Below are 56239 nucleotides of genomic sequence, written 5' to 3'. Positions count from 1 at the left end.
GGCACCAACGTGAGCCAGAACAGCACGATCCCTCTCCCGTTATGCGCAAGGCGTCATCCTAACCCGGGGCTCGGTTCGGGAATAACCGTTGCAGGAAGGGGCAACGTCGATGCCGTGGGGCGATAGGGAGTGCAGGGTCAGCCGGCCGGCCGGCGAGCGGTAGCGCTTGACCAAGGCCAAAGCAGCATGGTTTAGCCGATAGGTTTGGCTAGTACGGCCGGGAAGAACGCAGCCAAGTGGGCAAGGCGCAGGGGGGGCACGAGCAACGGATGGTCCAGGACGGTAGGATCGGCAGGCGGGGTCGCCAGGCCCCGCAGCGACGGACCGTTCCAATCACGTGACGCAGGGAGGCGTTCATGATTCTTCTGGTTGTATACAGTTTCGCGGTACTGGCCGCATTGGTGATGCTGTTATCGCGGCGGCGCGCCGCGCTTGGGGTGCGGGTGTTGTATGCCTTCGCGACCTTGGTGCTGCCCTTTGCCACGGTATTGCTTGCGCATGCGCTGAACGGTGGCGAGACATCCGGGGCGGGGGCTTTCGGGCTGGTGCTGTTTGCGTTCCTTGGCAGCCCGTTGTTGATGTGGTGGGTGTTTGCCTATCGCCACCCTGCAGGGGTCCGCGAGGGTCCTGCTGAGGGGGGCATCGCGCCGGGCTCACCGCCGCCGGAGGCGGCCCGATCGGCCGCGCCGGATGCCGTCCAGGAGTCCGCGGTGGCCGCGGCACAGCGGTCGACTGTGCGGATGCACCCCTTTCATCGTGCGGCGCTGGTGCAGACGCCGGGGTCGCTCCTGCTGGGGTTGGGACTGGCCGAAAAGCTCGGGGGTACTGATGTTCCGATCTTTCCGTTTCTGGCGAATGGCTGGCTGGTCGACGGCATGCTGGTGCTGGGGGCGGTTCTGTTTGCCATATCGCTCCGCATGATCGTCGCAGAACTGCGCCGGCCGTCCGAACCGCAACGGGATACCGATGCGCTCGGAATCCGTAACCCGCGTCGCTGAGCCACCCGCAGACGCAGGTCGCCGCGACCGCTTCTTGTACGCCCGGTGAACTGTTCCGGTGGACCGGATCTTGTGAGCTCTCTAACGGAACGGCGCTTCCGGGTATGACGGATCGGTAGCAAGCCTCTCCGACGCGGGCTATGTTCTGGGTGGAGCCGCTGTGGTGGACGAATTCCTCGACCCGCGGGATCGGCCCTAAAACGGCCGGTCGGCGCGGACGGAGGACTTGTGTGGGGTCGTGGGTATGGATGAGTAGCGTGGTGCGGAGGGTTTCGTCATGCAGGGATACGTCGTCGGCAGGGTGGAATCCGATTCGCGGGCAGGGCCTGGCTTGCGGTACCCATGACGTCGGTGGTTGTCACCGCGGCGGGCTGGAGAACGAAGGTATGACCACCGCACGGAGTGACCCCGCTTGAAGGTGCTCGTCATCCTCGGCCACCCGCGCACCGATAGCCTGTGCGGGGCGCTGGCCGAAGCCTACAGCGAAGGGGCGCGCGCGGCCGGGACCGAGGTGCAGTTCCTGAATCTGGCGAGTCTGGAGTTTGATCCACACGTCCACACCCCTTCGCCCAATCAGCAGCCACTCGAAAAGGATCTGGAGGCCGCACGCGGCCTCGTCGCGTGGGCCGATCATCTGGTGTTTGTCTATCCCACCTGGTGGGGCACCATGCCGGCGCTGCTCAAGGGTTTTCTGGACCGGATCATGACACCGGAATTCGCCTTTCGCTCTTGCGAGGGCGGTACCGGGTACGAAGGGTTGCTGCAGGGCCGCTCGGCGCAATTGATCACGACCATGGATACGCCGCCGCTAATCCACCGGCTGGTGTATCGCCAGCCAGGTGCCAATGCGATGGCGCGCGCCACGCTGGGGTTTTGTGGGGTCCGGCCGGTGCGCTCGTTGATGTTCGGTTCGGTGCGCCATAGCGACGAGGCCCAGCGCAAAGCCTGGTTGCAGCACGCACGCCAGGAAGGGCTGCGTCTGGCCAGGGGGCGCGAAAGTGCGGGCGAGTGGCTTGCGCACAAGGCTGGTGCCTGGCTCCAGGCGTTGCGCTTGCAGTTCTATCCGATGACCTTTGTGGCCTACGCGGTGGGGGCGCTGGTGGCCGCCCCGGCGGGTGGGGTGTTCGGCAATCCGGTGTTCTGGCTCGGGTACCTGTGCCTGTTTCTACTGGAAGTGGCCACGGTGCTGGTGAACGAACGCGTGGACTTTGGCTCGGACCGGCAAAACCGGTTCTATGGTCCCTTTACCGGTGGGTCGCGTGTGCTGGTGGAGGGGCTGTTGTCCGCGCGCGAGCTGGGCGTGGGGATTGCCGTCGCGCTGGTGGGCTTCGCCCTCGCGTTCGTGGCGTTGCTGGCGACCGCACCCGGAGATTCGGGGCCGATCCTGACGGTGATGGCCGTCCTCGCGATTCTGGCGATCGGCTACACGGCGGCGCCGCTGAAGCTTAGCTATCGGGGGCTGGGCGAGCTCGATGTTGCGCTGACGCACAGCCTGGGCGTGCTGCTGTGTGGCTATGTGTTCCTGGCGGGCGACTGGACCGCGTCCTTGCCCTGGCTGTTGAGCCTGCCGCTGTTCCTGGCGATTGTGCCGTCGATCACGCTATCCGGGATTCCCGACCGCGAGGCGGACGCCGCGGTGGGCAAGGGCACCCTGGCCGTGCGCCTGGGGAACGACGGTGCGCTTTGGGTGGCGTTGTCGTTCACCATCCTGGCGGCCATCAGCGGCGCATCGTTCGATGCGCTGGGATGGGCGCAGGGGGCCTATGCCGGGATCGGGTATGTGGTGGTCCCGTATGCCGCCTGGCTGGTCTGGCTCCTGTGGCGTGCGCTGCACCGCGAAGACCCCAGGGGGCGCATCGATGGATTAATGGCGGCATCCCTGGGCTATGTGCTCTGGTTCGGACTGTTCCCCCTGGTGAACCTGGTCATGGGCTGATGGTGGGAGCCATCGTGGGCCAGTGCGTGGCGCGCGTTATTTGGAGGGCGGTTCACCGGTGAGGCTCTGCTGGCTGCTGGCATCGGGGGCGCGGCGCAGCTTTCTCCGGGTCTTCTCCCGCCAGTTGGGGGCCAGGTCTAGCAATTGGCGGCAGGTCGATCTTGGCCGCAACGGCACGTGCAGAAAGCCCTTCCCGGAGTGCCGAAGCCGATGGGCCGTTAATTTTCGGCGGGCCGCATTCTTTCGGCCCGATCAGGCACCCGTTATAGTCACAATGATCGGGGGGCATTTCCACCGCTATTGCGGGAAGACCCCGTTGATGCCAGACGACGCATCGACACGCAAGGGGAGGGGGGATGCGGGCACAACTCGGGTTACGGAACACCTGGCCGGCCTATGCGCGGTTCATCGGCATTTCGGTCGCGATCGTCACTCTGCTGGCGGTGGTCCAGATCCTGTTTGTCTATGGGGCCGATCGTTTCGAGCCGCGTCTGCTGGCGATCCCTTCCGTTGTCGGGATCCTTTTCGGGTTCATGCTGGCGCGCATGCACCTGCTTCGGTCGCAGACCGACCTCCTGAACACCTTTGTCGAAGCGACCCAGGCCAGCAGTGACCACGAGGAGGCCATTCGGCATTTGCTGCGGGTGGTTGCCGAGCAGCTGCGGATGGACGGGGTGGCCCTCTATGAACTGGACCCGGCCGGGATGGAGGCAAGACGACTCCGGCACTACCCGCCGCACCGCGCCTCGCCATTGTCCGAACGTGCGCTGCGGGAGGTTTCGGCATTGTCCCTTGAGGAAGGCCGGTCCGGTACCTGCGAGGAACTGCGCTCCCGGGGCCTGGATTCGCTTCCGGCTTGCCTCGAGACGGTCGAACTTCCGCTTCCCGACAACCAGCGTGGCTTGTTGGTGCTCTATCGCGACGATGCGAGACGCAAGCCACCGGACGCGCTGGAACGGCGGTTCCTTCAGCTCAGTGCCGACTGGTTGAGCATGACCCTGACCCACATGCACCAGCGGGAGATCATCGCCACTGAACGGGAACAAAACCGGCGCGAGAAGGAGCGGGCCCAGACCACGCTGGAGTCGATTGGCGACGCGGTGATTACCACCGACGACCATGGGCGTATCGACTACGCCAATCCGGTGGCCAGCCTGTTGCTGGGCGAGCCTGCGGCACAACTGGCGAAACGGCCCCTCGACGAGGTGGTATGTCTGGAAGCCGAGAGCGGCGGGGACTCGATGTCCGCGCGGCTCGAATCCAGTGGTCAGGTGCTCGCGGAAGCAGGCCACCCTGCCCATATGCGCCTGCACACCGCGAACGACCAGACCCGCCCGGTCCAGCTTTCCTTTACCCCGATCCTGAATCGTGCCGCCGACAGCCAGGCGAGCGTCCTCGTGATGCGTGACATCAGCGATCTGCGCGAGGTGATGCGCCGGCTCGACTATCAGGCCACACACGATGCCCTGACAGGGTTGCTGAACCGGCCGGCCTTCGAGGCGTGTCTCGAGGACCAGCTACGTTCCGCGCGCACGCACGACACCCGGCACACCCTGTGCTATCTCGACCTCGACCAGTTCAAGATTATCAATGACACCCGTGGGCACACCGCGGGCGACGAGCTCCTGCGTCAGGTTTCGGCCCTCTTGCCTCATCTGTTGCACGAACGCGATATCGTCGCGCGCCTCGGAGGGGATGAATTCGGGATCCTGATGGTTGACCGGGACATCGAGGACGGACGAACCCTGGCCGAGGAGATCGGCCGCGAACTGGCCAGCTTCCGTTTCTACTGGGACGAGTCGACCTTCTCCGTGTCCGCCAGTCTGGGGCTGGTCGAAGTCAGCGGGGCGAGCGAGTCGACCCAGTTGATCCTGCAACAGGCGGATGCGGCCTGCTACGTGGTCAAGGACACGGGACGCAACCAGGTGCGCGTGTTCCGGGCGGAGGACGAGGACTTGCGTGACCGGGCGGGCGAACTGCACTGGGTCAGCAGCATTCCGGACGCGATCGAGCAGGAGCGTTTCGAACTCTGGGCACAACCAGTCCGCACGCTGGCGGATGACACGGATGCCTATTTCGAAGTCCTGCTTCGCCTGCGTGACAGCGATGGCCAGTTGGTCCGGCCGGATACCTTCATCCCGGCGGCCGAACGCTATGACCTGATGGGGCAGGTCGACCGCTGGGTGGTGTCCCGGACGCTGGCGTACATGCAACAACTCCAGGCTGCCGGATGTGGTGACCTTCCGGTAATGGGGATCAACCTCTCGGGTTCATCACTGAATAACGATGCCTTCCTGGTGTTTCTGCAAGAGTCGGTGGCGAAGTCCGGCCTCCCCGGTGACCGCTTGTGCTTCGAGATCACCGAGACTGCAGCGGTCCGGCACCTGCAGCGAACCGCCCGGCTGATGACCGAGATGCGACGAACGGGTTGCCTCTTCGCGCTGGACGATTTCGGCAGCGGCCTGTCCTCGTTTTCCTACCTCAAGCATCTGCCGGTGGATTATCTGAAGATCGACGGTGACTTTGTTCGGGACATCAACACCGATCCGGTCGATCTCGCAATGGTGCGTGCCATTCACGAGGTGGGACAGATCCTGGGGCTGACCACGATTGCGGAACACGTGGAAAATGATGCCATCCGGGCGCGCCTCGCGGAGGTTGGCGTTACTCACGGGCAGGGCTACGGCCTGGCGCGTCCGGAATCATTGGCCGGTCCGGTACGCGTCCATCGGGCGGGCGAATGGGCTACGCCCTGATGCGGATGGTGTTTCCCGGATGGGCAACCGGGTTTACTCGCGATCCCGGGAAGAATGCGTTCGCGACGATGGTCTCGGCCGTTCTCCACCGGCATAAAGTGGTCGCCCGGCAAGGGAGCGCAGGCGTGAGAGGGTGGATGCGAGTGAGGGCAACGGGCTGATCAGGCGGGAGGGGGTCCGACGCCGATGATGGAATTCCAGTGCGGACGGACATGAGGGCAATCCCTGTCTCGCCTGCTCGGGCCATCGGAAAATGGGACGTGAAAGCCTGGTGACCGGGAAAATCGCCGGGTCTCTTCCGAGGCCCGGCGAGTTGATGGGCGTTGCCTTGCGTCAATCGATCTTGATGTAGGCAAAGCCCTTGTCATTTTGTAGTTCGGCGAGCCGAACTACACCGGATGGCACGAGATCCACGTTGCCGTGGACGTCACTTGCATCCAGCCGGACACGGGTCCGGGTGATGTCACACAGCTCGTACTTGACCCCATGCGTCTGGTGCAGGCCGGATAGTCGTGTGCGCAGTTCGTCGCGCTCCTCCTGAAATTCGGCATCCACCTCGAATGGGGTTTCCTCGAGGTTGTCGTCAGTGGCAAAGCGGATGCCATCCGACATGAACACGACCCGCACGTCCACATCCATGAACTCGTTCTGGTAGTGCGTCATCATGTTGTTGATGCTGGTCAGCATCGAGGAGAGCCGTTGGGGATCGCCATAGTCCACGTGATAGACGACCTTGGCTTCGGGCTCGAACGCCGTGGCAGATGCGTTCCAGCCGAGGCCGACAAGTGCGGTGCAGGCCAGGGCGGCCAGAAGCCGGGGTCGCGGCCTGGCGGGAGCCCGGCGGTTCCTGGCCGGGGATTCCGAATGTTTCATTTGAGTCTCCTTTGATGAGTTTTCAACGTTCGTTATTGGTTTTGTTTTGGTGGTTCGCCCGTTACACCCCTGTTCCGGGCATGGGTACTCTAAACCGAGTCTATCGGTGGCGCCAGTTCAGGCGCGGGGGCTGTCCCGGGGGCAGCAGAACGCCAGAAAGCAACCTCGGCAACCCGGGTTGAAGAAATTCTTCAGATCCGCGAAGGGGGGCTTGTTGGCCGGCCTGTTGCCGGCAAGCATCCTGCAGGCGCATGCCTTGCACGTGTCGAATGTCATCTCGCAGTTTCGGTGCCGGAGCGGCCCGAGTCCCACGTGAAGCTGGAGCTGGGGTTGGAGCTGGAGCGGGTGCTCTGCGCGGATGGAATGGTTGGTGATGACGGGCAAGCGTGCAGGCGCGGGATTGCGGAAGGTGAAGGGGTGCTTGCAGCTGTTACGGAGGGTGCCGAATTGCTTGTGCCGGGCGCCCGGCTTCATTCGCGCTGGGCGGAGCACGGGGCCATGGCACACGAGGGTTTTGCCGCTACAAGCGGTTGGGACTTCTTCCGGCCGTAGGCGTCACATCGCTCGAGCGGATGGTCGCGACGCTTGAAGAGTTGGAACGTGACCTTCGTCGTCGCCGAAGCGCGATTTTCCGCAACGGCGCGCGCGGGCGGGACGCGCGTTCTCCCGTTTGGTAGGGGGCGGATTAGCGTTTGGCGGGCTCACCGGTGAGGCTCTGCTGGCTGCTGGCATCGGGTGCGCGGCGCAGCTTTCTCCGGGCCTTCTCGCGCCAGTTGGGAGCCAGGGTTTCGCAATCGGCGAGTAGCTGCAGGTGCTGGCGGTTCGGGCGCCGGTAGACCGCGGCCATTGCGGCCGCGATGCTGAGGCTTTCGGGCTGGCGTTCGAGCCGTTCGATCGTGTCGCCCGCGGTGAGGGTGCCGGGCTCCAGCACGCGGTAGAACCAGCCGCAGCGCCCGGTTTCCTGGACCTCGCGCGCGAGGCCCGGGATGTCGAAGCGGGCGTCGAGCTTCCAGCACGGGGTGCGGGGCTGGCTGACCTGCACCCGGGCGGTACCGATGCGATAGATGTCGCCGATGTGCACGCTGTGTTCGTCCATGCCGTGGCTGGCCAGGTTTTCGCCGAAGCCGGGGGGGCACGAAGCGGGTGGCGCGATCCGGGTACTGTTCCTGCCACCCGGCGTACCGATCGAGGCTGTAGTGGAGCAGGGCGCGCTCCGCGCCGCCGTGGTTTTCCGGGTCCGCCTGTTCGTCACCGGCCAGGCCGAGGGGGCCCAGCACGACTGGGCCTTCCACAGGCTGCTTGTCGATGGCGCTGGCGCGGCCCCTGGCGTAGTCCGCGGTTACGCGGCCGGTGTAGATGCCGATGAGTCGGGTGGTGGTCATGCAGCAGGGGCACTCCCGGGCTGGCGCGGAGTCTCGACGATACAACGTCCGTACACCGGTGACGACCGGTCGTTCAGCGCCCGCGCAGGTAGAGCAGCCGCGCGATGAAGGCGATGCCCAGAATGATCCAGCCGATGGGATAGGGCAGCACGCCGGAGAAGAAGGCGGTCAGGCTGGCGACCAGCAGGGCGCCGATGACGAGCAGGGGGATGTCCATGCCCTTGAGAGCCGGGATTCCCGTCGATGTTCCGCGGCGGTCGGTCGGGGCGACGGCTTCGGGGTTGCAGGGTGCCTTGCGGCTGGGGTATCCGTAGGGCCGTATCTTGGGTATGGACAGGGGGAATTACATGGGGAAGCGTGCGAACACGGCGGTTGCGGGCTGGGTCGTCGCGGGGCTGATGGGGGTGGGCAGCGCGGGCGCGGCCGACATCGACGGGGCTGGGGATCACCCGGATGTGCCGCGGGTGGCGGGTTCGTACATCGTGTACCAGGACCAGAGCGACTTTGACCGGCTCGCGGTGCCCACCGGGCCGTGGGACGGGGATGGGTTCGAGTCGGTCGAACGGCTGGAGGGCGAGGTCCTGCGGCTGAGCTACAACTTCGAGGACCCCAGCGTAACCACGCTGCGGGTGAAGCGCAGCTACCTGCAGGCGTTGGAGGCACGCGGTTTCGAGATCCTGTTCACCGGCTCCGAGGAGGAGCTCTCGGGCGGGGCGGGACGGACCTTTTTCCGGGAATCCGGCCTGTTCGAGCGCGGGGCGCGCGATTGCTGCCGGGTAGCCAACCGGGATCGTCAGGTGCGCTACATCGCGGCGCGCTCCGAGGCCGGGGATGTGCTGGCGGGGATTGCCGTGTTTAACGCCCGTCGGGTCGACGGGCCGGCGGTCTCCAAAGCGATCGTGACCGCGGAGGACATGGATACGACCATGGATCACCAGCCGCTGACCGCCGGCGAGATGGAGACCGGCCTGATCGAGGACGGCCGCGTGGCGGTGCAGGACATCCTGTTCGAGGTGAACAGCGCGGCGATCCTGCCGGAATCCGCCGAGGCGCTGGCGACGATCGCGGACCTGATGAACGAGCAGTCATCCATGGAGCTGCTGGTGGTCGGGCATACCGACAACACCGGTGACTTTGACTACAACGTGTCGCTGTCCCTGGAGCGCGCGCAGTCCGTGGTGAACTGGCTGCGCGACGGGCACGGTATCGCAGGCAGCCGGCTCCAGGCCGCCGGGGCCGGGATGATGGCGCCGGTCACTACCAACCGCACGGAGGCAGGGCGAGCCCAGAACCGCCGTGTGGAGCTGGTCGAGCGCGGCGGATAGCGGCGCGGGCCGGACCCGAGCCGGGTGTTCAGTCTCCCGGCGCGGCGTTCCAGCGTTCGAGGATGTCGAGGATAGGGTCGATGGCGGGCGGATCGTCCGTCAGCGGGCCGGGTACCAGCAGCCCACGATGCGAGGCCTCGAGGATCAGCGGGTCCGGATGACCGTCCAGGTGCAGGGATTCGACCGGCACCACGCCGTCGCCCAGTTCGTCGTCGGTCTGCTCCCACCATTCGCTGATGCGCCCGGCCACCGCCTCGAGGTCGATCTGTTCGTCCAGCGCGGCGATACTCTCGCGCATGGCGGGGGTGGGTTCGGGCAGTTTGCCGCCGATGATGCGGACCGGTATGTCGTCCGGCCAGGGGCGTGCGTTGAGTTCGGCCAGGAAGCGGCTGTCCGGGCGCAAGTCGATCTTGGCCGCGCCGGTGCCGTCGCGCAGGCCGGCAAACAGCGAGAAGCGCTGCTGCTGGATGTCGGCCAGCCACTCGCGTACCTCCAGCCAGACCCGCAGCCGGGCCCACTCGGAGCCATGATTGGGGGTGGCTACCAGGATCACGCCGGCGACGGGTCGCCCCCCGACACGCGGAGTCGCATCCTCCGGATGCCGGTAGCGCGTCACGAAATCGCGGATCACCAGACCCCCCATGCTGTGGCCAATCAGGATCAGCGGGTCGTCGCCTTCGAGCTGCGCCCAGTGTTCCGCCAGCAGGTCCGCACTGTGGTCGATGGCCTGGTCGTTGGGATAGCGGAATTCCCAGCCATTGCTTCCGGCGTCGTCCAGCGCGGGCGCCAGGGCGTCCCAGATATCGCCGGGCTCGTCCAGTCCGTGCAGCAGCAGGACGTCCGGCGGGCGCTCGTCATCGAACCGGTCCGAACGCGGCAGGAAGCCCTGCAGATCGTCGGGCAGCTCCATGCTCTCGGGGAACCATTCGTGCAGGCGGTCCTGGACTTCGACGCGCAGCTCGCGCTCCTGTTCCGGATTCTGCTCGGCCCAGCCGACCCAGATGGCCAGTGCGAGCAGGGGCACGCCCACCAGGATCAGGAAGGCGCCGAGGCGCCGGCGGCGCCGGTTCGAATCGGGACGGCTGGCATTCATGGACGATCACCATCGGACAAGCCGAGCTCCACGGCAAGTGGGGGGCTGGAGCGGGGGGTTCGATGCCCTGTGTATCATGACGGGAAGTCCCTCACGGAAGTTTCGACATGCGACGCGCGTACCTGCTCCCCTGGCTTCTGGTCCCCCTCTTGCTGACCGCCTGCGCCGGACTGGATGTCCGCGACTTCGGCCTCGATGGTGGTGATGATCGGGCCGAGGAGGCCATCCGCGAGGCCCTTCGGGTCGGCACCGAGCGCACGGTGGAGCGGACCGGCCGCGAGGACGGTTACTGGGGCAACGCCCTGATCCGGATCGGGCTGCCGCAGGAGCTGGAACAGGCTGGGGATGTGCTGCGGCGCGTCGGGTTCGCCAGCCAGGTGGACGACCTTGAGCGGCGCATGAACCGCGCGGCGGAGGCGGCAGCGCGGGAGGCCGTTCCGGTGTTTGTCAGCGCCATCCGCGGGATGCGGCCGGAGGACGTGTATGGGGTGCTGCGCGGGGCCGATGATGCCGCCACGCAGTATCTGCGCGACGCGTCGGAATCCACCCTGCGCGAGCGCTACATGCCGATTGTGCAGGAGCAGATGGAGCGGGCCGACGTCTATCGGGTGTACCAGCCGCTGCGCGACGCGGCGGGCCGCATTCCGGGCCTGTCGGGGCTGGACGTCGATCTGGATCGCTATGTGACCGATCACGCCCTCGATGGCCTGTTTACCATCCTCGCGGACGAGGAGCGGCGCATCCGCGAGGATCCGACTGCCCGCACGACCCAGCTCCTGCGCGACTATTTCGGTCAGTAGCGCACGGCGCGCAGATGGCCGGTGTGCGGCGTGTCGGAAAGCAGCAGGGATGGGATCTCTTCGGCCCGTAACGGACGGGCGAAGTAGTAGCCCTGGATGCAATCGAATTTCAGTTCGCGGCCGATTGCCAGTTGTTCCTTCGTCTCCACGCCCTCGGCAATGGTCCGCAGGCCCAGCGACTCGGCCAGCAGGACCATGCCGCGCGAGAGGTCGTGGGCGGATGGATCAATGCCGAGTCCGGAGATCAGCTGGCGGTCGATCTTGAGGATGTCGATGGGGAAGCGGTTGAGGTAGGCCAGCGAGGAATAACCCGTGCCGAAGTCGTCGATGGCGAGCTGGATGCCGAGTGACTTGAGCTGCTTCAGGGCATCGGTGGCCGCGTCCATCGCCAGCACTGTCTCAGTCAGTTCGATGTGCAGCAACTCCGGCGGTAGCCGATGGCGATCCAGCGCGGCCGCGACATGGGCCGCCATTTCGGGGCGGACGATGTCGTGCGCCGAGAGGTTGATTGCCACGTACCATGCGGGGCGGCCGTGTTCGGCGGCCAGGGCGTTCCACGCACCGGCCTGGCGGCAGCCCTCGTCCAGGGCCAGATCGCAGATGTCATGGATTAACGTGGAATCCTCCGCCACGTCCAGAAACTCCGCCGGGGATAGTTCTCCGCGGATGGGGTGTCGCCAGCGGATCAACGCCTCGACGCCGACATGGCGCTCCTGCGCCAGGGAGTAAATCGGTTGGTAGCGCAGGAAAAACTCGTTGTGCCGCAGCCCGCGCCGGATATCGAATTCCTGGCGCATGCGCCGCAGTTCCTCGGTGACCGGGTGCAGCGCGGGGATGACCAGCCAGGCCATCAGCTGGCCGATGCCGACGAAGAATACGGTACGGGTTAGCCAGCGTTCGGTCTCCTGCGCGATGCCGGCGGTGACATCCACTGGCGTCATGGGTCCGGCCAGTACGCCGGCCACCAGGGCCACGACCAGGGCGGCGCCCGCGCCGAAGCGCGCCGCGGCGAACAGGATGGGCACGTAATAAAAGTGCGGGACGATACTGTCGGCGCCACCCGCGGTGTAGACGATCAGCCAGGACAGGGCGAGCCCGCCGAGGATCAGCAGACTAGCGCCCACGAATGACATGCCCACCCAGGCACGGAGTGTGGTGCGCGCGAGATAGTCGGTGTAGCGGATGCCACCGGTGGAGGGCAGGGCCGAGGGAAACCTGGACATCGCGCTCTTCCTTTGGCCAATCCCGGGCCGGTTATTACACCTTCGGCTGTGCGACAAGGCGGCACGGCTTCAGGGTGGCATGTCCAGTCGTCCAAGCGACCGCCTGTATCACGAGTGTAGTACATGTGAGTCAGAACACCGTTCTGCAGATCGGCAGCGCGGATCTGGAAAATCGGTACCCCATGAACGCTGCGGGGTCGTTCCTGATGCATATAAAAGGCGGGCCCTCGCCTTCGATGATCTGGCTTTTCATGCCCCTCCTCGCGATGCCCGGGTGGCAAGAAAGGACTCTCGTTAGGCGGTGTTAGGTCTGAGTTGTGGGCAATTGAGATCGGGATGATAATCCGCCGCCCGGGGCACAGCCCCGGCCTGCCATTGCAAGCCTGGGCCCCGAATGCTGAAGAAGATCAAGTTGGAACATGTCGTCGAGGGAATGTACATCCGGGAACTTTGTGGCTCGTGGATGGAGCATCCCTTCTGGCGCACGCGCTTCCTGCTGGACGATGCGAAGGATCTCGCGATCCTGCGTGAAAGCCGTATCCGCGAGGTCTGGATCGACACCACCAGGGGGCGGGACGTGGAGGGTGCGGAGACCGCCATGACGCCGGCGGAACGGGATGCCGAGGTGCAGGCGTCGCTGGAGTCGGTCCCGGATGCCGGGCGCGATCGGGAGCCCGCATCCACCCGGGAGGAGCTGGAACGGGCGGCGACCATCTGCCGGAAGTCGCGGCAGGCGATGACCTCGATCTTCGGCGAGGCACGCATGGGGCGCGCAGTGGACACCGAACTGGCGCGCAAGGTGGTCGAGGAGATCACCGACTCCGTGACCCGCAACTCCCGTGCCCTGGTCAGCCTGGCGCGCCTGAAGAACGCCGACGACTACACCTACATGCATTCGGTGGCGGTGTGCGCGCTGATGGTGGCGCTGGGCCGCGAACTGGGACTGGAGGACGCCGCGGTGCTGGCGGCCGGGGAGGCGGGGCTGATGCACGACATCGGCAAGGCCGCGATGCCGCTGGATGTGCTCAACAAGCCGGGCAAGCTGACCGCCGAGGAGTTTGCCGTAATGAAGCGCCATCCGGAGGAAGGGCGCCGCATCCTGCAGGCCGCCGAAGAAGAGCTCCACCCGATCACCCTGGATGTCTGTCTGCATCACCACGAGAAGATGGATGGTTCGGGATATCCCGAGGGGCTGACAGGGGATCAGATTACCCTGTACGCGAAGATGGGCGCGGTCTGCGATGTCTATGACGCGATTACGTCGAATCGCCCTTACAAGGCGGGCTGGGACCCGGGCGACTCCATCCGCAGGATGGCCGAATGGGCGAACGGCCATTTCGATCCGACCGTCTTCCAGGCGTTCGTGAAGAGCCTGGGGATTTACCCCGTGGGGTCCCTGGTGCGCCTGGAATCCGGACGCCTTGCTGTAGTCGTCGACCAGTCCGCCGGTTCGCTGCTCAAGCCGGTCGTGAAGATCTTTTACTCAACCAGCTCGGGGTGCCGGATTCCCCCGAAGGTCGTTGACCTCTCGGCGACGCACGTTCAGGAGGCTATTGCCGGGCGCGAGGACCCCACGGCATGGCCGTTCCCGGACCTGGATGAGCTGTGGTCCGGTCTGCCCGCCGGCAACGGATAAAGGAGACGCTTCGCCGCCGCCGGTGGCGGGTCGTCAGAACAGGCCGCAGGCGGGTCCTGTCCGCGCCGAGCGAACCCCGCGGATGTCCGGATGGGCCCGCAGCTCATCCATCATTTCGCTGTACAGGCCATCCGGGACATCCCGTGCAAAGGTGATGTCGACCCGGCCGCTGCGTCTCATGTTGTAGGCCGTAAAGGCGTCTGCATCGTAGTCGAACAGGATGTGGGACAGCGCATCCTCGGACGCTCGTGCCTCCGGCGTGGTCGCATGGGTGGTAGCGCAGCCGGACAGGGTTAGAGGTAGAGCGAGAACTAGGATCAGTACGAGGGGCGATAAAAGGATTTTCATGGTGGACCTCCGTGCCGGACGCGATTAAATCGGCGGTTCCCGGGTTGTGCGGCTTTCCTGCGTTACCGGGTGGGAGGTGGCAACCAGGGGCCATCATTCATCTTTGAGCTTCGCCATCAGCTTTCATTTATGTCAAAACATGAAGGAAAGCAAGGGTTGTGCGCGGCTTAAGCAGTGAGACCCCGGGGAGACGCGGATTCAATCCGCGTCTCCCTAGCCGAGCAGGCGCAGGACGAGCCGGGGTGCCAGGTTGGCTTGGGCGAGGATGGCGATTCCGGCCTGCTGGAGGATCTGGGCACGGATCAGGGCGGCGACCTCGGCGGCGTAGTCGGCATCCAGGATGCGGCTGCGCGCGGCCTGGAGGTTCTCGCTGCCGATGCCCAGGTTGTCGATGGTGGACTCCAGGCGATTTTGCACCGCACCCAGACGACTGCGCCGGGCGCTGATCTGGTCCAGGGCCTGGTCGAGTCGGGCGAGGGCGTCGCTGGCGCCCTGTGCGGTGCCCAGGTCGATCCCGGCGAGGTGGCCCTCGACCGCGCGGGTGGCGGGCATGTCCAGGGCATTGAGACCGGCGTCGCCGCTGATGGTGATGGTCTCGCGTGCGGTGATGTCGAGGCGCCCATCGAAGCTGGCGGAGGCGCGGCTCGGGGCTCCGAGCTCGCGGTTGATGGCGGTGGCCAGGGCCGCGACCGAGTCATAGTCTCCGTCCGGGACGTCGATCGCTGGCCGCTCGCCGATGCGGATGCGGAAGTCGCCCGCGACGGTGAACGGACCGCTGGCGAACAGCGCCGTCAGATCCCCCGATCGGCTGGTCGCGATCGCGCCGAGCTGGCGCGTGCCCATGCCGTCGCCGAGGTCCACGGCGAGGGTCTGCCCGGCGTTGGCACCAACCTGAAAGAACGCGGTGGGGGCGCTGCCATCGAGCAGGGTCCGTCCATTGAAGGTGGTCTGGGTGACCACCCGGTCGGTCTCGGCCAGCAACTGCCGGGCCTCGCGGTTCAGGGCCTGGCGGTCGGAGGCGGACAGGGTGCCGTTGGCCGCCTGCAGGGCCAGCTCGCGGATGCGCTGGATGTTGCCGCTCATGGAGCCCAGCCCGCCCTCGGCGGTGCGGGCCAGCCCGATGCCGTCCTGCGCATTGCGCATGGCCTGGTTCAGGCCACGAATCTGGGTCGTGAAGCGTTCGCTGATGGCCATTCCGGCGGCATCGTCGCGCGCCGAGTTGATGCGGCGCCCGGAGGCCAGGCGTTGCAGGGCCACCTGCAGGGCGCCCTGGGAAAGCCGCAGGTTGCGCTGGGCGTTGAGCGACAGGAGATTCGTGTTGATCACCTGGGCCATGTTGTCGGGTCTCATGGCCCGTCACCGGGCCTGTCGGTACCCGGTGCCATGCCGCCGGGATCATGCAGCCGAAGTTTCGGGGCTACAGTGCGTTAACGGCGGTCTTGAACCGAACTTTAGGCCCGGGAAACCCAATCATTTCCATGGTGGCCCCAACCTGTTCGGTACGCCCCATAGCGCTTGCAGGCGCTCCTCCCGGCCGCAATGGGTCACGTAGTTGGCGTAGCGTTCCGGATGGTTGCGGTAGTAATTCTGGTGTTTGTCCTCGGCCCGATAGAAGGGTGCAGCGTCCCGTATGCGCGTCACCACCGGTTGGTCGAAGCGGCCCGAGCGGTTCAGCTCGGCCCGTGAGGCTTCGGCGATGGCGCGCTGGGCGGCATCCTGCGGAAAGATGGCGGTTCGATAGTGGGGCCCGCGATCACAGAACTGCCCGTGGGGATCCAGCGGGTCAATACTGCGCCAGAAGGCCTCCAGGATCTCGCTGAAGCCGATGCGCCCGGGGTCGAAGAGGATACGCACGGCCTCGACGTGGCCGGTGCGCCCGGTGACCACCTGCCAGTACCCGGGATCGAGGGTATGCCCCCCGGTATACCCAAGCTCGGTTTCAAGCACGCCTTCCAGCGTGTCGAAGGGTGCTTGCATGGACCAGAAGCATCCGCCGGCCAGCACCGCCTGTTCGGGCTCCTCGGCCTGGGTCAGGGCCGGCGCCAAGAACAGGAGAAGGGCGCCGAGCCAGAGTGTGCGAGTGAAGGACATGATGCCTACCCAAGATGCGTGGGCCGTTGGTGAGACCCGTACCCGCGCGGATGGTGCCCGTCGCGGGAGATGCGGACTCCCGGAGCAGTCCCTACGGGTGATCGCGCGGGATGGAAGAGATGGATTCCACGACCAGGTTGGCGCCGTCGCGGATCTCGTCGACGATGCCCTGGACGGTCTGGACCTGGGCGTCGGCCTGCTCGGCGACCTCACGGACCGTGTCGATGCGATCGGCGATTTCGCGTGTGCGTTCCAGGTTGCTGTTGATGACCTCGGCGATTCGGGTGGTTGCTTCGCTGGTGCTGGCGGCGAGCTTGCGCACCTCCTGGGCAACCACGGCAAAGCCGCGGCCCTGTTCGCCAGCGCGAGCGGCCTCGATGGCGGCATTCAGGGACAGCATCCGGGTGGTCTCGGCCACGGTGCGGATGGTCTCTATGATGGACTCGATGTTGCGTGCCTCGGCGTTGAGACGTTCGACTGCCTCCTGGGTGCTGGTCACCTCGGCACGAATCTGCACGGTGTGCTGTGCGTTGAGCCGCAGTGAGTCCTCGCCGCTGCGGGCGTGATCGGCAGTCTTGCGGGCCATGTCGTGGGCGACGGCCGAGGCCTCGCGGGTGCGCTGCGCCGTATGCACGCTGGCGGTGATGTCGGTGGCGAACTTGATGACCTTCTCCACCCGGCCTTGTTGGTCGAGAATCGGATTGTAGGTGGCTTCCAGCCACAGCTCCTGGCCGTTGGCCTTCAGCCGCCGGAACTTCCCGCTCATGAGCTGGCCCTGCGCCAGGCGCTCCCAGAAATCGGGATGATCGCGATAGAAGGTCTCGTCGCAGAAGATGCGATGATGCTGGCCGCGTATGTCGTCGAGGTTGTACCCGACCGCTTGGAGGAAGTTCTCGTTGGCCTTGAGGATCTCGCCTTCCGGGGTGAACTCGATCACCGCCATGGAGCGGTCCAGGGCGGTGAAGACGGCTGCCTGGTCGCGCAGCTGTTCCTGCTTTTCGGTGACGTCGTAGGCGATCTTCGCGATCTTCTCCACCTGGCCCTGGGTGTCGCGCACGGGGAAGTAGGTGGCTTCCAGCCAGATGGTTTCGCCCGTGCGCGTCACACGGGGAAAGGTTCCGGTATGCGATTCCCCGGCCGCCAGGCGGCGCCAGAAGTCACGGTATTGTAAAGAGCGTGCGTATTCGGGGCTGCAGAACATCCGGTGATGCTGGCCGATGACGTCCTCGCGGGGGTGGCCTATGGTCTTCAGGAAGAGTTCGTTGGTATCGAGGACCTGGCCGCGCGGGGTGAACTCGATGTAGGCGACGGCCTCCCGAACTGCGTCGAGCACGGCCGCGTCGGTGGTTCCCGTAGCAGGATGGGCCGTCGGCGAAACGGCGGGGTTGAAGAACATGGCGAGCTCCTTGTGACCAGGTGCGGTAGAGGCCGTTGAAAACAATGTACAGGTAATGTACAAGAAAAGTACAGATGTTTCCTGTTAGGAGCGATGCATGGTTGATTGGACAAGAATCAGGGTGCCAGCCGCCGCCCTCTGGCTGGGAGTCGCGGTCCTGCTGGCCGGGTGTGGGGGCACCTTCCCGCAGCCCGGTCCGGATCCGGAATTCGACGACGGACTGAGTGCGCAGGCCCTGTTTCAGCGAACGCTTGCGGCCCACGGCGGGGACCTGCGCGAATACCCGGGTGATCTGAATCAGGCGACCGATGGCGAGTGGGGGCGCGTGATCCAGCGCCTCCAGCCGCTGGTGGCCGACGGCGAATACCGCGGCCAGGGCGAAGAGCGTTATCGCCCCGCCGATGATCTGTATGCGGTCCACTACACCGGTCCCGAGGGCACCAAGAGCGTCTTCCGCCAGGGTGACGAATTCCGCTTGTACTACGATGGCGAGCGCAGTTCGGACCGCGACCGGATTCGCGCCAGCGCGATGACCACGGACGCCGGCGAGCTGTTCCACTACGGTCCGAGCTTCGTCAAACACCGGGCGACCGACATGGAGCGGCTGGCGGACCAGCGCGAGGGCGGTGTGAACTACCGTCGGGTACTGGCCACCATTGAGCCCGGGTTCGGCGAGGCGGACGAAGACCGGGTGGTGATGTGGATCCACCCCGAAACCGACCTGCTTTATCGCGTGCATGTCACCCTGAACGGCTTTGGCCCCACCCAGGGTGCCCACGTGGATACGACCTTCCTGGAGTACGCGGAGATCGAGGGGTACACCCTGCCTACGCGCTTCGAGGAACGGGTGCGCGGGCCGCTGCGGCTGTTCGTGCACGAGTGGTGGGTGACCGGTCGGGACAGCGGACGCGACTGGGCGCCTGCGGATGTCCGTGGGCCCGGTTTCTCGGGGGCTGCGGCGCCCCCCGCGGCGGACACTGCCGCACCGTAAGGGATGTGTTCGGGTGTGCCGTCATCGGCTCGCCATGAACGACGTGAGCCGACCCAGGGCCGATCTGCCGACTCCGAATGCCCCCGCGGTTCCGGCTGCGCCGGCGGTCGCCGATTGCTTGTGGGTCGCTGTGCGGCCGGGCCCTACTGGCTGGAGGTCGCGGAAGCGCTCGAATCCGCCCCCGACGGGATGTCGGACCAGCCACCTTCCTGAAGGCGCCGGACCACGGCCAGTGCCGTGCGGCGGCTGTAGTCGTGGATCTTCCAGTGATCCGGCATCCAGCCGACCAGGAAGCGGTAGAAGTCGGCCTGGGCAATGGGGAACAGCGCACGCCACTCGTGCTCGATGGCGCCGGCTTCCGTGCCCTTGCCCCGTTCGTTCAGGGCCTCGCGCAATGCCGCGAAATAGGCATCCAGCAGGTCGGCCTCCCAGTTTTCCTGTTCCCGTTCGTCCAGGCAGCTCCCGAGGAAATAGGCCACATCGCGCATGCCGCAGCCGCCCCCGACATACTGGAAATCCACGGCGGCGATGGCGTCGCCCTCTGGCGCAAAGCAGAAGTTGGCGACCTTGGCATCGCCGTGGACCAAGCTGCGATAGCGGGCGCCGGTCAGGGCGTTGTCGAGGGTCGCGGCCGTCTCGCGAATCGCCGGGTCCTCGATGGCGGCCCACTCGTCCGGGCGGGTGGCCAGGTGCCAGTAACTGCCCTCGGGCCACAGTCCCGTGGGCGCCTGTCCCATGAAGCGCGCGTGGAAACGGGCGAGCCAGCGCAGGCAGAGCCGCGCCTCGGCGCGGGTCAGGTGGTCCCTGCGCTGCGGGAAACCGGCAGCGTCAAGGTCCTCCAGCACGATCAGGTGCTCGTCGCCGATGGTCGCGGTATCCAGACAGCGGGGGACACGGGTGGTGGCGTCGCATGGGTTGGCCCAGTCGCGGTACCAGGCCATCTCCACCTGATAGGAGCGGAGCTTGCGCTGATGCGAGCGGTTGTTGCTCCAGCCGCGCGGATGGTCCAGTTCGTCGGGGACCACGATGTGCTTGAGGATGACTGTGGGGGAGTCGCCGCCTTCAAGAAGGTAGCGCACGATCTCGCCGTAGCCGCTCCAGAGGGTCTGGATGACCGGGCCGCGCACCGCCGTGCGGGCACCGGTGGCCTGCAGGACGAAACGGGTCGCTGCGTCGGTCATCCGCGGTCGGGCAGGGCGCGACAGCTCCAGAACACGCCCAGCATCTCGAGCATGGCGGCGTCGTCGCGGGTCCAGAACACGATGTCGTCGGTGGGATTGGCGTAGCGCCCGCCGTAGGCCGTCTCGGTGGCTTGTAGTCGGGCGCGGGCCCCGTTGAAGGCCAGGACGGCCTGCTCGCCCTCGAAGGTGGCGGTGAGTTCGGGGCCGTAGGCGCAGATGTAGGCCACCTCGCGCGGGGCATCATCGCCCCGCGGCAGCGCGCTGCAGCCGGCGATCAGCATGATTCCTGCCAGTACGATTGCTAGGCGCACGCGGTGGTCTCCGGTTAGTGATGGTCCATCGTAGGGAAACACGGATCGATGTGCATGCTCGCTGCGTCGTCGCTTGGGCGCGCGAACATGGCGCGGGGAACCGCTCAGGCGCTGCGGCCAGGCTGCGCGGCGGCGGACGAAGCGGGCTCGGCGAGCATCCGTTGGCAGTCGGCGGCTGGCTGCGGGCGGGCAAACAGGAAGCCCTGCAGGGTCTGGCAACCGGCCTCCTGCAGGAAGGCTTGCTGCGCCTCGGTCTCCACGCCCTCGGCGACGGATTCGAGGCCCAGGTTATCCGCGAGGCTGAGGATGGTGCGCACGATGGCGCCCGCGCTCGACTCGGTCTCCAGGTCCGCGGTGAAGCAGCGATCGATCTTCAGCACATCCAGCGGAAAACGGCGCAGATAGGCCAGCGATGAATACCCGGTGCCGAAGTCGTCCAGGGCCACGCGCAGCCCGCGCTCGCGAAACTGCCCCAAGGTGCGGATGACCTGGTCGGTATCGGCCATCAGCATGCTCTCGGTGACCTCCAGCTCCAGGGCGTCCGCACTCAGCTGGGTGTGTTCCAATACCCGGTCGATGCTGTGCGCCATCTGGCGATCCCGAAACTGGGGGGCGGCCAGATTGACGGACACGCGGACCGGTGGCAGCCCGGCCTGATGCCAGTCCCGACACTGACGGCAGGCCTCGGTCAGTATCCACTGGCCCAGTTCGACGATCAGCCCGGTCTCTTCGAGGATCGGGATGAAGGCGCCCGGCGAATGCACCGTGCCGGCGCCATCCTCCCAGCGCAGCAGGGCCTCGACGCCGACGATCCGGCCATCGCCGGCCGCCACCCGCGGCTGGTAGTGGAGAAAGAACCCTTCCTGGTGATCGACCGCGCGCCGCAGTTGGCCCTCCAGCGAGACGCGTGTCCGCACGTCGTTATTGAGCTCGCCGGAACAGAACTGGATGGCATTGCCCTCGGTGCGCTTGGCCTGGTGCATCGCGGATTCGGCGCGGCGCATCAGGTCGGACGCATCCTGGGTGTCGTGGGGATACACGGCGACGCCGACGGAACCGGGCACATAGAGCTCGTGCTCGCCAGCCTTGATGATCTGGCGCAGCGGCTCCAGCAGGCGGGTGACGGCGCCGGCGACCGAGCCGGGAGACTCCACCGGGAGCAGGGCGCCGAACTCGTCGCCGCCCAGGCGTGCCAGTACGCCACCGACCGGCAGACGGTTTTCCAGGCGCCGGGCCACATGTTGCAGGACCTCGTCGCCGGTGGCCTGGCCCATGCCTTCGTTGACGCTCTTGAAGCGATCCAGGCCAATGTGGGCCAGCACTAGCGGACGCCCCAGGCGCTCGGCATCGGCGACGGCCTGGTCGGCGCGTTCGGCAAAGCGGGTGCGGTTGGGCAGGCCGGTGAGGGCGTCGTGGTAGGTGATGAAATGGAGGTGGCGCTCCGCCTCGCGCCGTTCGGTGATGTCGTGCACCACGCCGGCCATGCGTTGGGGCCGACCCTGGGCATCGAAGTCCACGCTCCCGCGCTGGTAGACGATGCGGACGGAGCCATCGGGGCGGACGATGCGGTGCTCGATGTCGTATTCCGGTCCTCCGGGGGTGAGGGCGTCGTCGACCGCGCGCTGCACGCGCTCGCGGTCGTCCGGGTGCACCGCCTGCATGAACGCCTCGTGGGTCGCACCCCATTGGTCGTATTCGAGGCCGAAGATGCGGAACACCTCGCTGGACCAGCGGATGCCCCCGGCGTCGAAGTCCGAGATCCAGTTGCCCAGATGGGCGATCTGCTGCGCCTCCTGCAGTTCCGCCTCGCGCCGTTCCAGCGCCTCGCGCGCCGCGCGACGCTCGGTGATGTCCTGGAACGAGACCACGGCGCCGGTAACACGGTTGCGGGCATCGAACAGCGGGGCGGCGTTGATCAGTACCGGGAACCCGTGTCCCGCGCGGCTCCAGAAATACTCCTCGCAGGCCTGCAACGGCTCGCCGGTGCGCAAGACCCGGTAGACCGGGCATTCCGTGGCGGGGAAGGCTTGGCCGTCGGGCCGGCTGTGGTGCGACAGTTCGTGCGAATTGTGGCTCAGGGCCTCGTCTTCGCTGGCGAACCCGAGCAGTTCGCAGGCCGCGGGGTTGAGAAAGGTGTAGTTGCCATCGGCGTCGATGCCGAAGACGCCCTCGGCCAGGCTCCCCAGCAGGTTCTCGCGCAGGAGTTCGCCCTGCTTGCGGTCCGTGACGTCGATTCCGAGGGTCTGAAAATGGGTGATCTCGCCGGCCTCGTTGAAAAAGGCGCGGCTGGTCCAGCGGATCCAGCGGTCGGCCCCGTCGCCGCGGCGCACCGGGTTCTCGATGGTGCGCACGGGCGCGTCGGGGGTATAGCGCAGCAGGTCGGCGCGGTTCTCGGGCTGCCGCTCTTCGGGGAGGTCATGGATCCAGCGGTGCCCGAGCAGGCTGCCGGCGGGCGCCGCGAAGTATTCGTGGGCCGCCCGGTTGGCATAGAAGATGGTGGTGTCGGGTCGATAACAGATGATGATGAAGGGGTGGTTTTCCACCAGGTCCTCGTACTGGACCTTCACCCCGGACGAATTGCTCATGCATTTCCCCTGTCGGACGCGTCCTGCTGGCCCCTTCCACCCGAACGCGTTGTCCCGAGTCTGTCAGGGGAATTCTGAAGGCGCAAACCGTATTCAAGAGGCAGATTTCAGGGGCGGCCAATCGGCGTCAATGCGGCGCGGTTCAGTGGGGCGCGGGTACGGGCGGAGATGTCAGCGCGGGCGTTCGCGGGAATCGAGTTGATCCAGCGGGTCGTGGGCATCCTCGCGCTGGCGGACGCGTTGTTCGTGTGTCCGGGGGTCGGTAAGGGAGGGATCCGCCTGCACGTTTCGCACGACCAGGAAGGTCCATACCGTCGCAAACACCCACAGGAACAGACCGATTGCCAGCGGGAAGCCGCCGTAGCCGGAGATGCCGGCCAGGCCGGTCAGCAGGGCATAGGCGATCGACACGAGGGCGGCCGCCCAGGCAATGGCGATCGGCGCGGCGCAGCTGTGGGCGGCGGCGCCGTAGCGGTACGCCGCCACCGGCGGCAACACGATGCCGAGAAAACGGTAGAGCGCAGGTTCCCGCGCGGGTTGATGCAGGCTGGTCATGTCGATCCCTCTCTCCGGGGTGCCGCTTTCCCCGGAGTCTGGTCCGAATCCGGGATGTTTTCCACGTGGCCCGGCGACCGCTGCGCGAGGACTGGACGTGGATCACGGCCCTGGCGCTCGGCCCGGCCGCGGATGGACTGCGTTCCGGTCCCTGCACGGGCGCGGTCCGGTTGCTATCCGTTCAGATCACCGGCGATGGGGATGGTTCAGGGCCTGGGTTTGGCGGTGTCGGCCGCGGCAATGGCGACCCGGTCGCGCCCGCCGCGCTTGGCCTGGTACAGGGCGCGGTCCGCGGCTTCGACCACCTGCGTGGCGTGGCGGGTCTCGTCGGGGGTGAGGCAGCCGACCCCGGCGCTGGCGGTCAGTGTGGGGGCCACGCGGGAACTCGCGTGCGGGATCGCCTCCTCGCGGATGCGCTGCAGGCAGCGCTCGGCCAGCGCGTGGGCCGCGTCGATATCGGTGTCCGGCAGGATCAGTACGAACTCCTCCCCGCCCAGGCGTGCCAGCAGGTCCTGTTCGCGGCCGACGACGCCGGCGAGGCAGGTGGCGATCCGCTGCAGGCAGCCGTCGCCGGCCGGGTGGCCGTAGCGGTCGTTGTATTCCTTGAAATGGTCGATATCGAGCATGATGGCGGAGAGCGGGCGCTGGTCGCGCCGGGCGTGGGCCCACTCGCGTTCGAGTACGAGGTCGAACTGCCGACGGTTGGCGATGCCGGTGAGCGAGTCGCGGTAGGACAGGGCCTCCAGTTCGGACTTCAGGCGCAGCAGTTCTTCTTCCTGTTGCTTGCGCTCGCTGATGTCGAACATGAAACCGACCAGGGCCTCGACTTCGCCGTTTTTGCGCATTACGTGGACGACGTCGCGGATCCAGATGTAGTGCCCGTCCCGCGTCAGCGCACGATAGTCGGCCTCGTGGTCGACCCCGGACTGCGACTGTGCCACGCAGAAGTTGACGACCGATTCGCGGTCGTCCGGGTGCATGCGCTCCACCCAGTTGTCGATGCTGACCCAGCTCTCCGGTGTCCAGCCCAGCAACGCCTCGATCTGCGGGCCGATATAGGTGAAGCGCATGGTCGCCCAGTCGATCCTCCACGGGATGGCGCGGGTGGATTCCAGCAGCGTGCGATAGACGGTGCTGTCCGGTTCCATCTCGGGGTGCGTGGTGGGCGATTCGATGCCCGGTCCCAGTGCCGTCCCTGTGTTCTCCGGCTCGTCGGCTGCGGTCGCGTTCATGGCGAATCAAGTCCTTCTTTGGGGCGCAGGCGGTATTGCGTGGTGGTTGGATTGATCAGCTGGCGGCGAGGGGCTGGATCAGCAGCTCGATCTGCGGGGAGAATGCCTCGCTGCCGAGGTTCCCGGCCGGAGTGGTGGTGCCGAAGACGCGCAGGACCAGGCGTTCGGGGGCGACCCCGGCGTTCTCCAGGCGGCGGCCCGCGGCCATCGCATCGTCCTCCGTGCCCTCCGACGAGGTGTCGGATGCGTCCATGCCGTGTCCATGCGCGATGACGGTCACCAGGCTGGCACCAAACTCGTCGAGCAGCCGGCCGATGGTATCCAGGGCGCGGGCCTGGTCGGCACCTTCCGGCAGGGTCACGCGGATACCCGAATCCTGATGATCGATCGCGCTGGGCTGTCCGGACAACTCCTGGCGCAGGCGGGCCCCCAGGACGTCCATGTAGTAGCCCAGGCGGCCGGGGTCCAGGGTTTCGTGACCCTGTTCTCTCAGGAAGACGCGTCGTTCGCTTTCGGCGCTGGACGAGCGGGCGATGTGCAGGCCCAGCGACGGTTCGGTGGGTTCCGTCGAGCGGGTTTCCGTCTCCGTCTCGGTATCCCTATCCGTACCTGCGGCCGTGTCCGTATCCGTTTCGGGCTGGCTATCGGTGTCTTCGGCTGGCGCCGTATCGGTTTCCGGCGCGGCGGGTTCGGAGGCGGGGCGGTCGCCAGTGGGAGCCGGTGCATCCTGCTCCACCGGCAACAGGGCACAGCCCGAGGCCATCGCGGACAGCAACAGGGGGAGCGCCAGGATTCGGCCCGAGCGACGGGTGTTCGAAGATTGGAACATGGTCTCCTCAGTGTTGGCGGCACCAGTCGAGGAAGGCCTCGGCGGACAAGGGCCGACTGAAGTGGTAGCCCTGTCCGCCTTCCACGCCCTGCGCGCGCAACCATTCCACCTGGTGGGCCGATTCGATGCCCTCGGCGACGATCTGCAGATTGAGCGAGCGGGCCATCTCGATGATGTGGCCGATGACATTGCTGGTAACCGCTTCGTGGGCGATGGCATCGGCAAAGGTCTTGTCGATTTTTAGTGTATCGAGTTCGAAACGTTCCAGGTAGGAAAGGCTCGAATATCCTGTGCCAAAGTCGTCGATGGCGATGTGGTGGCCGCGCCGGCGCAGTTCCCGCAGGCGGGCGCGGATGGCGTCTTCGTTGAGCAGGGAGCGTTCGGTCAGCTCCAGCTTGATCGCGGAGGGTGCGACACCTGCCTCGCGCAGGGCCTTGCGCAACGCATCCCCGAAGCGGTCGGAGGCCAGGTCGTGGCCGGTAATGTTGAGGTTGATGGCCTGCTCGGGATGCGCCCGCAGGTTGTCGCCCAGATCGCGGAGGATCGCGCGCAGGATCGCCAGGGTCAGATCGGTGGCCTGCCCGGTGTCCTCGGCGAGCGGCACAAAGACATCCGGGCGGATGGTCTCGTCGCCCTCGCGATGCCAGCGGGCCAGGGCCTCGGCACCCCGGCAACGGCCGTCCGCGAGGTCGACGATGGGCTGGTACTCGACACTCAGGCGCTCGTTGGCAATGGCCTCGCGCAGCTCGCTGGCCAGGCTCAGGTGGCGGCGCAGGTAATGCAGGACCAGGAGTAGCCAGAGGGTCACCAAGAGCAGCCCGAAGATGCCCGCCACGATCAGGGTCGAAAGGTAGCGATCCCAGAAGGCCGCCAGCGGCTGCGCGGCAATGATGTCGACCGGGAAGATCGTGTCCAGCGAGAAGCGGCTGACGATGCGCCCCTGGGCGCGGTCGACGCTCAGGCCAATGGGGGTGGTGTCGGGTGATGGCAGGTCGGCGTCAGCGGGATAGCGGCTCATGGGAAGGCCTTCGACCCACAGGCCGACCCGTTGCTTGTCCAGCAGGCCCGGACTGATCAACAGGCGTGGGTCGATCGCGACATCATGCTGGCCGAAGCGCATCAGGAACAGCTCCACACCGCCCACGGCGGTGTCCGCGCTCGGCCACCAGGCGACCACGCCGGTGTCGTAGATGCGGCTGGCACGCGGTGGTGTGAGGGCCTCGCCCTGGACAAACCCCGCACCGCACTGGCGTTCGGCCGCGCGCCAGTACCCGATGGCACGCACATGAGGCCGTGCGATGGCCGCGTCCTGAAGGCGTTCCAGGTGCTCCGGGGAGCAGGGTTCCAGGTCCAGCTGATTGAGGCTGTCCAGTAGTTCGCGGGCGTCTACCAGCGCGGCTTCGGTCTGTTCGCCCAGACGCTGGGAGAGTTCGGCCAGGCGCTTCTCCTCGGCGACCACGGATTCCTGCCACAGGAACCAGGCCAGGGCGGCGAGCGGCAGCAGGATGCCGAGCAGGGTCGCGGCGGAGACCGAGAGCAGGACCTTGTCGCGTCGGGTGACCATATTCACCAGGGGCCGGGATCGAACGGATCGAGAGTAGCACGGGGCGGACCTCAGGCCGGTACCCGTAATGTCACGGAGATTCGGCAACGTCTATGGTCAGAATGAGGAGTCCGTGCCGGGAGGTGTTGCCATGAACCAGGATCGGAAAGAGGGCGGAGATGGGGGCGCGACGATGTCGCACGAAACATCCGGAACGCGAATGCCGCAGGCCCTGCGCAGCCGGATCAGCATGCATGACGGTGTCACCGATTGGTGCGACTGCTGTTCCTGCGAGGCCGAGCCGTACTGGGCGGAGGTGGCCGAGGAGCTGGGAATCGATCCGGATCCGGGCGTGGCACGTGGAGGGCGCGCCCGCGGGTCAGTCGCAGCTCCCGACTGAGTCACGGGCGCAGATGCGGCCGTCGGTCCAGATGCTGCGGCTTAGGTAAGCAGCGTCCAGCCGGGCACCGGAGAGGTCGGCATCGGTCAGGTTGGCGTGGGCGAGATTGGCATTCTCGAGGTTGGCGTCGACCAGGCGAGCCTGGATCAGGTCCGCGCCGGTCAGGTTGGCGCCAGCGAGATTCGCGCCCTCCAGTCCGGCCAGGGCGAGGTCCGCGAAACGCAGATCCGCGTCGGTCAGCCGTGCACCGTGCAGGCGCGCGCCGGCCAGGCGGGTGCTGTGAAGTGACGCGCCCGTCAGGTCGGCATCGCGCAGGTCGGCACCGGCCTTGTCACAGTAGTTCCAGTTGACCCCGGGCCCCGCGGCCTGTTCGCAGTTGGGCCCGGGGTCGCGCTCCAAGGCAATCCCGAAGGCGAGCAGCAGGCCGATGGCCAGGGTGACTGCAAGGCCACCCGCGATCCAGGGCCGCGGCCCGCGGACCCACTCACTCCAGGGCGGCGCCGGCCGTTCCAGTATCTCGGCCCATTGTTGGCGATGGGAGATCGTCGCGGGCGATTCGGGACAACGGCGGTCCCCCTTGCGGCGCTCGCGGATCTCGGCGGGCGGGTTGTCGTCGCGCCGTTCCCGCCGGCGTTCGTCCTCGCGCAGGCGGGCCTGGTTCAGGCGTTCGCGGCCCTCCGGGGTGTGGGCGTTCTGCAACTCTTCGGGGATCAGGTGAGGGCGCTGGTCGATGCGCCACCAGGTCTCGCGGTCGAGGCTGACCTGGTCATCCGGGCGCAGCCGGCCCAGGATCAGGAAGCGCCCGATCGAGCGCTGAGGGTAGGGCCCGCAGACCTGATCATCGCGTCGGGTAAACCACAGCTCATGGCGTCCGTCGCCGGTTCCCGGGGGCGGATCTTTTGCGTCTGGCCGGGGATCGGGGTTATCGCTGGTCACGGTTCTTGCAGGCTTCCCTTGGCACCGTGTCCGTTACGGTGGATGCCGCGAGTATAGGGCATGAAACAGGGATTCTGGGCACGGATTACCGGCTGGGGGCCGGGGGCTGGATGCCCCAGGTATCGAGCTGGGCGCGGAGTTCCCCGGCGGCGGGCTCCGCCTTCTCCAGGATTTCGTCGATCCGGTTGAAGTGCAGCAAACGGATGCCACCAGTGTCCGGTACCAGGTAGAGATCCGGCGGGTCGAGGCGGGTCATGTGGCGGATGATGGAGCCCTGCATGATGCTGAAGCTCTTGAACAGCAGGTCGGTGATGCCGATCTCCTCGGTGGCGTTCGGCGAGCCATTGCCGGACACGTCCACGGCGATCACGTAGTCGTATTCGCCCTGCAGCAGATCATAGGGCAGCGGATTGGAGGCCCCGCCGTCGATCAGGGTCTGGCCGTCGTCGTGCCGGACCGGTTCGAACAGGCCGGGCACTGCCATGCTTGCCTCGATCGCCAGGAACAGGTCGCCCTGGTCGATCACCACGCTCTCGCCGGTGCGAAAGTCGGTGGCGACCACGGCGAAGGGGATGCGCAGGTCGTCGAAGTCGCGCGCCTCGGTGTGTTCGGCGAGGAAACGCAGGAACTCGCCCGAATCGAACAGGGCATTGCGGCCCAGGCGCAGGGGGACAAGGTCCAGCAGCTTGATCTCGGAGCGCGCCAGCCCGGTCAGGGCATCAAGCTCGGATCCGGAAAAGTCGTCGAACAGGTCGAAGATCTCGTCGGCATCGAGCCCGGCGGCGTACAGGCCGCCGATCACGGCGCCGATGCTGGTGCCGGTGATGCGGTCGGGCAGGACCCCCCGGTCGTCGAATACCTGCAGCATGGCGATATGCGCCAGTCCCCCGGCCCCGCCCGAGCCCAGCGCCAGGCCAATGGTGGGGGCGGGCGGTTCAGCGGGGTCCGCAGCCAGTGCGGCCGGGGCGGTGGCCAGAAACAGGGCGAGGAAAAGGAACGACAGCCGTCTCATGGGGCGATGCGTTTCCGGGGCGTGTGGGTCATGCTGCTACCCTGAGTCCGAATGCACGGACGGGCAAGAAGAGGGTCGCGCATGCGGGTCACAACAGGGAGTGGCGAGAGGGTCCCCCGCGCCTTCAAGTGGAGCTATCTCGCCTTCGTGCTGGTGCTGGTTCCGGTGTATGCCGTGGTGCACGGCTGGTTCAATTTTCTCTGGTTTTCCAACGTGGCGTTACTGGGCGGGCTGCTGGCGGCCTGGCTGGAGAGTCGCCGGATCGCGAGCATGATGCTGGTGGCCGTCGTGCTTCTGGAGCTGGGCTGGGTGCTGGATTTCCTGCTGAGCATGGCGGTCTGGGGCTGGGCCCCGCTGGGGGTTGTGCACTACATGTTCAACCCCGAGATCCCGCTGTTCGTGCGCCTGCTGTCGCTTTACCACCTGCCGCTTCCGTTCGTGCTGATCTGGATGGTCTGGCGTCTCGGGTATGACCCCCGTGCCTGGCGTTACATGGTGGGGCTGGGCTGGGCCATCCTGTTGCTGACCTTCGCGCTGGCGGATGCCGACAACAACGTGAACTGGGTGCTGGGTCCGGGTGGGCAGGTGCAGGAGTGGATGCACCCTGTTGCATGGCTGGCGGTGGTCATGGCGGTATGTTCCGGGGTGTGGTGGCTCACGCATCTGCTGTCTGCCTGGCTGTTGCCGCAGCGCAGCACCGCGCGCTGCGGGCGGGCTTGGTAGGCTGACGGGCTTCCCCGAGCGAGGAAACGGGAGCGGAAATGATCGAGACTACGCCGGTAGAGCGGGTCGGGTTTGTCGAACCGGACACGTTCCTGCGGCAGTACAAGGCGGTCGCGCAACCGGTGATCCTGGAGGAGCTGACCCGAGAGTGGCCGGCACGGGAGCGCTGGACACCCGACTATTTTCGCGAGGTCGCCGGGGATGCCGTGGTGCCGCTGTATGACAGCCGGCCTGCGCGCGACAACGGGCATCAGCACGCCGCGTCCCTGCACATGCCGATGGCGGAGTACCTGGACCTTCTGGAGGGGGGCGAGCGCGACCTGCGCCTGTTCTTCTTCAACCTGGTTGCCGCCCGGCCGGCGCTGGCGTGCGACTTCGAGTTTCCCGAAATCGGGTTGCACCTGTTCCGCAAGCTGCCCGTGCTGTTCATGGGCGGCAAGGACGCGCGCGTGCAGATGCACTTCGACATCGACCGCCCGGATATCCTGTTGTGCCACTTTGGCGGGCCGAAACGCGTACTGCTGGTCGCTCCCGAGTACACGCCGTACATGTATCACGTGCCTTTCTCGTTCAGTGCGCTGGCCTCGGTGGACTTCGAGGATCCCGACTACCAGCGCCATCCGGCCCTGCGGCATGTGCGGGGCCACCTGGCCGAATTGCGCCACGGGGACGTGCTCTATATCCCGCCGGGGTTCTGGCACTACGTGCTGTATGACGACATCGGCTTTTCCATGGCACTGCGGGCGTTTCCGCGTGACCTGCCGGATGTCGCGCGGATGCTGAGCAACCTGCTGGTGACGCGGACCATCGAGGGCACCATGCGCAGACTGGTCGGGCAATCCTGGAACGACCGCAACGAACGTCGCGCGGTGGAACGCACCGAACACTTTCTCGCCCGGCATCCTGCGGCCTGATGGATCCATGCGCGCGCTCGCGGAGTAAGATCAGGGTGCTGGCCTTTTCTTCTTCTGCCTGGAACGAGGTGCTGCCGTGAGTGAAGCCCTGCACGTGGTCTGTCCGCATTGTGACGCGGTGAATCGAATCCCTGCGACACGGCTGGGTGCCGGCCCGAAGTGTGGCCAGTGTCATCGGTCGTTGTTCGGCCAGGATCCGCTGGAACTGACCGCCACGAACTTCCTCCGCCACCTCGAGCGCAACGATATCCCGCTGTTGGTGGACTTCTGGGCGCCGTGGTGCGGCCCCTGCAAGATGATGGCCCCGCAGTTCCGCCAGGCCGCGGCGGACCTCGAGCCGACCGTGCGGCTGGCGAAGGTGAATACCGAGGCGGAGCCGGAGCTGGGCCGGCGGTTTGCGATCCGCAGTATCCCGACCCTGGCGCTGTTCCGCGGCGGACGTGAAGTGGCGCGCCAGGCGGGCGCGATGGGGGCGGCAGATATCGTGCGCTGGACCCAGAGCCAGGTTTAGCCGGGCAAAGGTGGCTTCGTCGCGGTCGTCAGCATCGTAGGGTGCCGACGGTAATCAATCAGCGGCTGCCCAGTTCGCGCCAGGCCTCGTGGCCGCAGCTCATGCAGTGGTATTGCGCCTCGAAATGCCCCGGCTGGTTCGCACGTTCCCGGATCGTACCGTCCTGGAAGGTGAAGCTGCGCAGCGTGCAGCGCGGGCATTTTTCGACCGGGTCGCGGGGCGCACGTGGCTCGCTGGCCGCAGGCGTGTCGGTGCCTTCGGTCCTGTCGGCGGCGTCTTCCATTGCCTGATTGAGCTCCCGGGTCAACTCGGCCGTGACCCGGTGGGCGGCCTCTGTGGTGTCCTCGCGGGCCATGGCCTCCAGCTCGGCCAAGCGGTCACGGATGTGCTTTAGACGGGTTTCGAGTTCGGTCACGGGCGCCTCCAGGGTGGTATGCCCAGCATAGTCGGTTCGCGTTCGACGGGGGTTAATCCAGCCGGACTACTGTACGGCCGCGGATCTGGCCCTTCAGGATCGACTCGCCGTAGTCCGGCAGGTCTTCCAGGCCGATCTCGCTGGTGATGGCGTCGAGATCGGCCCCAGGGAGCAGAGCGGCCAGGCGCTCCCAGGTGCCCCGCCGCCGCTCGGCGGGGCACAGGACCGAGTCGATCCCCAGCAGGTTGATCCCGCGCAGCAGGAACGGCAGGACCGTGGTCTGGAGCTGCGCGCCGCCGGCCAGGCCACAGGCGGCCACCGAACGTCCGTACGCCATCCCGGCGAGTACATGGGCCAGCATGTCGCCGCCGACCGTGTCCACACAGCCCGCCCAGCGTTCGCCCAGCAGCGGCTTGGCCGGCGCGTCGGCCAGCGCCTCGCGAGCCAAGATGGTGCTGGCGCCCAGTTGGTGCAGGTAGTTGGCGTTCTCCGGGCGTCCGGTCACGGCGGTGACCGTGTAGCCCAGGCGTGCCAGGAGCCGCACGGCGATGCTGCCCACGCCGCCGGAGGCACCGGTGACCAGAACCTCGCCGGTGCTCGGTTGCAATCCGTGGTCTTCCAGGGCCTGCACCGCCAGCATGGCGGTAAAGCCGGCGGTGCCTGCGGCCATCGCCTGGCGCGCGCTGTAGCCGGACGGCTGAGCGATCAGCCAGTCGCCGCGGACGCACGCGCGCTGGGCGTAACCGCCCCAGTGGGCCTCGCCGACACGGTAGCCGGTCAGCACGACGGGATCGCCCGGGCGGTAGCGCGGGTCCGACGATTCGAGCACGGTCCCGGCCAGGTCGATGCCCGGCACGTGGGGATAATCCCGCACCAGGTTGCCCCGCCCCTGCAGGATCATGCCGTCCTTGTAGTTGAGCCCCGAATAGTGAACCTGGAGCAGGACCTCGCCCGCGGGCAGGTCGTCGAGAGTGAGTGTCCGGATCGTGGCCACCGGGCCGTCGGGCTGCGGTTCCAGGAGCAGGGCCTTGAAGGATTCGGTCATGCGAATCAGCGTCTCGTCAGGGAATGCAACGGCAGCCTAACAAACGGCCGTCTTTTCTGGCGCGAAGGGCGGGGAATGTTGCTAACCTCATTGAGATGGGCGAACGGGATTGCGCGTGTTCGCCGGGCGGCGTTGCGCCACGCGCCGATTGTTTCCCGTTGCGAGGATCATCATGGCGGCAGACCCCTCCGGGTGTTTCCATTCACAGATCATTGAATACGCCCCGGTCTGGGTGAATACCCTGGATCCCGAGGGGCGGGTGACGCTGTGGAATCGGGCGGCGGAACGGATCAGTGGCTATAGCCGCGAGGAAGTGGTGGGACACGCGAGTATCTGGGAATGGCTTTTCCCCGACTCGGACTATCGCGCGGCGGTCTTCGCCGAGGGGCAGGCCATCATTCACGAAGGCCGCGAGATCGCGGGCCTGGAGTCCATCATCCGCACCCGTAGTGGTGAACAGCGCACGCTGTCCTGGTATGCCCAGCGGTTCTTCGATGCCGAGGGCACGCTGCTTGGGGCCAGCGTGATGGGCGAGGACATCACCGAGCGCAAGCAACTGGAACTCAGGGCACAGCACCAGTACCGGTTGCAGGAGGTGGTCTCGGCGATCTCCGCGCAGTTTGCGGACCTGTCGGCGGACGCGGTGGACGCGGCCGTTGTGCAGGCCCTGCAACGTCTGGGCGAGTTCTTCCGGATGGGGCGAGCCTACGTGATCTGTTTTCGCCCGGACCATGAGACGATGGACCTGGTGAGCGAGTGGTGCGCGCCCGGGGTCGCCCCCTTCCTCGACGAGATGCAAGGGATACCCATGGAGGCGCATGGTTGGGTGACCCGCCAGATTCGGCAGGGACACCCGGTGCACGTCCCCGATGTGGGTGCGCTCCCCGAGACTGCGGTGGTGGAGCAGGCCGAGTTCCGGCGCCAGGATATCGAGTCCCTGTTGCTCATCCCGTTGATCAGCGATCAGAAGGCCTTCGGGTTTCTGGGCCTTGATTCGGTGGCCCGGCACTACGAGTGGAGCCCCGAACAGATCGCCGTGCTGCAGGTGGTAGCCGATATCATCGCCGGCACCTTCGCGCGCAAGGAGGTGGAGGCGGAGCTGGCACGCCAGGCGCGGGTAGATGGCCTGACCGGCCTCGCCAACCGGCGCGAATTCGATGCCGTGCTGGAGCGCGAGTGCGGTTCGCGGCGCGAGGTGAACCTGGCGCTGTTGATGATCGATATTGATCACTTCAAGCCGTACAACGACCGCTTTGGCCACCAGCGTGGGGATGACTGCCTGCGCCAGGTCGCGGAGGTATTGCGCGCCGCGGCACACCGGCCCACTGATCTGGTGGCGCGTTATGGCGGCGAGGAGTTTGCCTGCATCCTGCCGGACACCACGCTGGAGGGTGCGCGGGCGGTCGCCGAGCGGGTGCGCCGCAAGGTCGAGTCGTTGCAGTTGGGCCACCCGGATAATGTGACGGATGCGGTGACGGTCAGTATCGGGCTATCCGCGGTCGACGGGGGACGATCCGTGGCGCCGGAGGATCTTCTGGGGGAGGCGGACCGGCAGCTTTATCGCGCCAAGCGCGAGGGACGCAACCGGGTCTGCGCGGCGGGGCTCTGATTACCCCCGCCGGGGTTATTCTGCGCCGGCGGCGCGCGTCGGGCGTTCGCGCGGATCGGCGGAGCGGGCATCTTCGCGCTCAAGCAGGGTGACGACCGGGACCGACTCGCTGTCTTCGCTCACCAGCTGATCGCCTTCCATCCACGGTGGCGGCAGCTGCGGACGCATGTCCTGGACCTGGGCGAAATTCGGGAACTCCACCTTGGAAAACAGTTCCGCAGCGGATTCCTGCGCCTGCGGGTTTTGCAGGGTCAGCACGAAGCCGGTGGCCAGCACCAGCAGGGAAAACTGGAAGCGCTGATCGCTGTAGGTGGAACGTGAACGCAGCAGGTCGAGCATTGGATGGTCTCTCGGGAGTCTTGCCTGCATAGACAGTACGCCCGGACGAGGGTTTCCATCAAGCAGGCCCGGTGCGGAGCGGGGCTTTGAGTTGCCACCGACCCGGGTCGTGTCAGGGGCAGCCGGGGGCGTGTTGCTTCAGGATGCGCGGCGGCAGACCAGAAAGACCTCTTCGACGCCGTCGGTGGCGACCATGCCGGGGGTCAATTCGAGGGGCTTTTGCAGGCGCAGTCCCAGGGGCATCAGGAAGCGGTTGTAGACCTTCATCGCGACCGGCCGATGACGTTGCAGGAACCACATGCCGAGGTCATTGAGGCGCGAGGATTTGGGCTTCATGCCGAAGATCGCGCTTTGCTCGATCTGCAGGTGGTGGCGTTCCAGCAGTTGCGTCAGCTTGGCCGGTTCATAGCGCCGGTAGTGGCCGACGATGTCGTCGAACGGTGTCCAGTATTCCGGGTGTAGCGGGGTGGAGAGCAGTACCCGGGCCCCGGGTGCTGCCACCCGCGAGAGCTCGGCCAGGGCCGCCTCGTCGTCTTCCACGTGCTCGACGATGTCCAGCGCGCACACCAGGTCGAAGCTCTGGTCGGCGTAGGGCAGGGCGGAGATGGGGGCGGTGTGGGTGATGCCGCCCGCGCTTTCCAGTGCCGCCAGGGCCGGTGGGCTGATATCGACAAAGTGGGTCCCGGCGATCGGCAGGCGCGGGCGCATGCCGGGCCCGACTTCGAGCCGGCGGGTATGCGATTCGGCCAGGCTGGATACCAGGCTCCAGGTGTTGAAGCGCTCCGGGTGCACCAGACGCGTGTCCGCCCACAAGCCATCGTAGAAGCGCTGGTTGACGTCGCCGATGTCCGAATGTTGCTGCGGGGCAGTATCGTGGGTCACGCGGTGGCCGGGCTTGAGTGGTGCGCAACAGTGTAACCAACCTGACGGGTGGTCACAGGCTGACTGGGTAGACTCCGGGAAGCCGTTCTCGGTTTGGTGGGCGGGTCAGCGCCATCCGCTGTGTCATTCGTCGGTCTCAAGGCGCCGTGAGTGGCGGCGCTGAATCCGGTGGCGCAGCGCGGCGCCCAGCAACAACAGCACCGCCAGCGCAAACAGGGGCAGGAGGGTTTGCGGTTGCAGGGCCTCGCCGCTCGCGAGGGCGTCGGTGGTCCCGTGGATGGCGGTGGCGTACACGCTCCATTTGACGGCGAGCCCAAGCACGGCTGCCAGCAGGAAACGGCCAAGTGGAAGGCCCAGCGCGCCGCCGGCGTAGTTGACCATCGAATGGGGAAAGCCGGGGAGCACGCGCAGCGCGATCTGCGTGGCGAGGCCACTGTGGCGGTGCAGGAAATCGGCCAGCCAGGCGTCTTCGCGGCGTTCGTGATCGGGATGGCGCGCCAGGCGGGCGGACACGCGGTACGCACCCCAGGCACCACTGACGCTACCTGCGAGGAGCAGACCGATGGCTAACAGGGGCGGATGGAACGGGGCGATCAACCAGAGGATGAGCGTGCCGGGCAGGGCAAAGGTCAGCATCAGGGCCATCAGGAGCACCAGCCCTGCCGTGGCCCAGGGGCCGCCCGCGACGGCATCGCCCCAGGCCAGCAGGCGGACCGGATCGCCGATCCACAGCGCGATGCCGATGCCCAGCGCGATCAGCAGCACCAGCAGGCCGCGCCCGATGTTGGTGCGGGAACATCCGTTGGGTCGGGGGCGGGGGGGCGTCATTGAGCGGGGCCTCCGGGGAGCGTCCGGCGTGATGCGGTCAGAGTAGCGGATGCGCAATCCCAAGGTTCGGTGGGCAGGTCGCATCGGCGCCGCGGATCGGTACACTCGGCTCAGGCACCCGGGGAGGAGACGCGCATTGAGCAAGAAGCTGGAGAATCAGACGGCACACAAGATCCTGCGCGGGCTCAAGTCGCACTATCCGGTGTTCTACCTTCTCGGCTGGGACGAAGATCGCATGGAGCGGCTGCTGCGTTCGGTCGCACGTTCGTTCTACGGCGAAGACGGCCACCTGGAAGTCTGGTCGGCGAGTCACGGATTTGGCGAGCACGACGACCCGAATGCCCCGACGACGGACCCGGTAGCTGCAGTGGCGCGGGTGGCGGCCGGCGAGACGGATGCCCCGCGCATGGTCCTGCTGAAGGATCTGCCCATGTGGTTCGATGACAACCCGGCGCTGGTGCGCGGAGTGCGCGACCTGTACTACCAGCTGAAGAAGGGGCGCAACGTGGTGTTCCTCAGCTGCCCGTTGCTGAAGCTGCCGGAGATCCTGAAAAAGGAGGTCTTCCTGGTCGAGGTGGAGCTGCCGTCCGAGGCCGAGGTGCTGGAGCAGCTCGAACACACCCGTGGCGCCGAGGCGGTCCCGCGCGAGCAGTTGTTCCGGGTGGCGGCGGGAATGCGCGGCCTGTCGCTCAACGAGGTCGGGCACCTGAGTGCGCGGCTGTTCCGCGGCAAGCCGCTGCCCGAGGCCGACATGCTGGCCGAGATCCAGGAGGAGAAGGGCCAGATCCTGCGCAAGGAGAGCTGCCTCGAGTTCTATCCGCCACAGCGCTCGCTGAAGGATATCGGCGGTCTGGAGAACCTCAAGGAATGGGTGCGCACGCGCGCCGACCTGTTCACCGAGAAGGCCTGGAACGACAACGTCCCGCTGCCGGCCGGGGTGCTGTTCATGGGGGTGAGCGGCTGCGGCAAGAGCATGGCCGCCAAGGCGATCGCCACCGCCTGGGGCTTGCCGCTGGTGCGGCTGGACATGAGCCTGGTGCTGTCCGGCAGTTTCGGTACGCCGGAATACGCCTTTGCCCGGGCCACCCGGATCGCCGAGGAGATCGCGCCGATGGTGCTGTGGGTGGACGAGCTGGAGAATGCCTTCGGTTTCGACAGTCACGCCGCGGGCAGCGCCGGCAATGTAAACATCTTCTCCAGCTTTCTCACCTGGCTGCAGGAGAAGTCGCCCCGGGTGTTCGTGGCGGCGACCGCGAACCGCATCCAGCAGCTCCCGGCCGAGCTGATGCGCAAGGGGCGCTTTGACCAGCTGTTCTTCCTCGACCTGCCGAATGTGGATGAGCGCAAGGAGATCCTGCGCATCCACGTCGAGCGTCACGGCGGCAACCTGGAGGACTTCAACCTGAACTACATGGCGGCCAGCACCGAGGACTGGAGCGGGGCCGAGATCGAGCAGGCGGTGAAGTCGGCGCGGATCGACGCCTACCAGGAGGGGCGGGTGTTCAACCAGCGCGACGTGATCCGCAACGTGATCAACACGGTACCGCTGTCGCGGACCATGGTGGAGCAGATCCGCGAGATCAAGAGCTGGGTCTTCCAGCGCGCGATCAATGCGTCGAAGCCGGAGCCGAAGGGCGCCGCGTCCGGCCCGCCGAAGCCGCCCGGCTGACCGCCGGGCCTGGTTTTCCGGGCGCCGGAGCGTGGGCTCCGGGTGGCCTATACTCCGATCAGGGGGACGCCAGAGCCGGTACGGGTCCCGGTCCCCCACGGGTTCGGATACGGGTCGCCGGTGGAGGAATGCTCATGTGGCGCAATGTTTCTTTCGCGATTGTCCTGGCGGCGGTCCTGGGTCTCGGCGGCTGTGCGACCTATCAAGGGTCGCAGGAACAGGCCGGGATGGTGATCGGCGGCGTGCTGGGGGGCGTGCTTGGCTCGCAGGTCGGCTCCGGGCGTGGCCGGACCGCGGCGATCATCGCCGGCACCCTCGCGGGCGCGGCGATCGGTGGCTCGGTGGGCCAGTCCATGGACGAGGTCGACCGGTTGAAGACGGCCCAGACCCTGGAGAGTGTGCGGACGGGTGTGCCCTCGCGGTGGGTCAATCCCGACAGCGGCAACCAGTACACCGTGATGCCGACGCGGACCTACGAGACCACCGCCGGCCCGTGCCGCGAATACACCATCGACGCGGTGATCGGAGGCCAGACCGAGCAGGTGTACGGGACCGCCTGTCGGCAGCCGGACGGCAGCTGGCGTATCCAGGGCTGAGTGGCGGGCCTGGTCCGAATCTCAGACAGACGGTTCCGGGTTCGGTTGCCCCGGCCCGGGCGAGTCGTCGGCGGTACGGGTGTCCTGGAAGTCGGATTCGGCTCCAGCATCCAGAGTGCGCGAGACGACGCAGTCACGCCCCTCGCTCTTCGCCTGGTAGACGGCCTGGTCGGCGCCCCGGAAGAGGTCGTTCATGTCGATCTCGCGACCGCAGGGACGACTGGTCACGCCGAAGCTGGCGGTAATGGTCAGTCCGGCGGGCTTGAGTTCGCGCAGTTGCTGGCGCAGCTCCTCGGCACGGGTATGGGCATCGAACAGGTCGCACTCGGGCAGGACCAGCAGGAATTCCTCGCCGCCGAAGCGCAGGGCGACATCGGCCTCGCGCCCGGTGGTACGTAGCAACTCGCCCACGCCAACCAGCACCTCGTCGCCTACCAGGTGGCCGTGGCTGTCGTTGATCTGCTTGAAATGGTCGATATCCAGCAGGATCAGGCTGAGGGCCATGTCCTTCTGGTTGGCTTCGGTGAAGAAGCGTACGGCGCATTCGGCCAGGACATTACGATTGCGCAGGCCGGTGAGGGGATCGATCATCGCCATGTCGTAGAGTTTCTGGCGCTGGCTCTGGACTTCCTCGAGCAGGCGCTTGTTCGCCAGGAGGTTGCCGATGCGGGCGCGGACCTCGTCTTCCAGCACCGGCTTGGTCACGAAGTCGTTGACCCCCAGGCGGAAGAGCTCGGCGCGTCGGTTCGGGTCGTCGAGGCCGGACATCGCGACGATCGGCAGGCTGGTCTTGTCGGGGAAGCGGTGGCGCAGGCGGCTGACCAACCCCATGCCGCTGATGTCGCCCTCGACCAGGATATCGCTCAGGACCAGATCCCAGGTGCCCTCGTCGAAGGCATTCAGGGCGGCGGAGGCGCTGCGAAAGTGCGCTACTTCGAGACCCATGCCCTCGAGGATGCGAGTCATCACCCGGGCGACGGTGGGGCTGTCCTCGACATACAGCACATGCCCCTCGTGGGCGTGTTCCACCGGCCGGCCGTAGCGTGCGGCCTGGTGGAACAGGTCACGGATGTTGGTCTTGTCGTGGAGATCGGTGGCGCCGGCCTCGAAGGCCGCGCGGCGTATGTCGTGGTCCTGCTTGGTGGTCAGCAGGATCAGTGGCAGATCATGGCCGGCGGGTTTGGCGCGTGCCTGGCGGCAGAACTCGATCCCGCTCATGTCGGGCAGGGTAATGGAGGCGCAGACCAGCTCGAGGTCGTTTTCCTCGATGCGGGCGAGGCCCTCCGCACCACTTGCGGCCATGATCGGCTTGTGGCCGGCGGCCAGGACCATGCGGCTCCATAGCGCCCGGAACACACGGGAGTGGTCGACGACCAGGATCTTCATGGCGGGCCGTCCATTGGGCGGTCTCGCCGGGGCGCGGTCGTGACCGGCGGTCGGAGCGTGTCTGCCGTCATGCTGGGTCCTGACTCCATTCAGTGATCCGCAGGCAAATCCGGATAATGCGCGTCTTCGCGCCGGGCTTCAAACGGGCCGTCAAGGCGCGCTGGACAGGGCGTGCGGGCACGGGAACAATGCGGTCATCTGGCGTGCGACAAAACACTACGGCCAGGGGAAAGGAGTCCGGCATGAGCTACATGCAGCGAATGGGGAGTCTGCTGCGGTTCGGCAAGGCCGGCGAGCGGCGTACAAAGGCACGCCAGGAGGCCGCTCGCGGGCTGCGGGTGCTGGTGGTGGATGATTCGCGCACGGTGGTCGCGCTGCTCACCAGCATGCTCAAGCAGAACGAGCTGGAGCCGATTGGCGTCGGCGATGCCGAGGAGGCGCTGGCTTTGGCGCGCGAGAATCCACCGGACCTGATCTTCCTGGATATCCTCCTGCCCGGGATGACCGGGTTTGCCATGCTGCGTCAACTGCGCCGGGACCCCGCCACCGCGAAGGTGCCGGTGATCATGATCAGCGGCAACGAGGACGCGGTCGAGCAGTTCTTCCTCGATCGCATCGGCTCCGACGACTTCATGAAGAAACCCTTCGGCCGCGGAGAGGTGTTCACCCGCATCGAGCGCCTGGTGGCGAAGGGGCGTCTTCCGGCCCGCCCGACGCGCTTCTCCGGATAGGAATCCCGGACCCGCACTCGCGGTTCAGGCGGCCTGCCGGGCCCGCCAGTCGCCGATCTCGTCGTGCAGGCGCTGTTTTGCGCTGGCTTCCAGGAACGCGGCGTCGACGGCGTTGCGTGCCAGTTTTTCAAGGTCATCCAGGTCCAGCTGCAGGGCCGCGGCCGTGGCGCGGAAGTTTTCCCCCACGTAGCCGCCGAAATAGGCCGGGTCATCCGAGCTGATGGTGACGCACAGCCCCGCGTCCATCAGGCGCTGCAGATTGTGTTGTTCCAGGCGCTCGAACACGCACAGCTTGATGTTGGACAGCGGGCAGACGGTCAGCGGGATCTGCTCCCGCGCCAGGCGCTGCATCAGGTCGGGGTCCTGCTCGGCCTGGACGCCGTGGTCGATGCGCGCGACCTTGAGCAGGTCCAGTGCCTGCCAGATGTAGTCCGGTGGTCCCTCCTCGCCGGCATGCGCCACGGCGGGGAATCCCTCGGCCCGCGCGCGCTCGAACACGGCCTGGAATTTCTCCGGCGGGTTGCCCAGCTCCGCGGAGTCCAGCCCGACTGCGTGGATGTGCTCGCGCCAGGGCAGGGCGGTCTCCAGGGTCTCCATCGCGGCCTCGGCGCTCAGGTGGCGCAGGAAACAGAGAATCAGGCGGCTGGTGATGCCGAGCTCCCGTTCGCCGTCGGCCAGCGCGCGGTGGATGCCGTCAATGACCGTCGCGAAGGGCACGCCGCGTTCGGTGTGGGTCTGCGGGTCGAAGAAGATCTCGGTGTGGCGGACGTGGTCGTCCCGGCAGCGTTCGAGGTACGCCCAGGTTAGGTCGTAGAAATCCTGCTCGGTTAGCAGGACGCAGGCGCCCGCGTAGTAGATATCCAGGAAGGATTGCAGGTCGTGAAACTGGTAGGCGGCCCGAACCTCCTCGACCGAGGCATACGGGAGCTCGACATTGTTGCGCTCGGCCAGGGCGAACATCAGCTCGGGTTCCAGGGAGCCCTCGATGTGCAGGTGCAGCTCGACCTTGGGGAGCGTGGCGATGGCGTCTTGCATGGCGGGATCCTGCGGTGTCGGGGAGGAAAGTGCGCAGAGGCTAGAACTGCCCGGGGCGCCCGACAAGTAACCGGGGTCACCCGAGGGGCGAGAGCAGTTCCTGGAAGAACCGCGCCAGCAGGCCGGGTTCCAGCCACAGCATGAAGGCGATGCCCCAGGCGCCGCCCCACAGGTGGGCGCTGTGGTTGATGTTGTCGCGGTTCTGGCGCTGGGCATAGAGCGAATAGCCGACATAGAGCGCCGCAAACACGATGGCCGGGACCGGGATAAAGAACACGAACAACAGCGACCACGGCTGCAGCAGGATGTAGGCGAACAGCACCGCGGAGACCGCGCCGGATGCCCCCAGGGAGCGGTAGCCCGGGTCACGCAGATGGCTCAGGTGGCTTGGCAGGCTGGCGAGGACGATGGCGGCCAGATAGAACAGCACGAAGCCGCCCATGCCGATCGCGGGCACCAGCACGCGCTCCATGGCCATGCCGAAGAAAAACAGCGTGATCATGTTGAACGCGAGATGGGTGCCATCGGCATGGATGAAGCCGTGGGTCACCAGGCGCCAGTATTCGCCGCGCTGCACCGAGGGCGGGTGATGGATCATCGCCTGCAACCAGCGCGGGTTCTGCCATGCGAGCAGGGAGACCGCGACGGTGGCGACGATCAGGTACAGCGTCACACTCGGTTCAAAGTTCACCGGCAACCTCCAAGGACCCGTAGCGCCAGGCCTGCAGGCCGTCGGGCCAGCCGCCCGGCGCCAGCCCGGCCTTTTGCAGCAGGGCATCGAGGAAGGTCTCGGGATCGGGCAGTTGTTCCCAGACCGCAGGGAGGAAGGTGGCGCGGCGCGCTCCGGCCTGAACGACCAGGCCGTCCCGGCCCGGTTGTAGCTGATCCAGCAGGCCCTTGCGCTGCGCGGCCTCCATGGGTCGCGAAGCGGTCAGCAACGTGACCGAATAGGCGAGACCGGCCAGTTCCGACGTGCGCAGCGGCGGAAAGCGCGGGTCATTGAGCGCCGCCGCGCGAGCGTTGTGCAGGACGTCCGCGGCCAGGGGCCGGTGGGCCTCCAGCGTGCCGATGCAGCCGCGCAGGGTTTCCCCTTGCTTCAGGGTGACGAAGCTGGCGCCGGGATCGGGTAGCGGGTCGGGCTCCTGTTCCAGTGCAATGGGGCGGGCGGGGGCATGGTGCGCGGCCCGCCGGATGGCATCCGCGGCCAGTTGCAGCAGGCGCTCGCGCGCCGGCGCGGGCAGGTCGATGGCGTGCGTCATTGCAGCATCCAGGCGCCGTAGCCGACCACCTGGTCGCGCGGGCCGGCGGTGTCGCCGGAGTTGCGCTGGTCCAGTGTGGTGATGGTGAGACCGCGCTGTCGCGCGAGCCGCAACAAGCCCGCCAGCGGCCGGCAGCCGCAGGCCTGTTCCGGCCCCAGCGCGTGTTCGTCCAGCTGTTCGATGGCACGGGTGGTGGCCGTGTCCAGGCGGCATGCGGTGGCATAGTCGTGGAAGTGGGAGAGATCCGAACTCACGACGATCAGGGTTTCCGGGCCGCCCCACAGCCGTTCCAGCACGCTCGCGACCTGCTCGGACGAGGCATCCCCGACCACCAGCGGGACGAGTTCGAATTCCCCCAGTGCCACCTGCAGGAACGGCAGGTGGGCCTCCAGGCTGTGTTCCGGTCCGTGGGCGATGTCCAGTAACTGGACGCCGGGCAGGTCCTCGATGGCGTCCAGGGCTTCGTGGTCCACGGGGATGTCTCCCAGCGGGCTGCGGTAGGCCGTTGCCGTAGTGGTCGCGATGCCGCGAAAGGGTACGCGATGCGATGGACCCAAGAGGATGACGCGCCGGATCTTTCCCGCCAGGGGGCGGATGTGCGCATAGACCGAGGCCGCCACCGGGCCGGAGTATGGGTAGCCGGCATGCGGCGCGATCAGGGCCTTGGGCGGCGCCGCGTCCGCTACGAGCGGGACCGCATCGAGCAAGCGGGTGACCGTGGCGCGCAGCTCCTCGGGCTCGGCCGGGTAGAACTGGCCCGCGATGGCGGGCTCGCGGATGCGGGGCTGTGCCGTCATTGAGGGGCTCCATCAAGCATTATGTTGTTGAATATTGGGGTTGTGCCCTCATATTCAAGACCATGAATCACGGTCTGGACTGGATATGAACGACATCCCCGAACACGACGCATTCACCGTCGCCACGCGCTACTGGCATGCCCTGGAGGATGGCCGCGTACAGTGCGATCTGTGCCCGCGCTACTGCAAGCTGAAGCCCGGACAGCGCGGCGCATGCTTTGTGCGCGCCAATCTCGACGATGCCGTGGTGCTGACCAGCTATGGGCGTTCCTCCGGCTACTGCGTGGATCCGATCGAGAAGAAGCCGCTCAATCACTTCCTCCCGGGCAGTCCGGTGTTGTCGTTCGGCACGGCCGGCTGCAACCTGGCCTGCAAGTTCTGCCAGAACTGGGACATCAGCAAGTCGCGCGAGATCGACACGCTGGCCGATCGTGCCGATCCCGAGACCATTGCACGTGCCGCCGAGGCGCTGGACTGTCGCGCGGTGGCCTTTACCTACAACGACCCGGTGATCTTCCACGAGTACGCCATCGACGTGGCGGCGGCCTGCCGCGCGCGGGATATCCGCACAGTGGCCGTGACGGCCGGTTACATCACCGAGCAGGCGCGCGGCGAATTCTTTGCCGCCATGGATGCGGCGAACGTGGACCTGAAGGCATTTACCGAGCGCTTCTATCACAAACTGACCGGGGCCCATCTGCAGCCGGTACTCGACACCCTGGAATGGCTGGTGCACGAGACCGATACCTGGGTCGAGATCACCACGCTGCTGATCCCGGGAGAGAACGACAGCGATGTGGAGATCACCTCCATGGCGCAATGGGTCCGGGAGCATCTGGGGCCGGATGTGCCGCTGCATTTCACCGCCTTCCATCCGGATTTCAAGATGACCGAACACCCGCGCACGCCGATCGATACGCTGCAGCGGGCGCGGCGCATCGCTCGCGAGCAGGGTCTGCATCACGTGTATACCGGCAATGTGCATGACACGGAGGGCCAGAGCACCTGGTGTGCGGGCTGCGGGCAACGCGTGATTGGCCGCGACGGGTACGAACTCTCGGACTGGAGACTGACCGCCGATGGTTGCTGCAACGCCTGCGGGGCATCGGTGCCCGGGGTGTTCGAGGCGCTCCCCGGCAACTGGGGCGCGCGGCGTCAGCCGGTGCGGCTAGCCGATTTTCGGGGGGGTCTGATTCGCAGGGCTTGAAAAGGCCCTCTCCGCGACCTAGTTAACTCGGTAGACAGGATTTGCAACGGAGGTGATCACCATGGACCTGCAAAAGCTCAAGCCGTGGAACTGGTTCAAGCGCGAGGAGACCGCGAGCACGGAGGTCGTGCCGGCTCGGCGCGAGGGTGCCGACCCCTTGATGCGCATGCACCGCGAGATGGACCGGATGTTCGAGGACTTCTTTGGCTCGGCCCTCGGGATGCGCGGGGGTGATGCCGCCGCCTCGCTGCTGCTCAAGCCCAGTGTGGATATCGCCGAGACCCGCAAGGCCTACCGGATCAGCGTCGAGGTGCCGGGGATCGACGAGGACGCGATCGACCTGACGGTGGATGGCGACGACCTGATCATCTCCGGCGAGAAGCGCCAGGAGACCGAGGAAGACGCCGCGGGCTATCATCGCGTCGAGCGGGCCTACGGACAGTTTCGCCGTATCCTCAGCCTGCCCGGGGACGCCGATATCGATGCCATCCAGGCGCGGTTCAAGAACGGTGTTCTGAAGATCGATATCCCCCGGCGCAAGGATGACGCCCGGCCGGGCGTGCGCCGGATCGAGATCGGCTCCTGAGGGGGGCATCACACGGCGGCCTGCCGTGCGCTGAATGATCGCCGGGACCGCCCGACGACAAGGATGTGAGACCAGCGAATGACACGACGGATCGTGATCTGTGCGGACGGAACCTGGAATCGCCCGGAGGAGGACATCGAGTCGGACGTGCCGACCAATGTCCTGCGCCTGGCGCGGGCCATTGCGCCCGTCGATGCCATGGGCGACCCGCAGCAGGTCTACTACGACTGGGGCGTGGGGGCGTACTACGCAAAGATCTCGGGTGGTGTGACCGGACGTGGCATCCACAAGAACATCCAGGATGCCTATCGCTACATCGTGCAGAACTACGCCCCCGGCAGCGAGATATTCCTGTTCGGTTTCAGCCGCGGGGCGTACACCGTTCGCAGCCTGTGCGGCTTGATCAACAACTGCGGGGTCCTGAAGCGCCCGGATGCACGGTTGATCGAGCAGGCCTTTCGGCACTACAAGAACACCGGCGCCAGCCATGCGCCCGAGGGCGAAGCCTCGCGTACCTTTCGCGCGAAACATGCACATCCCTCGCGGGAGATCCGCTTTGTTGGCGTCTGGGATACGGTCGGCGCGTTGGGAATCCCGTTCTCTCTGCTGGGAATGTTCGATCGTACGGATGAGTTCTACGACACCAAGCTGGGGCCCAACGTGCGCATCGCCCGCCATGCCATGGCGATCGACGAGACACGAGCCGACTTTGAGCCCACCCTGTGGGATCCGCGCCCGGGGCTGGATCTGAAGCAGCTGTGGTTCAGTGGCGTGCATGCCGACGTGGGCGGCGGCTACGCCCCGGATGCCGAGGGGCGTCTCGCGTCAGAGGCCCCGTTGGCGTGGATGATCGAGCAAGCCCGGATGGCCGGGCTGCACGTGGAGGGGTATCTGCCGGATAACCTGCGCCCCGACCCGCTGGCGTCGCTGCACCGCTCGCGGCGGCACATCTATCGCCTGCGACGGCGCTATCGGCGCCCGTTGTACCAGCCGGGTCACCCGACCGAGGTGCATCCGAGTGCCGTGGAACGCTACCGGAAGGATGTCGACTATCAGCCCGGGAACCTGCGCGCGTTTCTGGACGAATGGGGCTGGCCGGACGCCGACTGAATTCCCCCGGATGGAGTAAACGCTCGCGTTGGGAGGCCGGGTCTCCGTTATCCTGTAGGAATAGCAGACGGAGATTCCCTCAATGCAGCCATTTCCCTCGAAGAACGTGTTTGGCGGGGCCCTGGAGCCCTGCAGTCGCGGGCCGGTCACCGGGTTTTATCGCGACGGCCGTTGTGCCACCGGCTACGACGACCAGGGCATGCATACCGTGTGCGCCGAGCTCACCCGCGAGTTTCTCGATTTCTCCCTGGCACGGGGGAATGATCTGATCACGCCAGTTCCGGAATTCGGCTTCCCCGGCCTGGAGGCAGGGGATCGCTGGTGCCTGTGCGCCGCGCGCTGGCTGGAGGCCTACCGGGCGGGGGCGGCGCCCGGGGTCTTCCTGCGCGCGACGCACGAGGAGACCCTGGCGGTGATCCCGCTGGACATCCTCAAGGAACACGCGCGCGACCCAGCTGATTGAGATGGAGGCCCTCCTCGGAGGGTCGGTAGGGGGCCGGGGTGGGCCCCGCTGAAATTACAGGGAGAAGACGGATGGATCCGTACATGGTGGGGCTGACAATCGCTCGGGTCGATAACGTGGACATGGGGAATCGGGGGGTGGCCGATGGTTGACCGCATGGCCGTGCCCGAGATCGAACGCTTCCGGATCACGCGGACGCTGGGTACGAGTGCCCGCGACGGGCTCTATGTCGCGCACGACCCGCTGCTGGATCGGCAGGTCGCGATTCGAACGCTGACCAACGTCGCGGCGGACGCTTCGACCCGCCAGGCATTGCTTGAAGACGCCCGCCGGTTAAGCCGCTTTCGGCACCCGAACATCGCTCCAATCTTCGAGGCGGGGGACTACGCCGACGGCGTCTACCTGGTGTTCGAGTACGTCGAGGGCGAGACCCTGGAGCAGATCCTGGCGCGCGGACCCTTGCCGATCGATCGCGCCCTGGCCCTGATGCGCGAGCTGCTGGATGCGGCAGCGGCGGCGCACGAGCAGGGCATCCTGCACGGGGCCCTGCAGCCGGCGAACGTGACCGTGAACCCCGAGGGACATGCGCGCATCACCGGGCTGGGCATGGCGCTGCCCGACGTGGCCGCGCGTGGCGAGAGCCACCTGCCGGATACACCCTACTACCTGGCGCCGGAACGGCTGGCGAATGAGGCCGCGACCGAAGGGTCCGACGTGTTCTCCCTGGGGGCCTTGTTCTTCGAGATGCTGACAGGCGAGCGCGCGTTTGCCGGTGATAGCCCCGCGGCGATCCGGCAGGCGATGCAGGCGGGGGCGCTGGAGCCACCCTCCGGTCGCACCGGCAATGGCGACGAACGCTTCGACGCCCTGGTACTCCGGGCCACCCGCCCGGATCCCGCCGAACGTTTCGCATCGGCCCGCGAGTTTCGCGAGGCGCTGGTGGTGGCCGTCGAGGGCGAAGGCCAGACGGGCGACGGATCGCAGGACTTCATCCTGCGGCGGATCCGGCGCAAGCCTGATTTCCCCGGTATCTCCAGCCACATCCGCGAGATCACCCAGTGTTCCGACGACACCATGAAGCGCTCGGTGGCCGAGCTGTCGAATGCCGTGCTGAAGGACTACGCCACCACGCAGAAGCTGCTTCGGCTGGCGAACTCCCCCTTTTACAGCAACTTTGGCGGCAATATCCGCACCGTTTCGCGCGCGATCGTGCTGCTGGGCTTCGAGCAGGTGCGCACGGCGGCGCTCGGGCTGGTGCTGTTCGAGAACCTCAAGGGCGGGCGTCATTCCGGACGCCTGATGGAGGCGCTGGTCGGCACCCTGTTCAGCGCCATGCTGGCGCGTGATCTGGCGGAACAGGTCGGCGGGGTGGAGAGCGAGCGGGCGTTCGTCTGCGCGCTGTTCCACGATATCGGTCGCATGCTGGTGTTGTACTACCTGCCGGAGGAGGCGGACGAAATCCGCATTCGTGTGGGGCAGGGTACGGGTGAGGGCAGTGCCGCCCGCCAGGTCCTGGGGATCTCCTACGAGGCCCTGGCGCGCAGCGTGCTGGAGGACTGGAACTTCCCGCGCGAGATCGTTACGTCGGTGGAACGGGCTCCCTCGGGCACGCTGCCGGCCGCGCGGGATGCCGACCAGCGCCTGCATCGTATCGTCACCCTGGCGTCGGAGATGGGGCAATGCATTACCCAGGCGGATCGCGACCAGCAGGGCGCTCTGCTGACCGATCTGCGCAGGCGCTACGAACGTGCCCTGGGCGTGGATGCCCGCGGAATGCAGCGGGCCATCAATTCCGGGCGCGAGCATATGGATCACTTCCTGACGGTGGTCAAGCTGCCGCCGGAGGGCCGCGAGCCGTTGAACCGGCTGAAGGCGAATCTGGGTGTGCAGATCGATGACAGCGACGCGGCGGATATCGAAGCCGCGGACGGGGGCGGCGAAGCGGCGGCAGCCGCAACCGCCGATCCCGCCGCCCAGGCCGCGGCACTGATGGAGACCCTCACCGACATGCTGGACAGCATGGTGGGCGAATTCGAGCTGAACACATTGATGCAGACAACGCTCGAGACCCTGTACCAGACACTCGGTCTGCGGCGGGTAATGCTGATGCTCGCCGATCGCGAGCATCGGGTGCTGGTGGCGCATACCGCCTTCGGAAAGGATGCCGAGACGCTGTCCGGACGGCTGCGACTCGCGCTCGCGGGCAAGGGCGACATCCTGTCGCTGGCCCTGGAACAGAAGAAGGACCTGGTCATCACCGACAGCCACGAGGCCTCGATCAGTCGCTATATCCCCGACGAGTTTCGCCAGGCCCTGGATGCGCGCAGTTTTCTCCTGCTGCCGCTGGCGGTGCGCGATCGTTGTATCGGGCTGCTGTATCTGGAATTGCCGGCCGGCGCAGCCGTGGAACCGACGGTCCTGCGGGCCCTGAAGGCCGTTCGCAATCAGATGGCTCTGGCCATTCGGCAGGCGCGCGATTGACGCCGCCCCCACCCGCGGACGCGCGCGGGTGGGGGCGGTCTGCACAGTGTCGATCGCTCCCCCTCAGTCCGCCGGATGGGACCGGCGGATGCCGGCTTTTGCGAACGACTAACGGATTCTGCACTCAATCGCTGTTGCCCCTCGATAAGTGGCGCTAAGGTGGAGATGATGCAAGGCTGGTCGAACATTATGGCGGCCAGATGCGACAGTTGGACAACAGTGGTATGCCCTGGGGACTGTTACAGCAGGAGATCCCGGTTTCCGATCTGCAGGTTGGTATGTACGTCAGCCGGCTCGATCGTCCGTGGCTGGAGACGCCCTATCTGGTCGAGGGGGTGCGGATTCGCTCGCAGGACGATATCGACGAGCTCGCTCGCCATTGTGTGCATGTGTTCGTTGATCTGGAGAAGAGCGCGCCGGCGTCGCTGAGCCGGCTGCCATCGGCTGCGGCGTCCGCGCGGACTGCCGTGACGGCCTCGAGCCCGGCCGAGGCCGCCCAGTTCCGCGGCATGACGGTGTATCGCGATCACTGCTCGGTGGAGCAGGAGCTCCCGGCGGCCAAGGAGGCTCAGGCGATCGCCGGGCGTGTGCTGGAGCAGATCCGTGCCGGCATGGAGCGCAACCCCGGGGTGCGTCTGGCGGCGGCCCGCGAGGCGTCCGAGGCGTTGCGCGAGAGCGTGGAACGCAACCCGGACGCCCTGCTGCTGCTGGCCAGGCTGAGCCACTCGGACGATGTGCTGTACGCCCACTCGCTCAATGTCGCGATCCATCTTCTGGCGCTGGGCCGGCACATGGGGCTGGATCGAGCCGAGTTGTCGACCCTCGGGCTGGGTGGTCTGCTGATGGACATCGGCAAGATGCAGATGCCGCGGACGCTCCTGGGGCGCCGCACGCGGCTGTCCCCGGATCAGCGGCGCGAGATTCAGCGCCACGTGGAATATGGCGAGGCGATCCTGCAGCGCTCCCACGGGATCCCGGAGGGCGTGCGCGACATTGTCGCCCAGCACCACGAACGCGAGGACGGGCGTGGCTACCCACGGGGTCTGGTAGCCAACCAGATCTGTGCCTATGCGCGCATGGCGGCTATCGTGGATTCCTACGAGGAGATGCTGACGGAGGGCGGCCTGGCCGGGACCCCCTTCGAGGCCCTGAAGGAACTGCGGGAGAACGCGCGCTGGGGGCTGAATTCGGCGCTCGTGGATCAGTTCACCCACTGCGTGGGGCTGTTTCCCGTGGGCAGCCTGGTGGAGCTGGACAACGGCGAGGTCGCGATCGTGCTGAGTCACCGCCGCACGCAGCGCTTCATGCCCCGGGTGATGCGCATCCTCGATCCGTCCCATATGCCGTATCCCGACCCGTGGGAGCTGGATCTGGGCTCGCCTGCGCCGGATTCCGAGGGGGCGCGGCGGCAGATCCTGCGCGACCTTCCGGCGGGTGCCTACGGGGTCGATCCGGCGCGCTATTATCTTTGAGTAGATGCGCTTCCGTATTGGGGATCGCATCTACTGATTTCGCCGCATGGGCGTAGCCGCCGGACTTCTGTCGATGTCGAAGCTGTTTGAATATCACAATTTTCTCCGTGCCCTGGACGGGATTTCCCCGCGCCCGCAGGAGGCCGGGGCGCAAGCAGCCGTGACCGTCATCGAACTGGAGGGGCTAAGGGACGTGGACGCGGCCCTGGGGTACGCCGCGGGAGACGAACTGATCCGGAACGCGGGTCAGGCGCTGGCGAGCGCTCTGAGCGACGGCCTGGTCGGTATCACCGGACGTCATCAGATCACCTGTGCGCAGCCGGCCGTGGCCGGGAGTGGGTTCGCCGAACTGGCGGCCCACAAGATGCTGCGGGTGTTGAGTGAACCGTTTGCCTGTGGTGAGCGGCAGGTGCTGCTTTGGCCGCGTGCCGGGCTGGCGCTGGCGGGCCCCCGGGTGGTGCGCCCGCAGGATTTGCTGGCTCATGCCTATGCCGCAGTTCGGCAGGCGCGACGGGCTCGGGCGCGCCTGCGCCTGTATGCCCCGGAGGCGGCGGCGACCATGCTGGAGGGCGTGGATCTGTGGTCCCAGCTGGGGCAGGCCATCGAGGAGGGAAGCCTGCACCTCGAGTATCAGCCACAGGTCGCGCTGGCATCGGGCTGCGTGCAATCGGTGGAAGCCCTGTTGCGCTGGGATCACCCGCAGTATGGCTCGATCCGTCCGGACACCATGGTGCGGGCGGCGGAGGGAACGGACCTGATGCCCCGGCTGACGCACTGGGTCTTCAACACGGCCCTGCGCCAGTGTGCCGAGTACCGCCAGGCCGGACTGGACGCGGGGATCTCGGTGAACTTTTCCGCCGACGACCTGCAGGAACGGGAGGTGGTGGATCTGGTGGCGCAGTCACTGGAGGTCTGGCAGGTGCCGGCGGAGAGCGTCACGGTGGAGCTGACCGAAACGGCGGTGATGGAGAGCCACGACGCCGAGGCGCGTGCGGCCCTGCACGGGATGAAGGACCTGGGCTTGCGGGTGTCCATGGATGACTTCGGTATTGGCTATTCTTCGATGGAGCGGCTGCTGCGCATGCCGCTGGACGAGCTCAAGATCGACATGACCTTTGTCCACGAACTGGTGTCCAGCCGGCCGCACCAGCGCATCGTGGAATCCATGATCGGGCTCGGCCAGAAGATGGGCCTGAGCGTGGTGGCCGAGGGCGTGGAAGATCAGGAAACCCTCGACCGCCTGCGCGCTCTGGGCTGTGATCTGGTGCAGGGTTTTTATCTCGGCCGGCCGGCGCGCCTGGCGCAATTCATGGAACAGACGCGCGCGGGCCGTGACCCGGGCGCGTGCTGAACCCGCCCAACCCGTCCTCGTTGCGGCGCGCCAGTGCACCGAGCCCGTAGTCTGGAAGCATGACACGTGCTCCCGGGGCAGGCTGTCGGTGACGTCGACCACCCGCCCGTGGATGGTCATCCAGCAGTGGCAAGGCGGGGTTTGGCGGGCCCGTTCCCCCTGGATAACTGCTGGACGATCATGCGCCGCCCCTGCCGGCATCGCGGGAACGCAGGTACCAGTGGATGACGATCCAGTCGTACAGGGCATGGGTGACGATGACCACCAGCAGGTTGCCGGTCAGGTGATAGAGCACCCCGAGGTAGAGCCCGATGACGGTGGCGAACACGAAGTACAGGCGGCTGATCGAATGGGCGAGTCCAAACACGATCGCCGCGGCGACGATCGCCCACTCGGGTGACCAGCGTTCGGTCAGCCAGCCCTGCAGCACGCCGCGCACCAGGAGCTCCTCGCCCACGCCGGCGAGGACGGCGATCAGCAGCACGGCGCCAGGCAGGGCGTGGCGAAAGAGTTGGTGCACGAAATCGCGCACCTGGTCGGCCAGTGCGCGGTAGGGCTCCCAGCCGCTGATCGCAAGCGTGCCGAGCAGCATCAGCATGGGCAACACGGCAAGGGCGCCCAGCGCGGCGGCCTCCAGGCTCCAGTCGATTCGCTCGTCGAGCGGGATGCCGGCCACCCGGGCCAGGATCAGGGCGAGCGGGATCAGCGCGGCCTGAAAGGCCAGGCCGGCCAGCAGCGGGTGTCGCGCGACCGCTTGACGGAAGCTCATGGGGGTTGCGCCGGGACGTGTGGACTCATCCGCGAGAGGATGCCCGATTCCGGGGGTGGTTGTCCCCAACGGAATGGCCCCCGCGGCGCCGAGACCGGCGGGCGCGGGGGCCGGGTGGGGAGGCTGGATGGCCTGTGGTGGCCCTCCAGGCGGCGGCCGGCGTCAGGTCTTGGCTTCCTCGATGCGGATCAGGGCCAGTTCGTGGAACAGTCCCTTCATCAGGCTGACGCACATCAGCAGCAGCACGATGACGAATGGCAGGCCGGTGCTCACCGCCCCCGCCTGCAATGCATTGAGGGCCGCTGCACCGCCAACCGCCAGCAGGACCCCCGCGACCACGCCCTCGGTGGTGGCCCAGAACAGGCGCTGGGATTGCGGGGCGTCGGTCTTGCCGCCCGAGGTGATGGAGTCGATCACCAGGGAGCCCGAGTCCGAGGAGGTGATGAAGAACACCAGCACCAGGGCGATCGCCAGGAACGAGGTGATGGCGGTGAACGGCAGGTGCTCCAGCATCTGGAACAGGGCCAGGGAGGAGTCGGAGATGCCGTCCGCCAGGGCCCCGATGCCGTCCCGCGCCTGAGTCAGGCCGGAGCCGCCGAAGGCGCTCATCCAGACCACGGTGACCAGGGTCGGCACCAGCAGTACGGCGGTGACGAACTGGCGCACGGTGCGGCCGCGGGACACGCGGGCGATGAACATGCCGACGAACGGCGACCAGGAGATCCACCAGGCCCAGAAGAAGATGGTCCAGGCGTGGTAGAAGGTCTCGTCCTCGCGCCCGACCGGGTTGCTGAGCGGGATGAAGTACTGCACATACCCGGTGACCGTGGTGCCGATGCTGGAGAGGAATGCGAGGACGCCCCCGGCGATCATCACGAACAGCAGCAACAGCGCGGCGAACACCAGGTTGATGTTGCTGAGCACCTTCACCCCGCCGTGGATGCCGCGCATGATCGACAGCAGGGCGATGATGGTCACGCCGATGATGATGGCGACCTGGGTGTTCAGGCCGGAATCGATGCCGAACAGGAACTCCATGCCCGAGGCGGCCTGCTGCGCGCCGAGGCCTAGCGACGTGGCCAGACCGAACATGGTGGCGAGCACGGCAAGGGTGTCGATCACGTGGCCGATCGGGCCCCAGATGCGTTCACCGAGGATCGGATAGAACGCGGAACGGATAGTCAGTGGCAGGCCCTTGTTGTAGGCAAAGAACGCGAGCGCCAGGCCGACGACCGCGTAGATCGCCCAGGGATGCAGTCCCCAGTGATACATGGTGGCCCCCAGCGCGGCCTGCCGGGATTCTTCGGTCCCGCCTTCGATCCCCAGCGGTGTGCCGAACCATTCGGTGAAGTAGCCCACCGGTTCGGCGACGCTCCAGAACATCAGGCCGATGCCCATGCCCGCGGCGAACAGCATCGAAAACCAGGAAATGACCGAGAATTCCGGCTTGGCGTCCTGGCCGCCGATGCGGATGCGCCCGATGGGCAGGACGACCAGGGCCAGGCAGAACAGGACAAAGATGTTGCCGGCCGACAGGAACAGCCAGTCGAAGGTGCGGCCGATCCACTGACGCGTGTTGTCGAGGTGCTCGTTCGCCTGTTCCGGAAAGACCAGGGACAGGATGACGAATGCGATAATCAACAGGGCGCTGGTGACGAAGACCGGATTGTGCAGGTCCAGCCCCAGCGGGTTGATGTTCTGCTCGCCGATCTCGTGGTCGGTGTCGTATTCGGCTTCCAGTTCCTTTTTCTGCTCTTCGAGATCGTGCGGATTCTCGTTCACCGTCTCCTCCTCGCTTCTTGTTTTTATCGGGTGCCTGCGTCAGCCTCGGCGCGCGGCGACCTCGTTGAGTAAAGACGGGCAATCGGCAAATTGCAAAGCCCTTTGGCCGATTGGTCGCACGGACGTTATGGGGACACGGATCCGCGTCTCCCGGAGGCGGCAGGTGCACACAGGGCCTGTTCGCAGTGGCCCCGTGGTCCACGCACCGTTACCGTAGTAGCGACGATGAACCCATGTGCAGAGGGGAACCGAATGAAGGCCTTGTTGATTGATCCGGAGCAGCAGACGATCGAAGCCGTGGACGTACAAGGGCGTGACGACATTGCCCGGCTGATCGGGTACGACACGCTCGAGTCCGACGAGATCGGGCCGGAGGGTGATCGCCTGTTCTTCGACGAAGAGTGCTTCCTGCGCGGAACCACCGGGCGCTTTCAGATCGACAGCGTGATCCCGGTTTCCGGCAAGGGGCTGGTGGTTGGCAGTGACGACGATGGCGCGACCCTTAAGGACGTCGCATCCGATCTGGAGTCCATCCGGGGCCGGATGAAGTATCTCTAGTGTCCTTTAACAAAAGTTCGTATTTTTATCGAGGCGATCGGTTAGACGGGCGATCGACGCGATAATTTGATCGGCTGTTTTGCGCCAGATGAACGGTCGAGGCTCATCGTTGTACGTCTTCAGGTATTCGCGGATGGAGTCTTCGAGTTCGCGAGTACTGCGATGCGATTGACGCTTGATCCAGCGCTGCGAGATGAGCGCGAAGAAGCGTTCGACCAGGTTGATCCAGGACGCCGAGGTCGGCGTGAAGTGCACGTGGTAGCGCGGTCGTGCAGCGAACCAGGCCCGA

At 66.5% G+C, this 56239-nt stretch carries 53 protein-coding genes and 3 pseudogenes (1 of these 56 cut by a window edge); 23 read left to right on the top strand and 33 right to left on the bottom strand.

Going from position 1 to position 56239, the window contains the following annotated elements:
• On the bottom strand, positions 1-26 hold the start of the coding sequence (locus F618_RS0111075) for an L-lactate permease (protein ID WP_019568578.1). The gene continues 1507 nt to the left of window position 1, outside the view; only the first 26 of its 1533 coding nucleotides appear in the window; it begins with the start codon at positions 24-26; its stop codon lies off the left edge, out of view.
• Positions 27-356: 330 nt separating this feature from the next.
• Here F618_RS0111075 and F618_RS0111070 point away from each other — a divergent pair, with 330 nt between their 5' ends.
• On the top strand, positions 357-998 hold the full coding sequence (locus F618_RS0111070; protein ID WP_019568577.1) for a hypothetical protein: 642 nt from the start codon (positions 357-359) through the stop codon (positions 996-998).
• Positions 999-1410: 412 nt separating this feature from the next.
• Positions 1411-2934 (top strand): NAD(P)H-dependent oxidoreductase, encoded by a 1524-nt coding sequence (locus tag F618_RS0111065; protein WP_019568576.1) that lies wholly within the window; start codon positions 1411-1413, stop codon positions 2932-2934.
• 36 nt (positions 2935-2970) lie between these two features.
• Here the strand turns inward: F618_RS0111065 and F618_RS16365 are convergent.
• A pseudogene (locus tag F618_RS16365) lies at positions 2971-3084 on the bottom strand (MOSC domain-containing protein); the annotation flags it as partial.
• A gap of 206 nt (positions 3085-3290) precedes the next feature.
• On the opposite strand from F618_RS16365, the gene F618_RS0111060 reads away from it, so the two are divergent.
• A complete protein-coding gene (locus F618_RS0111060) occupies positions 3291-5690 on the top strand; it encodes an EAL domain-containing protein (protein ID WP_019568575.1) in 2400 nt (799 codons plus the stop codon).
• A 333-nt stretch (positions 5691-6023) separates the two neighbouring features.
• Here F618_RS0111060 and F618_RS0111055 read toward each other — a convergent pair whose 3' ends face one another.
• From F618_RS0111055 to F618_RS16205, 3 genes and pseudogenes are all read right to left on the bottom strand, one after another.
• Positions 6024-6563, bottom strand: coding sequence for a DsrE family protein (locus F618_RS0111055; RefSeq protein WP_019562985.1), 540 nt, complete (start codon positions 6561-6563; stop codon positions 6024-6026).
• A 685-nt stretch (positions 6564-7248) separates the two neighbouring features.
• Positions 7249-7945 (bottom strand): annotated as a pseudogene (locus F618_RS14855) (MOSC domain-containing protein).
• 73 nt (positions 7946-8018) lie between these two features.
• Positions 8019-8162, bottom strand: a complete 144-nt coding sequence (locus F618_RS16205; RefSeq protein WP_018175713.1) for a hypothetical protein — start codon at positions 8160-8162, stop codon at positions 8019-8021.
• 130 nt (positions 8163-8292) lie between these two features.
• Between F618_RS16205 and F618_RS0111030 the strand changes: the two genes are divergently transcribed.
• Positions 8293-9270 carry an OmpA family protein gene (locus tag F618_RS0111030; protein WP_018175714.1) on the top strand — a complete coding sequence of 326 codons (978 nt, stop codon included), beginning with the start codon at positions 8293-8295 and terminating at the stop codon, positions 9268-9270.
• A 28-nt stretch (positions 9271-9298) separates the two neighbouring features.
• Here F618_RS0111030 and F618_RS0111025 read toward each other — a convergent pair whose 3' ends face one another.
• Entirely contained in the window at positions 9299-10363 is a 1065-nt protein-coding gene (locus F618_RS0111025; protein ID WP_019568573.1) for an alpha/beta fold hydrolase, read from the bottom strand.
• Between the two features lie 107 nt (positions 10364-10470).
• Here F618_RS0111025 and F618_RS0111020 point away from each other — a divergent pair, with 107 nt between their 5' ends.
• Complete coding sequence (locus tag F618_RS0111020; RefSeq protein ID WP_018175716.1) at positions 10471-11163, top strand: DUF4197 domain-containing protein; 693 nt, start codon at positions 10471-10473, stop codon at positions 11161-11163.
• On the opposite strand, the gene F618_RS0111015 is transcribed toward F618_RS0111020, so the two are convergent.
• A complete protein-coding gene (locus tag F618_RS0111015) occupies positions 11157-12386 on the bottom strand; it encodes a bifunctional diguanylate cyclase/phosphodiesterase (RefSeq protein WP_019568572.1) in 1230 nt (409 codons plus the stop codon). The genes F618_RS0111020 and F618_RS0111015 overlap by 7 nt on opposite strands.
• Before the next feature lie 394 nt (positions 12387-12780).
• Here F618_RS0111015 and F618_RS0111005 point away from each other — a divergent pair, with 394 nt between their 5' ends.
• Positions 12781-14022 carry an HD-GYP domain-containing protein gene (locus tag F618_RS0111005; protein WP_018175719.1) on the top strand — a complete coding sequence of 414 codons (1242 nt, stop codon included), beginning with the start codon at positions 12781-12783 and terminating at the stop codon, positions 14020-14022.
• Between the two features lie 33 nt (positions 14023-14055).
• Here the strand turns inward: F618_RS0111005 and F618_RS0111000 are convergent, their stop codons facing one another.
• The 4 genes from F618_RS0111000 to F618_RS0110985 form a co-directional block, all read right to left on the bottom strand.
• Entirely contained in the window at positions 14056-14370 is a 315-nt protein-coding gene (locus F618_RS0111000; protein ID WP_017941067.1) for a hypothetical protein, read from the bottom strand.
• A gap of 213 nt (positions 14371-14583) precedes the next feature.
• Positions 14584-15705 carry a flagellin gene (locus F618_RS0110995; protein ID WP_019568571.1) on the bottom strand — a complete coding sequence of 374 codons (1122 nt, stop codon included), beginning with the start codon at positions 15703-15705 and terminating at the stop codon, positions 14584-14586.
• Between the two features lie 135 nt (positions 15706-15840).
• The gene (gene msrA, locus F618_RS0110990) at positions 15841-16461 is read right to left on the bottom strand and encodes a peptide-methionine (S)-S-oxide reductase MsrA (RefSeq protein WP_019568570.1); all 621 of its coding nucleotides are present in this window, start codon (positions 16459-16461) and stop codon (positions 15841-15843) included.
• 91 nt (positions 16462-16552) lie between these two features.
• Positions 16553-17857, bottom strand: coding sequence for a PAS domain S-box protein (locus F618_RS0110985; RefSeq protein ID WP_019568569.1), 1305 nt, complete (start codon positions 17855-17857; stop codon positions 16553-16555).
• Between the two features lie 97 nt (positions 17858-17954).
• Here F618_RS0110985 and F618_RS0110980 point away from each other — a divergent pair, with 97 nt between their 5' ends.
• Positions 17955-18848: a hypothetical protein gene (locus tag F618_RS0110980; protein WP_051080753.1), complete on the top strand. Its 894-nt coding sequence runs from the start codon at positions 17955-17957 to the stop codon at positions 18846-18848.
• Positions 18849-18991: 143 nt separating this feature from the next.
• Here the strand turns inward: F618_RS0110980 and F618_RS0110975 are convergent, their stop codons facing one another.
• From F618_RS0110975 to F618_RS0110945, 7 genes are all read right to left on the bottom strand, one after another.
• A complete protein-coding gene (locus tag F618_RS0110975; RefSeq protein ID WP_019568567.1) occupies positions 18992-20029 on the bottom strand; it encodes a phosphotransferase in 1038 nt (345 codons plus the stop codon).
• On the bottom strand, positions 20026-20310 hold the full coding sequence (locus F618_RS0110970) for an MliC family protein (RefSeq protein ID WP_018144242.1): 285 nt from the start codon (positions 20308-20310) through the stop codon (positions 20026-20028). The genes F618_RS0110975 and F618_RS0110970 overlap by 4 nt, the downstream gene beginning before the upstream one ends.
• A 134-nt stretch (positions 20311-20444) precedes the next feature.
• A complete protein-coding gene (locus F618_RS0110965; RefSeq protein WP_019568566.1) occupies positions 20445-22925 on the bottom strand; it encodes an EAL domain-containing protein in 2481 nt (826 codons plus the stop codon).
• A 171-nt stretch (positions 22926-23096) separates the two neighbouring features.
• Complete coding sequence (locus tag F618_RS0110960; protein WP_018175727.1) at positions 23097-23480, bottom strand: hypothetical protein; 384 nt, start codon at positions 23478-23480, stop codon at positions 23097-23099.
• A 206-nt stretch (positions 23481-23686) separates the two neighbouring features.
• A complete protein-coding gene (locus F618_RS0110955; protein WP_019568565.1) occupies positions 23687-24712 on the bottom strand; it encodes a sensor domain-containing diguanylate cyclase in 1026 nt (341 codons plus the stop codon).
• Between the two features lie 55 nt (positions 24713-24767).
• Positions 24768-25541, bottom strand: coding sequence for a hypothetical protein (locus F618_RS0110950; protein WP_019562972.1), 774 nt, complete (start codon positions 25539-25541; stop codon positions 24768-24770).
• A 7-nt stretch (positions 25542-25548) separates the two neighbouring features.
• On the bottom strand, positions 25549-27105 hold the full coding sequence (locus F618_RS0110945; RefSeq protein WP_019562971.1) for an EAL domain-containing protein: 1557 nt from the start codon (positions 27103-27105) through the stop codon (positions 25549-25551).
• Positions 27106-27304: 199 nt separating this feature from the next.
• On the opposite strand from F618_RS0110945, the gene F618_RS0110940 reads away from it, so the two are divergent.
• Entirely contained in the window at positions 27305-27484 is a 180-nt protein-coding gene (locus F618_RS0110940; protein ID WP_018170098.1) for a hypothetical protein, read from the top strand.
• On the opposite strand, the gene F618_RS0110935 is transcribed toward F618_RS0110940, so the two are convergent.
• Both F618_RS0110935 and F618_RS0110930 read right to left on the bottom strand, forming a co-directional pair.
• Positions 27464-28420: a pentapeptide repeat-containing protein gene (locus F618_RS0110935; RefSeq protein ID WP_018170097.1), complete on the bottom strand. Its 957-nt coding sequence runs from the start codon at positions 28418-28420 to the stop codon at positions 27464-27466. The genes F618_RS0110940 and F618_RS0110935 overlap by 21 nt on opposite strands.
• Positions 28421-28505: 85 nt before the next feature.
• Positions 28506-29432, bottom strand: a complete 927-nt coding sequence (locus tag F618_RS0110930; protein WP_019568564.1) for a patatin-like phospholipase family protein — start codon at positions 29430-29432, stop codon at positions 28506-28508.
• A gap of 147 nt (positions 29433-29579) precedes the next feature.
• Between F618_RS0110930 and F618_RS0110925 the strand changes: the two genes are divergently transcribed.
• From F618_RS0110925 to trxC, 3 genes are all read left to right on the top strand, one after another.
• Positions 29580-30155, top strand: a complete 576-nt coding sequence (locus tag F618_RS0110925) for a hypothetical protein (protein ID WP_018938120.1) — start codon at positions 29580-29582, stop codon at positions 30153-30155.
• 38 nt (positions 30156-30193) lie between these two features.
• Positions 30194-31069 carry a cupin-like domain-containing protein gene (locus F618_RS0110920; RefSeq protein ID WP_018938119.1) on the top strand — a complete coding sequence of 292 codons (876 nt, stop codon included), beginning with the start codon at positions 30194-30196 and terminating at the stop codon, positions 31067-31069.
• A gap of 76 nt (positions 31070-31145) precedes the next feature.
• Positions 31146-31580 carry a thioredoxin TrxC gene (gene trxC / locus F618_RS0110915; RefSeq protein ID WP_026182010.1) on the top strand — a complete coding sequence of 145 codons (435 nt, stop codon included), beginning with the start codon at positions 31146-31148 and terminating at the stop codon, positions 31578-31580.
• 58 nt (positions 31581-31638) lie between these two features.
• Here trxC and F618_RS0110910 read toward each other — a convergent pair whose 3' ends face one another.
• Positions 31639-31995: a hypothetical protein gene (locus F618_RS0110910; RefSeq protein WP_019568563.1), complete on the bottom strand. Its 357-nt coding sequence runs from the start codon at positions 31993-31995 to the stop codon at positions 31639-31641.
• 52 nt (positions 31996-32047) lie between these two features.
• A complete protein-coding gene (locus tag F618_RS0110905; RefSeq protein WP_019568562.1) occupies positions 32048-33040 on the bottom strand; it encodes an MDR family oxidoreductase in 993 nt (330 codons plus the stop codon).
• Between the two features lie 172 nt (positions 33041-33212).
• On the opposite strand from F618_RS0110905, the gene F618_RS0110900 reads away from it, so the two are divergent.
• The gene (locus F618_RS0110900) at positions 33213-34649 is read left to right on the top strand and encodes a diguanylate cyclase (RefSeq protein WP_019568561.1); all 1437 of its coding nucleotides are present in this window, start codon (positions 33213-33215) and stop codon (positions 34647-34649) included.
• A gap of 15 nt (positions 34650-34664) precedes the next feature.
• On the opposite strand, the gene F618_RS0110895 is transcribed toward F618_RS0110900, so the two are convergent.
• The 3 genes from F618_RS0110895 to F618_RS0110885 all read right to left on the bottom strand — a co-directional run bounded on the left by F618_RS0110895 (position 34665) and on the right by F618_RS0110885 (position 36698).
• A complete protein-coding gene (locus F618_RS0110895) occupies positions 34665-34988 on the bottom strand; it encodes a hypothetical protein (protein ID WP_018170090.1) in 324 nt (107 codons plus the stop codon).
• A 138-nt stretch (positions 34989-35126) separates the two neighbouring features.
• Positions 35127-35870, bottom strand: coding sequence for a class I SAM-dependent methyltransferase (locus F618_RS0110890; protein WP_018170089.1), 744 nt, complete (start codon positions 35868-35870; stop codon positions 35127-35129).
• A gap of 123 nt (positions 35871-35993) precedes the next feature.
• On the bottom strand, positions 35994-36698 hold the full coding sequence (locus F618_RS0110885; protein WP_019568560.1) for a TVP38/TMEM64 family protein: 705 nt from the start codon (positions 36696-36698) through the stop codon (positions 35994-35996).
• Positions 36699-36834: 136 nt separating this feature from the next.
• On the opposite strand from F618_RS0110885, the gene F618_RS0110880 reads away from it, so the two are divergent.
• Together F618_RS0110880 and F618_RS0110875 are read left to right on the top strand one after the other, a co-directional pair.
• Positions 36835-38367: an AAA family ATPase gene (locus tag F618_RS0110880; RefSeq protein ID WP_019568559.1), complete on the top strand. Its 1533-nt coding sequence runs from the start codon at positions 36835-36837 to the stop codon at positions 38365-38367.
• Positions 38368-38501: 134 nt separating this feature from the next.
• A complete protein-coding gene (locus tag F618_RS0110875) occupies positions 38502-38963 on the top strand; it encodes an RT0821/Lpp0805 family surface protein (RefSeq protein WP_019568558.1) in 462 nt (153 codons plus the stop codon).
• Between the two features lie 21 nt (positions 38964-38984).
• On the opposite strand, the gene F618_RS0110870 is transcribed toward F618_RS0110875, so the two are convergent.
• Positions 38985-40349, bottom strand: a complete 1365-nt coding sequence (locus F618_RS0110870; protein WP_019568557.1) for a diguanylate cyclase — start codon at positions 40347-40349, stop codon at positions 38985-38987.
• A gap of 242 nt (positions 40350-40591) precedes the next feature.
• Between F618_RS0110870 and F618_RS0110865 the strand changes: the two genes are divergently transcribed.
• A complete protein-coding gene (locus tag F618_RS0110865) occupies positions 40592-41080 on the top strand; it encodes a PleD family two-component system response regulator (RefSeq protein WP_018144221.1) in 489 nt (162 codons plus the stop codon).
• A 24-nt stretch (positions 41081-41104) separates the two neighbouring features.
• On the opposite strand, the gene F618_RS0110860 is transcribed toward F618_RS0110865, so the two are convergent.
• The 4 genes from F618_RS0110860 to amrB form a co-directional block, all read right to left on the bottom strand.
• Positions 41105-42115, bottom strand: a complete 1011-nt coding sequence (locus F618_RS0110860) for an adenosine deaminase (protein ID WP_019568556.1) — start codon at positions 42113-42115, stop codon at positions 41105-41107.
• A 76-nt stretch (positions 42116-42191) separates the two neighbouring features.
• Positions 42192-42806 carry a rhomboid family intramembrane serine protease gene (locus F618_RS0110855; protein ID WP_018170084.1) on the bottom strand — a complete coding sequence of 205 codons (615 nt, stop codon included), beginning with the start codon at positions 42804-42806 and terminating at the stop codon, positions 42192-42194.
• Positions 42796-43374: an AmmeMemoRadiSam system protein A gene (amrA, locus tag F618_RS0110850; protein WP_019562958.1), complete on the bottom strand. Its 579-nt coding sequence runs from the start codon at positions 43372-43374 to the stop codon at positions 42796-42798. Before amrA ends, F618_RS0110855 begins: the two co-directional genes overlap by 11 nt.
• The gene (gene amrB / locus F618_RS0110845) at positions 43371-44171 is read right to left on the bottom strand and encodes an AmmeMemoRadiSam system protein B (RefSeq protein WP_019562957.1); all 801 of its coding nucleotides are present in this window, start codon (positions 44169-44171) and stop codon (positions 43371-43373) included. The genes amrA and amrB overlap by 4 nt, the downstream gene beginning before the upstream one ends.
• Before the next feature lie 85 nt (positions 44172-44256).
• Here amrB and amrS point away from each other — a divergent pair, with 85 nt between their 5' ends.
• From amrS to F618_RS0110805, 7 genes are all read left to right on the top strand, one after another.
• Positions 44257-45378, top strand: coding sequence for an AmmeMemoRadiSam system radical SAM enzyme (amrS, locus tag F618_RS0110840; protein ID WP_019568555.1), 1122 nt, complete (start codon positions 44257-44259; stop codon positions 45376-45378).
• Between the two features lie 61 nt (positions 45379-45439).
• A complete protein-coding gene (locus F618_RS0110835) occupies positions 45440-45964 on the top strand; it encodes an Hsp20/alpha crystallin family protein (RefSeq protein WP_019568554.1) in 525 nt (174 codons plus the stop codon).
• A gap of 78 nt (positions 45965-46042) precedes the next feature.
• The gene (locus tag F618_RS0110830) at positions 46043-47074 is read left to right on the top strand and encodes a DUF2235 domain-containing protein (RefSeq protein ID WP_019568553.1); all 1032 of its coding nucleotides are present in this window, start codon (positions 46043-46045) and stop codon (positions 47072-47074) included.
• Between the two features lie 82 nt (positions 47075-47156).
• Positions 47157-47537: a DUF2237 family protein gene (locus F618_RS0110825; protein ID WP_018144213.1), complete on the top strand. Its 381-nt coding sequence runs from the start codon at positions 47157-47159 to the stop codon at positions 47535-47537.
• A 156-nt stretch (positions 47538-47693) separates the two neighbouring features.
• Positions 47694-50018 carry an HDOD domain-containing protein gene (locus F618_RS0110815; RefSeq protein ID WP_019568552.1) on the top strand — a complete coding sequence of 775 codons (2325 nt, stop codon included), beginning with the start codon at positions 47694-47696 and terminating at the stop codon, positions 50016-50018.
• Between the two features lie 224 nt (positions 50019-50242).
• Positions 50243-51490: an HD domain-containing phosphohydrolase gene (locus tag F618_RS0110810; protein WP_051080754.1), complete on the top strand. Its 1248-nt coding sequence runs from the start codon at positions 50243-50245 to the stop codon at positions 51488-51490.
• 73 nt (positions 51491-51563) lie between these two features.
• The gene (locus F618_RS0110805; RefSeq protein WP_019568550.1) at positions 51564-52841 is read left to right on the top strand and encodes an EAL domain-containing protein; all 1278 of its coding nucleotides are present in this window, start codon (positions 51564-51566) and stop codon (positions 52839-52841) included.
• A gap of 178 nt (positions 52842-53019) precedes the next feature.
• Here F618_RS0110805 and F618_RS0110800 read toward each other — a convergent pair whose 3' ends face one another.
• The gene (locus F618_RS0110800) at positions 53020-53610 is read right to left on the bottom strand and encodes a CPBP family intramembrane glutamic endopeptidase (RefSeq protein WP_019568549.1); all 591 of its coding nucleotides are present in this window, start codon (positions 53608-53610) and stop codon (positions 53020-53022) included.
• A gap of 162 nt (positions 53611-53772) precedes the next feature.
• Positions 53773-55392 carry a BCCT family transporter gene (locus F618_RS0110795; protein WP_019568548.1) on the bottom strand — a complete coding sequence of 540 codons (1620 nt, stop codon included), beginning with the start codon at positions 55390-55392 and terminating at the stop codon, positions 53773-53775.
• Positions 55393-55644: 252 nt separating this feature from the next.
• Here F618_RS0110795 and F618_RS0110790 point away from each other — a divergent pair, with 252 nt between their 5' ends.
• Positions 55645-55950: a hypothetical protein gene (locus F618_RS0110790; RefSeq protein ID WP_019568547.1), complete on the top strand. Its 306-nt coding sequence runs from the start codon at positions 55645-55647 to the stop codon at positions 55948-55950.
• A 6-nt stretch (positions 55951-55956) separates the two neighbouring features.
• On the opposite strand, the pseudogene F618_RS14850 reads toward F618_RS0110790, so the two are convergent.
• Positions 55957-56239, bottom strand: a pseudogene (locus F618_RS14850) (IS630 family transposase); the annotation flags it as partial.

The organism is Thioalkalivibrio sp. ALMg13-2, from assembly GCF_000381185.1.
In the GTDB taxonomy this organism is placed as follows: domain Bacteria; phylum Pseudomonadota; class Gammaproteobacteria; order Ectothiorhodospirales; family Ectothiorhodospiraceae; genus Thioalkalivibrio; species Thioalkalivibrio versutus.
This window is presented reverse-complemented; position numbering and strand designations above follow the sequence as displayed.

Excerpts from the sequence above, each read along its gene's own strand:
- msrA (WP_019568570.1), bottom strand. The coding sequence starts at position 16,461 with ATGTCCTTCACTCGCACACTCTGGCTCGGCGCCCTTCTCCTGTTCTTG.
- F618_RS0110805 (WP_019568550.1), top strand. The coding sequence starts at position 51,564 with ATGTCGAAGCTGTTTGAATATCACAATTTTCTCCGTGCCCTGGACGGG.
- F618_RS0110810 (WP_051080754.1), top strand. The coding sequence starts at position 50,243 with ATGCCCTGGGGACTGTTACAGCAGGAGATCCCGGTTTCCGATCTGCAG.
- F618_RS0110985 (WP_019568569.1), bottom strand. The coding sequence starts at position 17,857 with ATGTTCTTCAACCCCGCCGTTTCGCCGACGGCCCATCCTGCTACGGGA.
- F618_RS0110975 (WP_019568567.1), bottom strand. The coding sequence starts at position 20,029 with ATGACCGACGCAGCGACCCGTTTCGTCCTGCAGGCCACCGGTGCCCGC.
- F618_RS0110835 (WP_019568554.1), top strand. The coding sequence starts at position 45,440 with ATGGACCTGCAAAAGCTCAAGCCGTGGAACTGGTTCAAGCGCGAGGAG.
- F618_RS0110950 (WP_019562972.1), bottom strand. The coding sequence starts at position 25,541 with ATGTTCCAATCTTCGAACACCCGTCGCTCGGGCCGAATCCTGGCGCTC.
- F618_RS0110995 (WP_019568571.1), bottom strand. The coding sequence starts at position 15,705 with ATGGCCCAGGTGATCAACACGAATCTCCTGTCGCTCAACGCCCAGCGC.
- F618_RS0110920 (WP_018938119.1), top strand. The coding sequence starts at position 30,194 with ATGATCGAGACTACGCCGGTAGAGCGGGTCGGGTTTGTCGAACCGGAC.
- F618_RS0110895 (WP_018170090.1), bottom strand. The coding sequence starts at position 34,988 with ATGCTCGACCTGCTGCGTTCACGTTCCACCTACAGCGATCAGCGCTTC.
- F618_RS0110970 (WP_018144242.1), bottom strand. The coding sequence starts at position 20,310 with ATGCTGATCGCCGGCTGCAGCGCGCTGCCGCGGGGCGATGATGCCCCG.
- F618_RS0110815 (WP_019568552.1), top strand. The coding sequence starts at position 47,694 with ATGGCCGTGCCCGAGATCGAACGCTTCCGGATCACGCGGACGCTGGGT.
- amrB (WP_019562957.1), bottom strand. The coding sequence starts at position 44,171 with ATGACGGCACAGCCCCGCATCCGCGAGCCCGCCATCGCGGGCCAGTTC.
- F618_RS0110860 (WP_019568556.1), bottom strand. The coding sequence starts at position 42,115 with ATGCAAGACGCCATCGCCACGCTCCCCAAGGTCGAGCTGCACCTGCAC.
- amrS (WP_019568555.1), top strand. The coding sequence starts at position 44,257 with ATGAACGACATCCCCGAACACGACGCATTCACCGTCGCCACGCGCTAC.
- F618_RS0111025 (WP_019568573.1), bottom strand. The coding sequence starts at position 10,363 with ATGAATGCCAGCCGTCCCGATTCGAACCGGCGCCGCCGGCGCCTCGGC.
- F618_RS0110830 (WP_019568553.1), top strand. The coding sequence starts at position 46,043 with ATGACACGACGGATCGTGATCTGTGCGGACGGAACCTGGAATCGCCCG.
- F618_RS0110800 (WP_019568549.1), bottom strand. The coding sequence starts at position 53,610 with ATGAGCTTCCGTCAAGCGGTCGCGCGACACCCGCTGCTGGCCGGCCTG.
- F618_RS0110900 (WP_019568561.1), top strand. The coding sequence starts at position 33,213 with ATGGCGGCAGACCCCTCCGGGTGTTTCCATTCACAGATCATTGAATAC.
- F618_RS0110875 (WP_019568558.1), top strand. The coding sequence starts at position 38,502 with ATGTGGCGCAATGTTTCTTTCGCGATTGTCCTGGCGGCGGTCCTGGGT.
- F618_RS0110865 (WP_018144221.1), top strand. The coding sequence starts at position 40,592 with ATGAGCTACATGCAGCGAATGGGGAGTCTGCTGCGGTTCGGCAAGGCC.
- F618_RS0110965 (WP_019568566.1), bottom strand. The coding sequence starts at position 22,925 with ATGAGCAATTCGTCCGGGGTGAAGGTCCAGTACGAGGACCTGGTGGAA.
- F618_RS0110960 (WP_018175727.1), bottom strand. The coding sequence starts at position 23,480 with ATGACCAGCCTGCATCAACCCGCGCGGGAACCTGCGCTCTACCGTTTT.
- F618_RS0111070 (WP_019568577.1), top strand. The coding sequence starts at position 357 with ATGATTCTTCTGGTTGTATACAGTTTCGCGGTACTGGCCGCATTGGTG.
- F618_RS0110825 (WP_018144213.1), top strand. The coding sequence starts at position 47,157 with ATGCAGCCATTTCCCTCGAAGAACGTGTTTGGCGGGGCCCTGGAGCCC.
- F618_RS0110930 (WP_019568564.1), bottom strand. The coding sequence starts at position 29,432 with ATGAGACGGCTGTCGTTCCTTTTCCTCGCCCTGTTTCTGGCCACCGCC.
- F618_RS0111055 (WP_019562985.1), bottom strand. The coding sequence starts at position 6,563 with ATGAAACATTCGGAATCCCCGGCCAGGAACCGCCGGGCTCCCGCCAGG.
- F618_RS0110870 (WP_019568557.1), bottom strand. The coding sequence starts at position 40,349 with ATGAAGATCCTGGTCGTCGACCACTCCCGTGTGTTCCGGGCGCTATGG.
- F618_RS0111005 (WP_018175719.1), top strand. The coding sequence starts at position 12,781 with ATGCTGAAGAAGATCAAGTTGGAACATGTCGTCGAGGGAATGTACATC.
- F618_RS0110955 (WP_019568565.1), bottom strand. The coding sequence starts at position 24,712 with ATGAACGCGACCGCAGCCGACGAGCCGGAGAACACAGGGACGGCACTG.
- F618_RS0111015 (WP_019568572.1), bottom strand. The coding sequence starts at position 12,386 with ATGTCCAGGTTTCCCTCGGCCCTGCCCTCCACCGGTGGCATCCGCTAC.
- F618_RS0111060 (WP_019568575.1), top strand. The coding sequence starts at position 3,291 with ATGCGGGCACAACTCGGGTTACGGAACACCTGGCCGGCCTATGCGCGG.
- F618_RS0110980 (WP_051080753.1), top strand. The coding sequence starts at position 17,955 with ATGGTTGATTGGACAAGAATCAGGGTGCCAGCCGCCGCCCTCTGGCTG.
- amrA (WP_019562958.1), bottom strand. The coding sequence starts at position 43,374 with ATGACGCACGCCATCGACCTGCCCGCGCCGGCGCGCGAGCGCCTGCTG.
- F618_RS0110905 (WP_019568562.1), bottom strand. The coding sequence starts at position 33,040 with ATGACCGAATCCTTCAAGGCCCTGCTCCTGGAACCGCAGCCCGACGGC.
- F618_RS0110885 (WP_019568560.1), bottom strand. The coding sequence starts at position 36,698 with ATGACGCCCCCCCGCCCCCGACCCAACGGATGTTCCCGCACCAACATC.
- F618_RS0111000 (WP_017941067.1), bottom strand. The coding sequence starts at position 14,370 with ATGAAAATCCTTTTATCGCCCCTCGTACTGATCCTAGTTCTCGCTCTA.
- F618_RS0111030 (WP_018175714.1), top strand. The coding sequence starts at position 8,293 with ATGGGGAAGCGTGCGAACACGGCGGTTGCGGGCTGGGTCGTCGCGGGG.
- F618_RS0110940 (WP_018170098.1), top strand. The coding sequence starts at position 27,305 with ATGCCGCAGGCCCTGCGCAGCCGGATCAGCATGCATGACGGTGTCACC.
- F618_RS0110945 (WP_019562971.1), bottom strand. The coding sequence starts at position 27,105 with ATGGTCACCCGACGCGACAAGGTCCTGCTCTCGGTCTCCGCCGCGACC.
- F618_RS0110790 (WP_019568547.1), top strand. The coding sequence starts at position 55,645 with ATGAAGGCCTTGTTGATTGATCCGGAGCAGCAGACGATCGAAGCCGTG.
- F618_RS16205 (WP_018175713.1), bottom strand. The coding sequence starts at position 8,162 with ATGGACATCCCCCTGCTCGTCATCGGCGCCCTGCTGGTCGCCAGCCTG.
- F618_RS0111020 (WP_018175716.1), top strand. The coding sequence starts at position 10,471 with ATGCGACGCGCGTACCTGCTCCCCTGGCTTCTGGTCCCCCTCTTGCTG.